The organism is Prevotella sp. FD3004, from assembly GCF_000746155.1.
Classification (GTDB): Bacteria; Bacteroidota; Bacteroidia; order Bacteroidales; family Bacteroidaceae; genus Prevotella.
Genome location: NZ_KN050820.1, coordinates 139,298 through 196,968, shown reverse-complemented (window position 1 = coordinate 196,968; position 57,671 = coordinate 139,298). Strand labels below are relative to the sequence as shown.

Annotated in this window: 43 protein-coding genes (1 of these 43 cut by a window edge); 22 read left to right on the top strand and 21 right to left on the bottom strand. The window is 45.9% G+C overall.

Annotated features, from left to right (window positions below; all coding sequences use genetic code 11):
* The 5 genes in view from T325_RS11380 to T325_RS11360 are tightly spaced (at most 26 nt apart) and all read right to left on the bottom strand, a layout consistent with a single transcriptional unit that may run on beyond the window.
* Window positions 1–618 carry the 5' portion of a PLP-dependent transferase gene (locus T325_RS11380; RefSeq protein WP_036914078.1) on the bottom strand. Its footprint begins 615 nt before the window's first position, so 618 of the gene's 1,233 nt are visible here — the first part of the coding sequence; its start codon is at window positions 616–618; its stop codon lies off the left edge, out of view.
* 1 nt (window position 619) lies between these two features.
* A complete protein-coding gene (locus T325_RS11375; protein WP_036914075.1) occupies window positions 620–2,152 on the bottom strand; it encodes a cysteine desulfurase in 1,533 nt (510 codons plus the stop codon).
* Window positions 2,152–3,591, bottom strand: coding sequence for a family 2B encapsulin nanocompartment shell protein (locus T325_RS11370; RefSeq protein ID WP_036914072.1), 1,440 nt, complete (start codon window positions 3,589–3,591; stop codon window positions 2,152–2,154). The genes T325_RS11375 and T325_RS11370 overlap by 1 nt, the downstream gene beginning before the upstream one ends.
* Window positions 3,592–3,617: 26 nt before the next feature.
* Window positions 3,618–3,842 (bottom strand): sulfurtransferase TusA family protein, encoded by a 225-nt coding sequence (locus tag T325_RS11365; protein WP_036914069.1) that lies wholly within the window; start codon window positions 3,840–3,842, stop codon window positions 3,618–3,620.
* A 10-nt stretch (window positions 3,843–3,852) separates the two neighbouring features.
* Window positions 3,853–4,332 carry a DsrE/DsrF/DrsH-like family protein gene (locus T325_RS11360; RefSeq protein WP_036914068.1) on the bottom strand — a complete coding sequence of 160 codons (480 nt, stop codon included), beginning with the start codon at window positions 4,330–4,332 and terminating at the stop codon, window positions 3,853–3,855.
* A 174-nt stretch (window positions 4,333–4,506) separates the two neighbouring features.
* Here T325_RS11360 and thiS point away from each other — a divergent pair, with 174 nt between their 5' ends.
* From thiS to pdxT, 15 genes are all read left to right on the top strand, one after another.
* Complete coding sequence (gene thiS / locus T325_RS11355) at window positions 4,507–4,719, top strand: sulfur carrier protein ThiS (protein ID WP_036914066.1); 213 nt, start codon at window positions 4,507–4,509, stop codon at window positions 4,717–4,719.
* Window positions 4,719–5,525 (top strand): HesA/MoeB/ThiF family protein, encoded by an 807-nt coding sequence (locus tag T325_RS11350; protein ID WP_036914505.1) that lies wholly within the window; start codon window positions 4,719–4,721, stop codon window positions 5,523–5,525. The genes thiS and T325_RS11350 overlap by 1 nt, the downstream gene beginning before the upstream one ends.
* A gap of 3 nt (window positions 5,526–5,528) precedes the next feature.
* Window positions 5,529–5,933, top strand: coding sequence for a M67 family metallopeptidase (locus T325_RS11345; RefSeq protein WP_051949868.1), 405 nt, complete (start codon window positions 5,529–5,531; stop codon window positions 5,931–5,933).
* Between the two features lie 180 nt (window positions 5,934–6,113).
* Window positions 6,114–7,505 carry an ammonium transporter gene (locus tag T325_RS11340; protein ID WP_051949867.1) on the top strand — a complete coding sequence of 464 codons (1,392 nt, stop codon included), beginning with the start codon at window positions 6,114–6,116 and terminating at the stop codon, window positions 7,503–7,505.
* A 328-nt stretch (window positions 7,506–7,833) separates the two neighbouring features.
* Complete coding sequence (locus tag T325_RS11335) at window positions 7,834–8,763, top strand: hypothetical protein (RefSeq protein ID WP_051949866.1); 930 nt, start codon at window positions 7,834–7,836, stop codon at window positions 8,761–8,763.
* A 28-nt stretch (window positions 8,764–8,791) separates the two neighbouring features.
* On the top strand, window positions 8,792–11,878 hold the full coding sequence (locus T325_RS11330; RefSeq protein ID WP_036914063.1) for a SusC/RagA family TonB-linked outer membrane protein: 3,087 nt from the start codon (window positions 8,792–8,794) through the stop codon (window positions 11,876–11,878).
* A gap of 13 nt (window positions 11,879–11,891) precedes the next feature.
* Window positions 11,892–13,463: a RagB/SusD family nutrient uptake outer membrane protein gene (locus T325_RS11325; protein ID WP_036914061.1), complete on the top strand. Its 1,572-nt coding sequence runs from the start codon at window positions 11,892–11,894 to the stop codon at window positions 13,461–13,463.
* A gap of 42 nt (window positions 13,464–13,505) precedes the next feature.
* Entirely contained in the window at window positions 13,506–14,585 is a 1,080-nt protein-coding gene (locus tag T325_RS11320; protein WP_036914058.1) for a uroporphyrinogen decarboxylase family protein, read from the top strand.
* A 20-nt stretch (window positions 14,586–14,605) separates the two neighbouring features.
* Window positions 14,606–15,655 carry a uroporphyrinogen decarboxylase family protein gene (locus T325_RS11315; RefSeq protein WP_036914055.1) on the top strand — a complete coding sequence of 350 codons (1,050 nt, stop codon included), beginning with the start codon at window positions 14,606–14,608 and terminating at the stop codon, window positions 15,653–15,655.
* Window positions 15,656–15,658: 3 nt separating this feature from the next.
* On the top strand, window positions 15,659–16,861 hold the full coding sequence (locus tag T325_RS11310) for a dicarboxylate/amino acid:cation symporter (protein ID WP_051949864.1): 1,203 nt from the start codon (window positions 15,659–15,661) through the stop codon (window positions 16,859–16,861).
* Entirely contained in the window at window positions 16,861–17,814 is a 954-nt protein-coding gene (locus tag T325_RS12470) for a FixH family protein (protein ID WP_051949863.1), read from the top strand. The genes T325_RS11310 and T325_RS12470 overlap by 1 nt, the downstream gene beginning before the upstream one ends.
* Window positions 17,815–17,838: 24 nt before the next feature.
* Entirely contained in the window at window positions 17,839–19,794 is a 1,956-nt protein-coding gene (locus tag T325_RS11300; RefSeq protein ID WP_036914052.1) for a TonB-dependent receptor, read from the top strand.
* A gap of 83 nt (window positions 19,795–19,877) precedes the next feature.
* Complete coding sequence (locus tag T325_RS11295; RefSeq protein WP_036914049.1) at window positions 19,878–20,774, top strand: bifunctional hydroxymethylpyrimidine kinase/phosphomethylpyrimidine kinase; 897 nt, start codon at window positions 19,878–19,880, stop codon at window positions 20,772–20,774.
* Window positions 20,775–20,781: 7 nt separating this feature from the next.
* Window positions 20,782–21,657 (top strand): pyridoxal 5'-phosphate synthase lyase subunit PdxS, encoded by an 876-nt coding sequence (pdxS, locus tag T325_RS11290; RefSeq protein ID WP_036914047.1) that lies wholly within the window; start codon window positions 20,782–20,784, stop codon window positions 21,655–21,657.
* Window positions 21,658–22,209: a pyridoxal 5'-phosphate synthase glutaminase subunit PdxT gene (pdxT, locus tag T325_RS11285; RefSeq protein WP_036914044.1), complete on the top strand. Its 552-nt coding sequence runs from the start codon at window positions 21,658–21,660 to the stop codon at window positions 22,207–22,209. It abuts the gene before it with no gap.
* Between the two features lie 147 nt (window positions 22,210–22,356).
* On the opposite strand, the gene T325_RS11280 is transcribed toward pdxT, so the two are convergent.
* From T325_RS11280 to T325_RS11270, 3 genes are all read right to left on the bottom strand, one after another.
* On the bottom strand, window positions 22,357–22,833 hold the full coding sequence (locus T325_RS11280) for a DUF6078 family protein (RefSeq protein ID WP_051949862.1): 477 nt from the start codon (window positions 22,831–22,833) through the stop codon (window positions 22,357–22,359).
* Window positions 22,834–23,009: 176 nt separating this feature from the next.
* Window positions 23,010–23,612: a hypothetical protein gene (locus tag T325_RS11275; protein WP_143058330.1), complete on the bottom strand. Its 603-nt coding sequence runs from the start codon at window positions 23,610–23,612 to the stop codon at window positions 23,010–23,012.
* A 2-nt stretch (window positions 23,613–23,614) separates the two neighbouring features.
* Window positions 23,615–23,818: a hypothetical protein gene (locus T325_RS11270; RefSeq protein ID WP_036914039.1), complete on the bottom strand. Its 204-nt coding sequence runs from the start codon at window positions 23,816–23,818 to the stop codon at window positions 23,615–23,617.
* 183 nt (window positions 23,819–24,001) lie between these two features.
* On the opposite strand from T325_RS11270, the gene T325_RS11265 reads away from it, so the two are divergent.
* Window positions 24,002–25,711, top strand: coding sequence for a helix-turn-helix domain-containing protein (locus tag T325_RS11265; protein WP_036914037.1), 1,710 nt, complete (start codon window positions 24,002–24,004; stop codon window positions 25,709–25,711).
* Between the two features lie 10 nt (window positions 25,712–25,721).
* Here T325_RS11265 and T325_RS11260 read toward each other — a convergent pair whose 3' ends face one another.
* From T325_RS11260 to T325_RS11245, 4 genes are all read right to left on the bottom strand, one after another.
* Complete coding sequence (locus T325_RS11260; RefSeq protein ID WP_036914034.1) at window positions 25,722–26,297, bottom strand: chromate transporter; 576 nt, start codon at window positions 26,295–26,297, stop codon at window positions 25,722–25,724.
* Window positions 26,298–26,302: 5 nt separating this feature from the next.
* Window positions 26,303–26,851: a chromate transporter gene (locus T325_RS11255; RefSeq protein ID WP_036914031.1), complete on the bottom strand. Its 549-nt coding sequence runs from the start codon at window positions 26,849–26,851 to the stop codon at window positions 26,303–26,305.
* The gene (purL, locus tag T325_RS11250) at window positions 26,848–30,555 is read right to left on the bottom strand and encodes a phosphoribosylformylglycinamidine synthase (RefSeq protein WP_036914029.1); all 3,708 of its coding nucleotides are present in this window, start codon (window positions 30,553–30,555) and stop codon (window positions 26,848–26,850) included. Before purL ends, T325_RS11255 begins: the two co-directional genes overlap by 4 nt.
* A 143-nt stretch (window positions 30,556–30,698) precedes the next feature.
* A complete protein-coding gene (locus T325_RS11245; protein ID WP_051949861.1) occupies window positions 30,699–33,218 on the bottom strand; it encodes a M1 family aminopeptidase in 2,520 nt (839 codons plus the stop codon).
* 123 nt (window positions 33,219–33,341) lie between these two features.
* Between T325_RS11245 and T325_RS11240 the strand changes: the two genes are divergently transcribed.
* The gene (locus T325_RS11240) at window positions 33,342–34,193 is read left to right on the top strand and encodes an OmpA/MotB family protein (RefSeq protein WP_036914027.1); all 852 of its coding nucleotides are present in this window, start codon (window positions 33,342–33,344) and stop codon (window positions 34,191–34,193) included.
* Window positions 34,194–34,195: 2 nt separating this feature from the next.
* Here T325_RS11240 and T325_RS11235 read toward each other — a convergent pair whose 3' ends face one another.
* Together T325_RS11235 and T325_RS11230 are read right to left on the bottom strand one after the other, a co-directional pair.
* Window positions 34,196–35,512, bottom strand: a complete 1,317-nt coding sequence (locus T325_RS11235; RefSeq protein ID WP_036914025.1) for an RluA family pseudouridine synthase — start codon at window positions 35,510–35,512, stop codon at window positions 34,196–34,198.
* 10 nt (window positions 35,513–35,522) lie between these two features.
* Window positions 35,523–36,335 (bottom strand): bifunctional hydroxymethylpyrimidine kinase/phosphomethylpyrimidine kinase, encoded by an 813-nt coding sequence (locus tag T325_RS11230; RefSeq protein WP_036914023.1) that lies wholly within the window; start codon window positions 36,333–36,335, stop codon window positions 35,523–35,525.
* 77 nt (window positions 36,336–36,412) lie between these two features.
* On the opposite strand from T325_RS11230, the gene T325_RS11225 reads away from it, so the two are divergent.
* The 4 genes from T325_RS11225 to T325_RS11210 all read left to right on the top strand — a co-directional run bounded on the left by T325_RS11225 (window position 36,413) and on the right by T325_RS11210 (window position 41,818).
* Window positions 36,413–38,305: an AAA domain-containing protein gene (locus T325_RS11225; protein ID WP_036914021.1), complete on the top strand. Its 1,893-nt coding sequence runs from the start codon at window positions 36,413–36,415 to the stop codon at window positions 38,303–38,305.
* A gap of 78 nt (window positions 38,306–38,383) precedes the next feature.
* Window positions 38,384–40,225, top strand: coding sequence for a sensor histidine kinase (locus T325_RS11220; protein WP_197051343.1), 1,842 nt, complete (start codon window positions 38,384–38,386; stop codon window positions 40,223–40,225).
* The gene (locus T325_RS11215; RefSeq protein ID WP_036914017.1) at window positions 40,222–41,358 is read left to right on the top strand and encodes a hypothetical protein; all 1,137 of its coding nucleotides are present in this window, start codon (window positions 40,222–40,224) and stop codon (window positions 41,356–41,358) included. Before T325_RS11220 ends, T325_RS11215 begins: the two co-directional genes overlap by 4 nt.
* A gap of 4 nt (window positions 41,359–41,362) precedes the next feature.
* Window positions 41,363–41,818, top strand: coding sequence for an MgtC/SapB family protein (locus tag T325_RS11210; RefSeq protein WP_081911199.1), 456 nt, complete (start codon window positions 41,363–41,365; stop codon window positions 41,816–41,818).
* A 136-nt stretch (window positions 41,819–41,954) separates the two neighbouring features.
* Here the strand turns inward: T325_RS11210 and T325_RS11205 are convergent, their stop codons facing one another.
* The 7 genes from T325_RS11205 to T325_RS11175 all read right to left on the bottom strand — a co-directional run bounded on the left by T325_RS11205 (window position 41,955) and on the right by T325_RS11175 (window position 54,092).
* Window positions 41,955–43,442 carry a TolB family protein gene (locus T325_RS11205; RefSeq protein ID WP_051949860.1) on the bottom strand — a complete coding sequence of 496 codons (1,488 nt, stop codon included), beginning with the start codon at window positions 43,440–43,442 and terminating at the stop codon, window positions 41,955–41,957.
* Entirely contained in the window at window positions 43,439–44,857 is a 1,419-nt protein-coding gene (locus T325_RS11200; RefSeq protein ID WP_051949859.1) for a DUF6057 family protein, read from the bottom strand. Before T325_RS11200 ends, T325_RS11205 begins: the two co-directional genes overlap by 4 nt.
* A 5-nt stretch (window positions 44,858–44,862) precedes the next feature.
* On the bottom strand, window positions 44,863–46,353 hold the full coding sequence (locus T325_RS11195; RefSeq protein WP_051949858.1) for a TolB family protein: 1,491 nt from the start codon (window positions 46,351–46,353) through the stop codon (window positions 44,863–44,865).
* A 42-nt stretch (window positions 46,354–46,395) separates the two neighbouring features.
* Window positions 46,396–48,132, bottom strand: coding sequence for a DUF6057 family protein (locus T325_RS11190; protein WP_036914015.1), 1,737 nt, complete (start codon window positions 48,130–48,132; stop codon window positions 46,396–46,398).
* A gap of 71 nt (window positions 48,133–48,203) precedes the next feature.
* Complete coding sequence (locus tag T325_RS11185; protein ID WP_036914012.1) at window positions 48,204–48,968, bottom strand: hypothetical protein; 765 nt, start codon at window positions 48,966–48,968, stop codon at window positions 48,204–48,206.
* Window positions 48,969–48,989: 21 nt separating this feature from the next.
* Window positions 48,990–50,891, bottom strand: coding sequence for a RagB/SusD family nutrient uptake outer membrane protein (locus tag T325_RS11180; RefSeq protein ID WP_081911198.1), 1,902 nt, complete (start codon window positions 50,889–50,891; stop codon window positions 48,990–48,992).
* 15 nt (window positions 50,892–50,906) lie between these two features.
* Window positions 50,907–54,092 (bottom strand): SusC/RagA family TonB-linked outer membrane protein, encoded by a 3,186-nt coding sequence (locus T325_RS11175; protein ID WP_231622232.1) that lies wholly within the window; start codon window positions 54,090–54,092, stop codon window positions 50,907–50,909.
* Window positions 54,093–54,713: 621 nt separating this feature from the next.
* Between T325_RS11175 and T325_RS11170 the strand changes: the two genes are divergently transcribed.
* Window positions 54,714–57,671: SusC/RagA family TonB-linked outer membrane protein (locus T325_RS11170; RefSeq protein WP_051949857.1), on the top strand; the 2,958-nt coding region annotated here is incomplete at its 3' end.

Below are 57,671 nucleotides of genomic sequence, written 5' to 3'. Positions count from 1 at the left end.
AATATACTTTGTGCTCGACACCACCTCGATATCCACTCCGAAGTCAACAGCATGGAAGACAGAGAAAGGCACGATTGTCGTATCGGCAATTAGCGGTACTCCCGCTTTGTGAGCAATATTAGATAGTTTACGGATATCAGCCACGAACAACTGTGGATTAGTGATAATCTCAAAGAATAAAGCACAAGTGTTCTCATCAATCAGTGTTTCCACCTCTTCTGGCTTTGTAAAATCGGCAAAACGTGCTTCAACCCCAAAACCACCTAATGTGTCGCGAATCAGTGAGACACTATTGCCAAACAAGTGCTTCGATGCTACGATGTTCAGTCCTGCTGCACTCACTGCCGTCAATGCATAGTGAATAGCTGCCATTCCAGTGTTAAGCGCCGTCACGCTTGTACCGCCTGTTAACTGTCGCACACGTTCTTCCAGATAGGTGGTTGTGGGGTTGGCAATGCGTGCATACGACGGTGCCATGGAGCGACCGCAAAATGCGTCGCCCATGGCCTTGGCTGACTCAAACTCAAACGCCGCCGTATAGTAGACAGGCATTGATAATGCTCCATATGCATCAGGCTTCTGATACTTGGTAGTAAGAATCTTTGTTTCGTATTGCATGTCAAATCTTTCCTATAATCTTTCGTACTGCCACAACAAGTTTGTCAACGTCTTCGCGGGTATTATATAGTGCGAAGGTTGGACGGACACTCATCTCGTAGCCGAGGGCACGAAGGGCTGGCTGAGCGCAGTGGTGGCCTGCTCGAACGGCGATACCCTCCTTGTCAAGTAATGTGCCGACTTCTGGTACGGGCATGCCGTCAAGCACGAAGCTAACTACTGATACGCGATTTTTCGGATTACCGATGAGCGTTAGACCTGATATTTGTCCGAGTTGCTCACGAGCATACTGCGTCAGCTGATGTTCATGATGCTCAATATTACGCATGCCGATATGACTCACGTAGTCGAGTGCAGCACCGAGTCCGATGGCATCAGCAACGTTAGGGGTACCAGCTTCAAAACGTGCGGGCGGTACATTGTATTCTGTGCGCTCAATGGTGACATCCTTGATCATATTGCCACCACCCTGCCAGGGTTGCATCTTATCTAACAAATCCTTACGTCCATATACCACACCGATACCATTGGGCCCATAGATTTTATGACCGCTGAACACGAAAAAGTCTGCGCCCAGTTGTTGCACATCCACGGGGGTGTGAGCAATTGACTGTGCACCATCAATCAATACAGGGATTTGATGTGAATGGGCTATCTCGATGATGCGTTTAACATCATTGATGGTACCAAATGTGTTGTTCACGTGTCCCACGGAGACGAACCGCGTGCGGGGAGAAATGAGGCGCTCAAGTTCTGATAGGATCAAGTCGCCATTTTGATCAATTGGGATGGCTCGTAATGTGGCTCCGCGCTCTTGACAGACGCGCTGCCAGGGCACGATGTTCGCATGGTGGTCCAACTCAGAGACAATCACCTCGTCACCAGGAGTAAGGAACTGTCGTCCGTAGGTCTGTGCAACTAGGTTGATTCCCTCAGTAGTGCCGCGAACGAAGATGATTTCCTCGCTTGTGGCGGCATTGATAAAATGCTGTACTTTCTCACGTGCTTCCTCATAGGCGTCCGTAGCCCGAGCAGCCAGCGTGTGTGCGCCTCTGTGTATGTTAGAGTTGTATGTACGATAGTAGTCTGAGATTTTATCAATCACCTGATTCGGCTTCTGCGTTGTTGCACCGTTGTCTAACCATACGAGGTCATGCCCGTTTACCTTCTGTTGAAGTACCGGGAAGTCACGCTTAATCTGCTCAGAGTTCAGTATGTCAGCCTCCTCGTAATGCAGGTCTCTCAGTTTCTGTGTCTCTGGGATGCCAATGCCGAAACCATCCTCGTGAGGAATGGCCTTTGTCTCAGCATCTGTATCGCCGATGTAAGGCAATTCCCCATAGCCGCTACTACCCGCCAATAGTTGCTTGAACCCTGCTTCGAGTTCCGTCAGATTGAGACTTTCGTCAGGCAACACGGCCTGACGCTCAGCCTGCAATTCCTCGGGGCAGTATTTCTGCGCAAGTTCTTTTAGCAGAGCTAGTGAGCCACCATCCTGTGCAGGAAAACTATTGATTTCTGATATGTTTAGCATTATTTCTCTACTTTATTCCTATGCTGATAATCATGATAATATCCCACTTCGACATTCTCAAGTATGGCGATAGCATCATCGGTGAGTGATGCCAGTGAGAAGTACTTTGTGAGCAGGTAAGAGGCTACACCGAACTTATCAAGGCCCATCAAGCGTGCACTTAAAGATGGGGCAATCTCGCCAGGGATACCACTTTGGTGCAGGCCGATAACGCCTTGGTTCTTCTCGCCGACACGTACAAGGATGATTTTTGTGGTGCCTACGCCGCGGCCTGTTAGATACTGACCTTCTACTTCAACCTTGTCACTCGGAATCAGGGGTATGCCGCGCCACAGGATGACTCTTGTACCAAAGAGGTCTGTTGTTACAGGAGGCACACCACGCCACGTACATTCGCGCTCAAAGGCGGCGATAGCTCTCGGATGGGCGATAAAGAATGCAGGTTCTTTCCATACCAGACTAAGTAATTCATCCAGATCGTCGGGAGTAGGTGAACCATAACGTGTGGTTATGCGATAGGCAGGGTTAGCTGCAGCCAGCAAGCCGAATTGTTTATTATTAATCAGTTCCCACTCCTGACGTTCCTTGATGCTTTCAATCGACAGGCGCAACTGCTCCTCTAATTGGTTGTAGGGATTGTTGTAGAGGTCGCTGACACGGGTATGGACACGTACCACCGTTTGTAGTGTGTTTAATGAGTACTCTGTAGGATTTTCCTCGTAATCAATGTAGGTCTCTGGGATGATGTTGTCCTCCTCATGCCCACTTACCAGGTCGATGTGTTTCTCGCCATTGTCGTTTACAGATGCTTTCAGACGTAGCTGCTTGTCAACGGCTTTTGTAAAGGTCTCGCGGAAATCAGGAACCTCTTTGATAAACTTAACGAGCTCTTTCAGTTTCAATCCAAGAAACACTGTAGGTGTAATTGCTCGTACGCTCACTGTTGATTCCTGCTCGTCTAACAAGTCGGCCTCGCCAAAGTATTCACCGTCACCTAACAAAGCAATCCGTAAGTCCTCACCATGAGGACCTTTACTAATAACCTCTGCTTGACCATTGGCTACAATAAAGAAACGTTGCTTGTCTTTGCCCTCTTCAACAAAGAGTTTGTCAACATCAACCTCCTGAGCCTCGAAAGCACTCACTAGACGGTTCAATATCTCTTCATCAAACTCAGAGAACAAGGGGATGGCTTTCAGGTTCTTTGCCGTGAATGAAGGCACACCGTTCACGTATTGGATAGGAAGACGATCGTTCTTGCGGAGTTCTACCTTTGTACGGTTCACGCGGAATGTGCCACCTGATACTTGAACCCATGGTAATAACTTCAGGAGTAATCTAGGTGTGATACTGCCCATCTGTGGGGCTGTCTTGGTGGTTGTTGCCAGTCTTCTGGCGGTTGCAGTGGTAACACTGCGCTGAAGATTTGATTCTGCCATAATTTTTTCTAGTTTAAATGAATGATTTATTTCTTTATAATTACCTTATGTGTGGTTCCTTCTACATGCTCCACAGAGAGTACATTATAGCCTTGTTCTCTTGCGTTTCGGGGCACGTTGTCAAGAGGCTCACCTTCAGTGAGTAGCACTTCTAGAAAATCGCCCGATTGAAGTTTCGAAAGCTCGATCTTTGTTTTGACGAAAGTCATCGGGCAGTGTTCCTTCGTAATGTCTAATACCTTTGTTGCCATATTCTTGTCTTTAAATAAATAAAGTTTGACCACCTTCGGAGAGGTTGAGGAACGAGGCGACACCGAGTACCTCTTTCACCTCAGGGATAAAATCTTCTTTTTTGAGCCCGAGCACATGCATTGCCATTTCACAGGCGTAGAGGTTGATGCCGAGTATTTTGGCGGCCTCAACGAGTTCTTCAAGTGTTGCCACATTGTTCTTACGCATGAGGTAACGGAATATTTTCGGGCCTGCACCGAAAAAATTGAAACGACTTGTGGGGGTGGCATGAAGACCGCCCATCATGAACCCGAATAGTTTAGTGAGCCAATTGCCGCCAGTGAAACTTCTGCCGTGTTTCTGTTTGATAGCGTCAAGACCCCAAAAGGTGAAAAAGATATTCACCTCGTAGCCTACAGCTGCTGCGCCTGTACCTAATGTAAATACTGCCGTCAGTTTGTCAAAGTCGCCACTGAAAGCGATAATTGATAATTTCTTGTTTTCTGCCATATTTCTTACGTTTGAGTCTGGGTGCAAAGGTACGTCGGTTTTGGCGTTCCCGCAATCGCCTTTTTGTGGCATTTTACATACCCATCATGTGGTATGCGATTTACCATCCATATGGGATTGTGACATCAGAGAAAACAACGTACCTTTGCACTTGGATTCAAACTCAAAAATGTTATGGCAAAGATTTATGTAAATGGAGATGCGCAGGAAGTGAATCTGCCACTCAATGTAAGTGAACTGATTAAACAGAACGATGTACAGCAACCGGATATGGTCAGTGTACAGGTAAACGAGGAGTTTGCTGAACGTGAAGATTGGAATGGCCTTCAGTTGAAAGAAGGCGATAAGGTGGATTTTCTGTATTTTATGGGGGGAGGAACATTATGATAGATTTTACAGAGGAACAGATACAGCGTTATTCTCGACATATTCTGTTGCAGGATGTAGGCGTAGAAGGGCAGGAAAAAATAATGAATGCGCGCGTGCTCGTAGTGGGTGCCGGCGGATTGGGTGCTCCTGTGTCGCTCTATCTTGCTGCTGCGGGCATCGGGACCATTGGTATTGTGGATGCTGATGTGGTTGACCTTTCTAACCTACAGCGCCAGGTGATTCATTTTACGAAAGACGTAGGTGTTCAGAAAGTAAAGAGCGCTGAGGAGAAAATCAAAGCCATTAACCCCGACGTGAAGGTGGAAACCTATTACAAGTTTCTCGACTCATCAAATGCACTCGACATTATCAAGGAGTATGACTTTATTGTTGATGGTACCGACAACTTTCCCGTGAAGTTTCTTATCAACGATGCGTGTGTGATGGCAGGAAAGCCCTTCTCGCATGGTGGCATCTTACGTTTCAACGGACAGACATTCACCCATCTGCCTGGCACGGCTTGTTACAGATGTATGTTCAAGGAACCGCCTCCTGTGGGAGCTGTTCCTACTTGCTCACAAGCAGGTGTGCTAGGCGCAATAGCGGGTATGCTCGGTACTATTCAGGCTGCAGAAACACTAAAGTACTTTACGGGGATTGGCGAGTTGTTGACGAACCGCCTGCTTACTTTCGATGCTAAGACTATGCTGTTCCGTACCGTTCCTGTTAAACATCGTGACTCGTGTTCCATTTGTGGTTCTAATCCCACGATTAATCAGTTGATAGATTATGAACAGGCCGCTTGTGACCTTAAAAAGCATTAAATAATGACTATTCCACAAGAAATCATTGATAAATTGATCAGCCAAGCCCAGCAGGACGCACCCCATGAAACGTGTGGCTATCTGCTGGGCATTAGCGGCCCAAATGGTGATGTGGTGACGGAGAATTACTGGATGGAGAACATCGATCACTCGTCTGATCATTTCTCTTTTGCACCGAAAGATCAGTTTGCTGCACTGAAGTATGCCCGTTCAAAAGGATTGAAAATACTCGCTAACTGGCACAGTCACCCCGTTTCTCCTTCGCGTCCCTCACAAGAGGACCTCCGCTTGGCCAACGACCCCACTATCCGCTACGCCATCCTCTCCCTTCATGAAGGCGTTCACCTCAACTCCTTTAAAATCTTGAATGGTGAAGTGGTGGATAAAGAAGAACATTTCTTTTTGTAACAATCTGTAATAAATTGATTAAAGATTTGGCAAAAGTATAAGTAAAACAACAATGGGAGATGTGGTGTTGTTACAATTTGATACTTGATAAGAGATTTAACAATCAAAAAGAAAGAGAACTGTCGGTTTCTTTTCTTTTTTGTTAGTACCTTTGCGGTCAAATTGTAAAAAAGGAAAGTTATGAAGATTAAGAAACGTTGGATTATTTTGATGACGGCAATGACACTGATTTCAGTCGCAGGTGTGTTTGTGGGAGAGCCGACTTTTGAGTGTGACTGGTCAGTTATCTCGGCAGCTGATGTGGCGTGGCTCATTACGGCTACCATTTTCGTATTGATGATGACACCGGGACTTTCGTTCTTCTATGGTGGTATGGTGGGAGCGAAGAATGTAATCTCTACCATGTTGCAGTCTTTTATTGCCATGGGCCTTATTTCGGTGCTCTGGGTTGTTATCGGCTTCTCATTATGTTTTGGCGATGATATCGGCGGTGTGATTGGTAATCCGTTGACGTTTGTAATGTTCCAAGGTGTAGGTGCAGAGGTTTATACGACACCAGCAGGTAATATCTTGGGCGGAGCAACAATCCCATTGGCTTTATTTGCATTGTTCCAGATGAAGTTTGCCATCATCACACCATCGTTGATTACTGGCTCTTTTGCTGAGCGCGTCCGTTTCTCTGCCTACATGTTTTTCATGATGTTCTTTTTCTTCGTTATTTATTGTCCGTTGGCGCATATGACGTGGCATCCCGAGGGCTTGTTTATGAAATGGGGTGTTATTGACTTCGCAGGCGGTATTGTGGTGCATGCTTCATCGGGTGTGGCTGCTCTGGCAGGTGCTATTTTCCTTGGACGTCGTAAAGCTGAGACGCGTAAGAGTGAGCCTGCCAATATTCCCTTTGTATTGCTGGGTGCTGCTATGTTGTGGCTTGGTTGGTTCGGATTCAACGCTGGTTCGTCGCTCCATGCTGACGGACAGGCCATCAAAGCGTTTCTGAACACAAATACTGCCTCGGCTACGGCCATGATGACATGGATATTCTTCGATTGTCTTCGTGGGCGCAAGCCGTCGGCTATGGGTGCTGCTGTGGGTTGTGTAGTAGGTTTGGTAGCTATCACACCGTCTGCAGGTTACGTCACTGTGGGACAGAGTATCTTCATTGCTTTTATCATCACACTTATCTGTAATGTTGCCGTTTATTGGCGTTCGCGTAGTAGTATTGACGATGCACTCGATGTGTTCCCAACCCATGGCACAGGCGGTATCTTCGGTACTGTTCTTACAGGTATCTTCATTCAGGAGGGGCTCATTGCCGGTACGTGGGATGGCTTTATCATTTTCCTTTACCACTTGCTCGCTATTGTCATTGTCTTTACCTATACCTTCGCCATGAGCTGGTTGGGCTACAAGCTCATCGACCATCTCATTCCTATGCGTGTTTCAGCTTATAGTGAAAAGGTTGGTCTCGATTTTTCTCAGCATGATGAGCATTATGGCTTGGCACATATTGGTGAGCGTGAATTGGCTGAGTATGAAGAGCATATCAGGGAAAAGAATAGTAAGAGCTGAATTGATATACAAAATTTGATTTTCTGCATTGTCAAAGACACGGTATGATGCTTATTAAATGGCATCATACCGTGTCTTTTTATCAATATAAAGTTGAAATACCAAACATATGGTATGCGGAATGCCACATGCTAGGGATTGTGGGAGAGTGGAATTCGCCGTACCTTTGCACCCAGAAATAATTCAATAATTAATTAGAGTTTAAAAGTAATGAAAACAATGAATCAGATGCGAATGCGTGAGTGTTGTTGCTGTAAGATGATGGCAATGACAGAGAAGGGGAGTGTATATATAATAATAGGTAATAAACAAGCAAAGAATAAAGAGTATGAAAAAGTTAGTTTCAATTATAGCAGTAGCATTCATTCTGGGGTTAACCAACATTTGGGCTGAGGGTAATGAAGTAAAAACTAGTAGTGTTCGTTACATCAAGAGCCCACGCTTTGTACGACCACTCGTTGAAAAATGGATAGAGGAATACGCCAAGACTGAGCCGGGTGTTGTGTTCCAGATTGTTAGAGGCTCTGCTAATCAGGATAATATCGATCTGAACGTCGTTTCAGATTACCAAAACAATAGTACCGACTTTAGCCATGTCATTTACTTCGGAGAGACAGCCGTGCTGCCTATCACTGCACGTAGCTCTGAAGCAGCACGTCTGCTCGAAGGAAAACATCTTAACTCGAAAAAGCTTAAACAGCTCTTTTTCCTAAGCGATGATCTTGATGAGGATGTAAAGAAAATCAAGGCCTTTGAGAACATTATAGTCTATAGCGGTAGCAATGCTTCGTCGGTAGCTTCGTCGTTTGCACATCATTTTGGAGAGGAGAGCAGCAGTTTTCGTGGCAGACGTATCTCTGGTGATGATCTGTTTCTAAACACGGCTTTGTCGAAAGACCCGTTGGGCGTTTCGTTTAATGCTCTGTCAAACATTTTTGATTTAAATAACCGCCACCTGAAGAATGATATCTCGTTAATCAGTCTCGATGTAAAGAAAGAACTTGCCGACAGTTTCAGCGATGAGGGCTCGCTTGATGACGTACTCAACATTCTTGAGAGTGGTAAAATATCAGAGATTGTCATTGAAAAAGTTGGTGTCAGCTATAATCAGGCTGATGACGCCGTAAATCAGTTTTTGCAGTGGGTTCTTGACAGTGGTATCAAGTATAATCATGAATATGGTCTGCTGAACCTCGATCGCAAAGAGACTAGTACGCAGTTAGACAAAGTAAAGACCATTCTAACCGCACAGAAGTAAATAGCTTTTTTATTTAGGAATTATACTTATGGTAAAAAGATTGTTAGTTGCAGCATTTGTTGCAATCAGCCCCTTGTTGGCAATTGCTCAAAATATTGTCACGGGTCATGTCGCCGATGGCCGTACAGGCGAGTCGCTGATAGGAGCATCGGTGATTGTGAAAAGTGATAAGGGTAAGGGCGTCGTTACAGATGTCGATGGTAATTTTTCGCTTCAGACAAAAGTAGAAACCCCTCTCACCCTGCGTGTTGAATATGTTGGCTATCGTGCTCTTGACGTAGACGTCTATGATTTCGAGGAGCCTGTTGAGATAACATTGGTTGATAATGCAAGTAGATTGAACGAAGTGGTCGTCGTTGGTTATGGTGCCCAGAAACGCCTTGAGTTGACGAGCAGTATCTCATCAGTAGGCGATGACCTGCTTCGTCAGTCGAACACCTCAGTAGAAGGTGCTCTGCAGGGAGCAGTGGCTGGTCTGAATGTCACCACTACCAGCGGCCAGCCTGGTGCGGCCAGCATCATCCGCATTCGTGGAGGTAACAGTATCACTGGTGGTAATGAGCCTCTCTATGTTATTGATGGACTCATTGTTTATAACGACGCCTCGTCTAACCGTACTGGTGCCAAAGGCAGTGACGCCACACTCGACCCTTTGGCTTTCCTCAATCCCAGCGATATCGAGAGCATCGAAGTCCTCAAGGATGTATCGGCCACAGCCATCTACGGTACCCGTGGTGCCAATGGTGTGATTATCATCACAACAAAGAAAGGTTCTCATGGTCGTAATAATATCAGTTATAATGCCACCTTCGGCTGGAGCCAAATAAGAAAAAAACTGAAATTCCTTGATGCATGGCAGTGGGCTGATATCTGGAATGAACTCTATCAGAATGGCGAGATTGGTTATGGCCTTGATACGCCCACTCAGACTTACGATTGGCAGGATGAAGCCTTGCGTACAGGATTCCAGCAGGAGCATCAGGTTTCAGCAGTTGGTGGTGATGAGTTATCTCGCTATAGCATCAGTGGAAGCTATAAAAGTCAGGATGGTATCGTAAAGGGTACAGGACTCACCCGTTATGCTGGCCGCGTCAACTATGAACGCAACATTTTTAAGAATGTTCTAATCGGCGTGAACGCCAATGCTGCCTATAACAAGGTGACGGGTGTGGAGAATACTAACAGCATGTTTGCTCCAAATACGTGGTTTGCCGTTATTTCACATACACCTTATACATCTATATATAATGCAGATGGGTCATTTAACTACGATCCCACTCCTACCAGTGTTGATATCTACAATGGCAAGGTGGGTAACCCTATTAGTGACCTGTTGAACACCAAGTCAGAGACAGAGAATACCCGTGTCATCGGTAGTGGCTTTATAGAGTGGAGTGTCATCCCTCAGCTTAAGCTCAAGGCCAGTCTGGGTGCCGACCTGTCTAACACCCGACAGAATTATTATGCACCCTCATATACCACAGGTGGTATCGCCAATAGTGGTTATGCTTCTGTTGGACAGACCAAAACCAATACATGGCAAACAGAATATACCGCTACTTATAGTAATGTGTTCAGTCGCGTACACTCACTCACTGTTCTGGCTGGATACACCGCTCAGCAAACCGATCGTAGCAGTTTCGCTACTACAGCCTACGGCTTCAGTAACGATGCAACAGGCTATGATAATCTAGGTGCTGCAGCTACCACTCTGCCCTCAAAGAGCAGCCATTATATCTCGACACTTCAGTCATGGATTAGTCGTGTAAACTATAGCTATGATTCGCGCTACAATGCCTCACTTACTTTCCGCGCCGATGGTAGTAGTCGTTTTGCAAAGAACCATCGCTGGGGCTTGTTCCCTTCACTAGGCGTTTCGTGGAATATTGACCGTGAGAAATGGTTGCATCTCAGCAAGAAGGTCGATTTTATCCAGTTGCGAGCCTCTATTGGTACTGTTGGTAATCAGGAGATTGGTGATTATCAGTTTGCAGCCAATGTGGTGCCACGTACTGTTGTCATCGATGGTCAGAAAGCCACCAGTTACATTATTGAAAACAAGTCGAATCCCGATTTGAAGTGGGAGACAACTAGTTCATATAATATTGGGCTCAGCACAGGATTCTTTAAGAATCGGCTTACTGCCACTCTCGATGTCTACTATAAGAAGACTAGCGACCTGCTACTCGATGTGCCTGTAGAACAGGTTACGGGATTCTCCACAGTTTTACGCAATATCGGTAGTGTGGCCAATAAAGGTATAGAATTTGAAATCGGTGGTGTGTTGGTTGATAAAAAGGATTTGAAGTGGAATGTGAATGCCAATATCGCTCATAACAAGAATGAGGTAACTGATCTTGGTAATTCAGATTATTTTGTTCCCAGTTTTAATACTGCAACCCTTTCATATATCGACCCGCTGATTGTGAAAGTAGGTGAACCTCTCGGCACCTTCTATGGTTATCGTTTCAAAGGCATTATTCAGGCCGATGAAAACCTGACCAAGTTGCCTAGCCAAACAATATCTGTTGTTGAACCTGGTAACCCTAAGTTCGAAGATATCAATGAAGATGGTGTTGTTAACGAGCAAGATCGTGTTGTTTTGGGCAACATCCAGCCTAAGTTTACTTATGGCTTCAATACCAAGGTGACGTATAAGAACTTCGACTTTTTCTTGAGTTTGAGCGGCAGTTATGGAAACAAACTTTTTAATGCACTTGCTTGTCGTCTGGATCGTGGTAATGGTTACTACTATAATCCATTGGCCGAGGTTGCCAATCGTTGGACCCCTACTAATCCCAGCAACACCATTCAGAAGGCTGCCACTGCTACCTCAATCTACGCTGACGACCGCTTCGTTGAGGATGCCTCTTATCTGAAGTTCCGTAACATCCAGTTGGGTTATACACTGCCCTTAAAACAGATTACTCCTGATACAAAGGTCCGTCTTTATGTATCGCTGCAGAACTTCTTCACCATTACGGGTTATAATGGCTATGATCCTGAGTCAAACCGCAATGGTATCGACGAGACTAGTGCTCTCTATCAGGGTGTTGACTATGGTGCTTATCCTACCGCCAAGACTATCCTTGTTGGAATTAACTTAAACTTTTAATCAGACAAGTAATATGAGAAAGATTCAATATATATTAGGTCTTGTTACTATCATTCTGCTGAGCAGTTGCGCAGACCTAGACCAAACATCCATTAGCTCAATAGACAAGGATAATTTCTATCAGAGTAAAAATGATATAGAGACAGCGATTAATGGTATCTATCAGGAATTTACGGTTAACGGCATGTATGGCGTCTGGAATAATCAGACCATTTATCTAAACGATTTGCAGACAGACTATGTACGTGCAGGAGCCCAGACAAATTCTGCCCATATCCGTGAGGTTGCCAATTTCGCTGTTCAGCCCACCAATCTTTTTGTAGTGAACGCATGGGAGGCGCACTATACTGCCATCAATCGTGCCAACGTTGTGATTGATAAGGCCACAGCAGCTTCCTGGCTTGATGAGCAGTCGAAGCAGAACTACATCAACGAAGCCCGTTTCCTCAGAGCTTATTCTTACTTTAACCTCGTGCGATACTTCGGTGGTGTACCCATAGTGCTTCATGATGGTGAGGGGGAAGGGGTTCCACGTAATACTGTAGACGAGGTATACGAACAGATTGTTGCTGACTTTGCGGCTGCTGAGCAGTTGCCCGCCAACTATTCCACACGCGACAGCAAGGCTTCTTCACTAGCTGCATCGGCATTGCTCTCTAAAGTCTATCTCGTATGGGCACAGACCAGTAGTGAACAAGGCAAAGCCAACAAGAATAAATACCTTCAACTGGCATCAGATTATGCCCAGAAGGTTATCGACTCAGGTAAGTTCCATCTACTCAACAAGTTCATCGACAATTGGTCGGTTGATAAGAAGAACGGTCCGGAGCATATCTTCACCTTCGAGCACGACCGCACTGTTAATGGCAATACCACAGGCCATTGTACCTTTGCCACCAACTGGAGTGATACCGAACCTGTGTTGATAGCCACCAGCGATCGTTATTATCTGGAAATGGACCCTAAGGATCAACGTCGAAACGGCTCGTGGGCCAAGACTATCATCAACCCTAACACTGGCACCGATTTCGTATTCACCATCCCTCGCTTCCGTAAATATATCGATTCACTCAATTTCGCCAATCCAGCTTCATCAGGTAATGCTGCAGGTCAGTCAACAAACTCGGTAGTGATTCGATACGGAGAAGTGTTGCTCATCAAAGCCGAGGCCGAAAACGAACTCAATGGTCCTACTGCCGCAGCCTACGATGCTATTAACCAGATACGACGTCGTGCCTATTGGAGTCCGTATCTCAACATCCAGAATACACCTTCGGATGGCTCTCCGCTTGAGCTCTCAGGCCTTACTCAGGAGCAGTTCCGACAGGCTGTACGCGATGAGCGCTGGAAGGAGTTTATCCTTGAGGGACAGCGTTGGTTCGACCTCGTTCGCTGGCATATCCTCGTAAAGCACGTCAAGGCTAATGCTCCTGCTTCAGAGCCTCTCAAGATACAGAACGTATCAAAACGTAACTATCTGCTGCCTCTGCCTCAGGATCAGCTGATTCTCAATCCCAACCTGACGCAGAATTGGGGGTATAGCGGTGAAAGTGGTGACGGCCCATACGATAGCACTTTCGAATAAGAAAATGAATGAAATATAGAATATTAAACAAAAAAAGAAATTATGAAAACAATTAGTAAGAAAACTTTCCGCAGCCTGCTGCTCACAGTGGTGGCAGCAACCACATTCAGTGCAAATGTTTCAGCACAGAGTTATGATAACTACAACAAGCGTGAATTGCTGTTGCAGGTACTTGATCAGAGTCGCCCCAACGACTATGTTCCCGTGTTCTTCAATGTCCATTTCCCCGACAAGTTCGGCTATGGTGCTGTGAAATCGCACATAGACTGGTTCCGTGCTACTCATGTTGATTTTGTAAACGTCAAATATGAATTCGTACCTCAGCAGGTGGAAATCAATAGTCCTGCCGATTGGAAGAAGATCCTACAGGTAAAGCCCGAGCAGTGGGTAGAGCAAATCCAGGTGGTACGTGAACTGGCTCGTGAGTTGAAGAGCGAGGCTTTCATCATCCCCACCGTTTATTCCCCTCTGGCTCTCCTGAATCAGGCTGCTGGTACTTGGGCAGCCAGCGATCCTAAGGCAGCCAAGCAGAAACTGTTTGAAATCATCAAGAAGGATCCTGAGGCTGTGAAGCCTGCCCTTGAGGCTCTTACCAAGAGTTTGGTATATTATATCCGTGAGGCTCGCAAGGCTGGTGCAGATGGATTCTATCTCTCAAGTCAGGGTGGTGACATCGACTCTTTTGGTGGTAAGCTCTTCCGTGAGCTCATCAAGCCTTACGACAAACAGGTGTCTGATGCTGCCAACGAGGTTGCTCCATTCAATATTCTCCATGTTTGCGAGGGCGGTGGTCATTTTACAGCGGACTCATTTAACGATTATGTCGATTATCCTGGCAGTATTGTCAATGTGCCTTATCATGAGTTCAAGGGCAAGGCACTGAGTACTAAACAAGTAGCCAAGCTTTTCAATCGCCCTGTTCTTGGCGGTCTGCCACGTCAGAGCAAAATATATACAGGAACTCTTGAAGAGGCTAAGGCTGAAGTAGATGAGATACTGCGTAATGCACCAGCTAATTTCGTTCTTGGTGCCGACGATTCTGTGCCCAATGACTCAGACCCAGAGAAGCTCCGTGCCTTAGTAGACTATGTTCATTCATGGCGCCAGACTCACAAGTTGTAATGAATAAAAAAAAAGAATAAATGAAACAGATTATAAAATCAACTTTGGCCGTTATCGCTCTGGCCACAATTTCTAATCAGGCAGTTCTTGCCCAGTCAGTAGCAACCTCTAAGGTTAACAGCCGCGAGCGTATTTTACAGGTGCTCGATCAGAGTCGCCCCAACGACTATGTGCCAGCAGCTTTCTTCCTGCACTTTGAGAACAAATTAGGTCGTAAGGCTGTGCAGGATCATAAAGATTTCTATCGTGCCACCAACATGGATTTTGTGAAGGTCTTCTATGAGATATCTGTACCACAAATCGATATTAAGTCTGGAAAAGATTGGGCTAAAGTTCCTGTTTATGGCGAGGATTTCTTTGCTCCTCAGGTAGCTGTTATCGAGGATCTGGCCCGTGAGTTCGGCGACGAGGCTTTTATCCTGCCCACTGTTTATTCCCCCTTGGCACTTGCACACCAGACTTTGGGGCGTGGCAAGGACTTAAAGAAACTCATCGAGGAGGATCCAAAGGCCTTCGGACAGGCCATAAAGAACCTGTCGCTGAGCATAGAGAACTATCTGCGTTCAGCGCGTAAACATGGTGCCGATGGTTTCTATGTATCAAGTCAGGGTGGCGATGGTAACTCACTTTCACCAAAAGTCTGGAAAGAACAGGTTCGTCAATGGGATAAGCATGTATCAGAGGTTGCCAACGAGATTGGAATTATCAATATCCTGCATATCTGTGATTATGGTACACCCTTCAAGAATGCTGAGGCTTTGTATGATTTTGCCGATTACCCCACAAGTATCATCAATGTTCCTCTAAAGTTCTCTGATGGCTCGACACTCAACTTAAAGGAAGCGCAGCAGCGTTTTGGGCGTCCTATCTTCGGTGGCCTGGAACGTTTGGGAGTTATCGCCAGCGGTTCAATAGAAGAGGCCAAGGCCGAGGTTGATAAAGTGTTGGAGAATGCATCACCCAACTTTATCCTTGGTGCTGATTGTACTGTTCCTGGCGAAACCGATTGGGAGAAACTCCGTGCAGTCATTGATTACGCCCATACTTGGCGTCAGACACATAAGAAGTAATTGATGAAGAATACTATATTATGGATTGGCGCCCTTATCGTGGGCGCCATTTTAGGATTGTTAGGCCTTCAGTGGCTCGACGAGGTGATGACTTTTGTAGCCACAGTCTATACGCGGTTGTTTCAGTTGTTAGCTGTCCCAACCATCGTACTGGCAGTTATCACCACCTTTGCCACGTTTGGTTCTAAGGGTTCAGGCAGAATTTTCGGTCATACGCTGACCTACACGTTGTTGACAACTTTTGCCGCTGCTGCTGTGGGAGCCGTCCTCTTTGTGCTTGTTGCACCAGGGAATCTGCCTGTTGACACCCTCATTCAAGGTGAGCAGTCTGTGGAGCAGGCGCCTCAGCTGTCTTACTTCGACCATATCATTAGCGTCATTCCTAACAACATCGTCAAACCATTCCTTGAAGGCAATGTACTTTCTTTGCTTTTGTTGGCTTTTGCCATTGGCATAGGACTGTCTAAGTTGCCCGAATCAGAAAATAAGACGATTGTAGTCAAAGGCCTGCTTGGACTTCAGGAACTGCTCTTCCTGCTTATCCGTGGTCTCATATGGACACTGCCTTTAGGTATCGTAGCCTTCTCGGCTCAGTTGTCGGCTCAGTTGTCGGCAGGCGTGGTGGCCGATTCCATCGGTAAATATGTGCTGGTGGTACTGGGCGGTAATGTCCTTCAGTTCTTTGTGGTGTTACCACTGTTCCTGTTGGCACGTGGATTGAATCCTATCCATGTGCTGGGTAGAATGACGCCTGCCGTACTGATGGCGCTTTTCACGAAGAGTAGTGCAGCCACTCTGCCTGTTACAATGGATACAGCAGAGAATCGGTTGGGGATTAAGAAGAATGTGGCTCGCTTTGTGCTTCCCATCTGTACTACTATTAATATGAATGGTTGCGCAGCGTTTATCCTCGTCACCTCGCTCTTTGTGATGCAGAATGGAGGTACGCCTCTCACATGGACGACTATCCTGCTATGGATTCTTATATCAGTGGTGTCGGCAGTTGGTAATGCAGGTGTACCTATGGGCTGTTATTTCCTTACCCTTTCACTCATGTCGGGTATTGGTGCTCCTATTGCCATCTTGGGTATTATCCTGCCTATCTACACTATCATTGATATGATAGAGACCGCAGAAAATGTATGGTCCGACTCTTGTGTAGCTGCTATAGTAAATAAAAAGCTTTCACCAAAAACAGAAGAATAATGAAAAAAGTAATATATTTAATTCTCGTAACAGTTTTTTTTATAACCGTTACCTCATGTAATAGCAACGACGATGGTGTGCAGAAGGGAATCGATATTCCTGGCATCACCATTGATGGCGATGCAGACTGCTGTTCAGCCGAGGAAGCTATTCAGATATATAATTTCCTTCAGACCGTGAAGGTTGTCCCTGAGCTCACGGCCGAGATTGATAGCAAGTATCGTGTCTCTGTATATACTCGTACTGGTAGTCTCCACACGGGCTATAATGATTTGTACTTCGTGGCCACTAAACTCACAACAGGCAATTATATCAAAGAGTTTACAGTGAGTAACTTTAAACCACTCATGTACATGACCAAGATGAAGATGCAGCACAGCACGCCCATATCGGGTATCGTCAAGAGTTTTAACTCCAACTTCACTGCCGTCAAACAAGGTTGGATATCACTGTTGATGCCGACCAGCGATGCAGGCTATTGGACACTGGCCTATGATGCCAATGTCTTGGGGCAGAAAGGAGGCGTCGGTCCTACGGAAGTCAAGGTGGATGGCCTGCCTGTTGGTCAGGAGTGGCTCAAGTCGTTCAAAATTGGTGGTAACACCTACTATCTGTCGCTGGTTAACCCTGCCGACTGGATTACTGGCAGCAACGAGATACAGGCCTACATATCGGTGAAGAGCCTGACAGGCACTGATCCTTATGAGTTGGCCACAGAGCAGTTTGTCATTGACATTGATCCTCGCATGCCCGACATGGGACACCATACCTCGCCAGACAATGCAGCACTCACACTCCAAACTGATGGCAGTTATCGTGGCAAGATCAATCTCACCATGACAGGTCTGTGGCGCATCCACCTTACGGTAAAAGATGTAAAAGGAAACATTGTGGCTGGAGGTGATAATCTGAAAGATGGCTTCAGCTCACTCTATTGGGACGTAACCCTCTGATAATCTGTTAATATTAGTATCTGTATGCTTAGACTGTTATTATTAGCTATCCCTTTGTTGGCCGATACTACCATCAGCCAGCCTCGTCATCTCGACGAGGTGGTGGTAGTGTCGAATCGGCAGGGTGGGAAGCGTTCGGTCAAGGGACAAGTGGCATCTATCGATGAGCATCTGTCGCAATTGTCGCATGTGTCGCTTGTACGGCGTGGTTCTTATGCATGGGAGCCGATGGTCAACAATATGCCGACGGAACGTGTTTCAACCACCATTGATGGCATGAAGATATTCTATGCATGTACAGACAAGATGGATCCTGTGACGAGCTATGTGGAGAGCGGAAACCTGCAAAGCATCAGTCTCAACTCTGGTCTCAATGGTAATCCACAGGCCACAGGCAACATCGGCGGTGCGCTCGACCTGCGTCTCCGCAAGGCTGGGTTTGATGCCGATTCCTTTCACCTTAGCTCAATGGCTGGTTATGAGCTCAACGGTCATTTACAGGTGTACGGCGCTGATGCAGCTTGGTCCTCCCAACGCTTCTATATAAATGGTGGCGTATTCTATCGTCATGCCGATAACTATAAGACGGGTCGTGGCGATGTGCTGCCATTCTCACAATTTCATAAGTTGAATGCTTTTAGCAATCTGGGCTATCGCCTTACCAATCGTGATATCCTCGAAGGTGTACTCATTGTCGATCATGCTGGCGATGTGGGCTATCCTGCTTTAGCGATGGATGTCAAGCGGGCCGATGCCTTCATCACCTCCCTCGCTTACCGGCACACGTGGGCCGAAGGCCTGTTCGATTCGTGGGAGACTAAGATCTACTATAATCATATCATTCACGAGATGGACGATACCCATCGGCCTGATGTGCTTATCCACATGGATATGCCAGGTCGTAGCACAACTGCGGGTTTCTATAGTCTGCTATCTGGTGTGGTTGGTCAGCACGGGTTTCAATTCAATGCCGATGGCTACTATAACCGATTGTTTGCCGACATGACGATGTATCCTGGCGGTGCGGCTCCGATGTATATGGTCACATGGCCTGATGTCCGTACGCTGAACACGGGTGTGGCCGTTTCTGATGACATCACTTTACCTCACCGCCAGTCTCTCTACGTGTCTGCTAAGTTGGCTTGGCAGCAGCAGACGCTTCGTGACAAGGAGGGCTATGAGGCATTGAAGGTTTTCTTTCCTGGTATGTTAGATTACTATCATCAGTTCACTGGGCGTATCGCTGCCAGCTACAACTGGCATCCCGACCATTGGCAGTTGTCAGTTGGCATGGGCTGGGGCAGTAGGGCGCCAACCGTCACAGAGGCATATGGCTATTACCTCAACAACACCTTCGACCAATATGATTATATCGGCAATCCACGCCTTAGTAACGAGTCGGCTGTTGAAGCCAATGCAACTGTCAGATGGCTGCCAACAGGGGACTTCTCGCTGACTGCCGATGCGAGTGTCTTTTCCTTTTCCAATTATATAATAGGTGTTTCTGAACCGCGACTCAGTGCGATGACTATTGGTGCCGAGGGAGTCAAGGTATATGCCAATCTCAGTCGTGCCACCATTGCCAATGCATCGCTCACCAGTCGGTGGCGGATCTCGCGCCGCATTGATTTTGAGGGCTCTATGGGTTGGGCCTTAGGGCGCGACGACGAGGACGACGCTTTGCCTCTTATCGCCCCTTTTAATTATTCGGCACGTATAGGCTATACATACAAGACTTTGCAATTACAAGCCGAGCTGAAAGGTCATGCCCGTCAGTCAAATTATGCAGCTAAATATGGTGAGACGCTCACTGTGGCTTGGGCCATCTGCAATCTCTCTGCCCAATACCGCTATGCCCGGTTCGCCCTATGTGGCGGTGTGGAGAACGTGTTCAACCGCCTTTATGCCACTTATGCCGACTGGAACAATATACCACAGAAGGGGCGGAATCTCTATTTTAATTTGTCGTATGAACTGTAATTTGTTTTGCCAAATTGCAGTTTTTTTTATCATAAGAGGAATAATATTTGGCTATGTCGGGGGATTTTATTTCCTTTGCACCCATGAACAAAGCGATACTGACGATAACAGGTAGCGACGGCACAGGAGGCTCTGGCGTACAGGCCGATATCCAGCTTATCCACGAGCTGGGTGGTACTGCAGCATCGGTCATAACCTCTATTACGGTACAGAACACACTGGGTATTCAGGAGTTCCACGACCTGCCCGTAGCAGTGGTACGTCAGCAAGTTGAGGCTATCATCAATGACCTTGAGCCGCAAGTTGTCAAGATAGGCTTGCTACGCCGCATTGATGTCGTCGAGATGCTGGCCGAGGTGTTGCAACGTCATAAGCCACGCCATATCATCTATGCGCCGGTACTGACATCAACCAAGGGAGAACGGTTGGTTGAACCTCGTGTCTATGAAGCCATCGAACGATTGTTGATGCCAATGTGTACTGTGGTACTGGCACCGGGCGACCTGCCTATTGGTCCTCGTCGTCATGGTCATGCCAACCAGTTGGCTTCGGCATTGGCTTACTATCTGAGTCTCGACGAGAAGGTGAACGATGCCATGCTCCATGCCCAGGCCTATCTGAAGCAACTCCCCGCCGAATATGCCGATGGCAATAGTCGCAGCGAAGAGCTTTATAACCAGTTTCTCGACGCCGTAGAGCATTATTTCAACCGTTACGCCGACGTGGCTTTCTATGCCGAACAGCTCAACGTGAGTCCTCGTTATTTAGGACAGGTCACGCGGCGCATCGCCGACCGCTCGCCCAAGGCCATTATCGATGAGCGCATCGCCAACGAGATAGCCACCTTGATAACCACAACCAACAAACCGCTGAAAGACGTTGCCCGATGGCTGGGATTCTCATCGCAGGCCCACCTCTCGCGCTTCTTTAAGAAACGGAAAGGGGTCTCACCTACAGAATTTCAACAACAAAAGCAGTAATATAAAAATGACAAACGAAAGACGTGATTTAAACCGCCAGTTGGCTCAGATGCTGAAGGGTGGTGTGATAATGGATGTGACTACTCCCGAACAGGCCAAGATTGCCGAAGAGGCTGGTGCCTGTGCAGTTATGGCACTTGAACGCATTCCTGCCGATATCCGTGCAGCGGGTGGTGTGAGCCGTATGAGCGACCCGAAGATGATTCGTGGCATTCAGGAAGCGGTCAGTATCCCAGTGATGGCTAAGTGCCGTATCGGCCATATCGCAGAGGCTCAGATTCTGCAGGCCATCGAGATCGATTATATCGACGAGAGCGAGGTGCTCAGTCCTGCCGATAACATCTATCACATCGATAAAACCAAGTTCGACGTGCCATTTGTCTGCGGTGCCAAGAATCTGGGCGAGGCGCTACGCCGTATTGCTGAGGGCGCCACGATGATCCGCACCAAGGGTGAGCCCGGTACGGGTGACGTCGTGCAGGCCGTAAGCCACATGCGACTGATGCAGAGTGAGATTCGCCGACTGGTATCGATGAGCGAAGACGAACTCTATGAGGCTGCCAAGCAGTTGCAGGCACCTTATGAACTGGTACGCTTTGTTCATGACAATGGCAAACTGCCTGTCGTAAACTTCGCCGCGGGCGGCGTGGCTACACCTGCCGATGCCGCGCTGATGATGCAGTTGGGTGCTGAGGGCGTATTTGTGGGCAGTGGTATCTTTAAGAGCGGTAATCCCCGCAAGCGTGCCGCTGCCATCGTGAAGGCCGTGACCAACTATCAGGATGCCAAGATGCTGGCCGAGCTCAGCGAGGATCTCGGCGAAGCTATGGTGGGAATCAATGAACAGGAGATAGAACTCTTAATGGCTGAACGCGGAAAATAAATGAGAGTTGCAGTACTGGCCCTGCAAGGGGCCTTCATAGAACATGAGCAGATGCTCCATCGTTTGGGAGCTGAGACTTTTGAGGTACGGCAGCTGAGCGATTGGCAGCAGCCCAAAGACGGGCTCATTCTACCAGGAGGCGAGAGTACGGTGCAGATGCGCTTGCTCCGCGAGCTGGGGCTACTGGAGCCTATCCGCCAGGCCATCCTCGGTGGACTGCCTGTCTTCGGCACTTGTGCTGGTATGATACTTCTCTCAAAGGATTATCTTGGTACTATGGACATCCGTGTGCGTCGTAATGCCTATGGCCGACAACTCGGCAGTTTCCACACCACAGATAGTGTGGAGGGTATTGGCAGCGATGTGCCAATGACTTTTATCCGTGCGCCGTATATCGAGGAGGTGCTGTCGGCCGATTGTCAGCCGATAGCCGAAGTCGGCGGCCATATCGTGGCAGCACGCCAGGGCAATCAGATAGCGACCGCTTTCCATCCAGAGTTGGATGACGATATACGGATACACCAGTACTTCCTGAAATCCTTGAGCCGGTGAAGATGATTATGCTTTGTGTGCTTAAAATAAGGGTTAACGCTGTTTTCTCGGTTGGAAACCGTTGTTTTCTCGGTGAGGAAATACCATTTTCCAATAGGGAAAACAGCGTTTTCTAACAGGGGAAACAGCGGGAAATGACGTCTCTTTCTAATCTGTGGGGGGATTGCCGAAACAGTAGGCTTTGTGATAGCCATCAAAAGGTACGTCCCAATCATAGCCGTAAGACTTGATGATATCTCGGATACCCTGTTGCTGAGCGGGAGTAAGCGGACGCTCGCCTCGCATGTACTGGTAGTAGAACTTAACGCCATGCAAATACGCAGTGATGGTCTTGCGCATACTGGTGAAGTCGCTCTTCAGCACGTTGTCGTAAAGATGTGAGAAACCAACGGCCATCGTCATCACCTTAACCTTGTCGAACCAGCGGCAGTGGCCATTTTTCAGTGTGTGGGGTAGCACGCAGCGGCATGTCTCCAAAGTTTCCGGCGCATGGGCGCCAGCGAAATAGTGCATACAGTTCCCGCTAAGCGGACAGCCTGTGTTGAAACACAGGGGATACCAGCTAGGAACTGCTGAATAATCAAACTCATCGTCGTGTGAAATAATGTCTTTAGTCTCGTTCATTTTGTATCTTTTTAATGTTTAACTTTATAGTTGGTTAGAGATTGCAAAGATACTGAAAAAATAAGTGATTCCCAAATTTTTGGCTGTAAAAAACACATGAGGAAGAAAATCCGATTCGACTCTAAAATTCGTATATAGGATAAGAAACAATCAATCGGTGAATTAATCTCCATATGTTATTTTACAATAAGATGATTCAGATCATTCATGTCGGTGGGCTGAAAACTGATAGACCAGCTGCCGCCGTCTTTCTTCCATGAGAAGAGCAAAACCTCGATGGTCTCGTTGGCAGAGAGAAAAAGGTAGCAAATATCGGCATTATAGTCCTCAAACCTGACTTCACCTTTGTTTACGAAGCCATTGCGCTTTAGCTCGGATATCACAGATTCCAATGGTACCGGGAAGAAATAATCATAGGCGCAGTAGAAGAAGTCATTGCCATCGTCGTAGCTGAAGTGGAACCTGATTTGACGATTCCCTTTGTTATAATACCTTCCGTAGCATATGTCGCCTTCCTTGTCTATGCGTATCAGGGCGTTGGCATTTACGATAGCGAAATCGGCAAAGTTCTCCGTCATGTATTTCTCTACGTCGGTGAGTGTTGAACCAAATGCCAGATATGGCTTGATGACAATGGAATCGAGGTTGATCACAACTGCCATTGAGTCTTTTGAAGTCTCTGACGTCGCAGATTCCTCTTTATTACCATAGGCAGTGAACACTGATAAAACCATTGCGCAGCAAACGACGGCTGCGAGCGTCATAAGAATCTTTCTCATACTTATAGCTGATTAATATTTCTGATTTTTTTCTCTAATTGTTCTATCTGCTGTTCTATCTCCCAGTTCTTTCTGATGAAAGCACTGATGCCAGTCATCAGTTCGGTGGTGCGCCAGCGGTAATAAGCCACTGCCACTGCCAAGCCAATGAAGATAAGCATTAGAACTGTGGCACATGCTACTGCAATGATGAATGATACTTCCATATCTGTTTGCCGTTTTGATTTTCGCCGGCAAAGGTAAGCAAAGCCTGCGAAAGAGGTGTTCTCACGGCGCACAAGCTTGTATTCTGGGCGCACAAATTACATTTTGAAACAAAAATGAAACATTTTATGCATATTTTATCAGAAAAAGCTGTATCTTTGTACCCAAACAAAGTTATTCAACCGATGAAGAAATATCTTTTTGTATTCTTGATTGTTGCAGCGATGGCTATTGGATGTACTGGCGGTCGCGGAAACGGTAATGTGTTGTCGGATGCTGACAGCATCTACCAATGGGAGAATATACGCAAGTATCTTATGGAAGAGCCGGAACTAGCGCTTAGACTGATTGATACATCTGAAATGCGTGGGGTGGCTGATGTGAACTACGCCAACTATATGCGGGCACAGATATACTATGGTTCGCCAACGATGGAAGATTTGGATAAAGCTCGCGATTACTGTCTACGGGTGCTTAACAACCAGAATCCCGTCGTCGACAGCTTGCAGAGGATAAAGATAATTTCATTGCTAGTGTCAGTTTTCCAGAAGACTCCTGAAAAATATCAGGACGCAGTGCGCTATGCTATTAAAGGTGCCGAGATGGCTCACAAGGCAAATCGTCTGATGGAAGAGGCGGAATTCTATTTCAATGCGGGGACCATGATGGAACGACTACAGCAAGGTAGCGGCATTGCCTATATGAATAGCTCATTAGAGCTTTATCGTAAGGCCGCTCGAAATAGTATAGCCCCTCTACCAATGTTTTCTTCAAACCTTGGTCAGATGGCACGTATCTATGCTGAGGAAAAAAAATATGCTGATGCTATCTCTTTGCTAGAAGAACGGCTGTTGGTCATCGAGCGCATCGAAAAGGAATACTCTACAGCCCCTGCTGGATGGATAGATCAGCAACGGGCGTATACTTATCCTGTTATGGCATATTGTCTGTATATGACAGGAGATAAGGAGAGAGCTCAACGCATGGCTGCGGCATTTGAGCAGACACAGGCAGGACAACAGCCTGGTAACCAAGACGATATTCTGTTTTATTACGCATCTTCTGGAAATGCCGCTCGTATTCAGCAGATTTATGACCAGTTGGAGCCTTATTATAGGGAGAAAGGGGATACCATATCCCAGAATTATGTCAGTTTGCTGGCCTTATATGCCCGTGGACTCAATGAGATAGGCCGCTACCATGAAGCCTATCAGGTGCTCGACCGTTTTAGTGTGATTAATGATAGTCTGGTACAGCGTGAGCGTCAGCAGGAAACGTTGAAATATGCACAACAGATGAAAACACAGGAGAAGGAGCTAGAACTGAAGGACAAGGAGGCCAAAGCTCGATTACACCTTATTATAATATTAGCTCTTGTGGTATTTTTGGTGGCTTGCATAATATTCTTGTGGCGTATCACTTTGGCTCATCGCCGACTACAGGAGAAAAACCGCCAGTTGTTCGATACTGTGCAGCAGATGATACAACAGGCTGACAAGCGACAGGAAGCACTAGATCGCCTTCCCGAGGCCACCTTGAGCCCATCACAGCAACTCTACAACCGTATCTGTCACCTGATGCGTGATCAACAGCCTTATACTGATAGTGAACTGAACCGTGAGACACTGGCCCAGATGCTTGCTACAAACTATAATGTTGTGGCATCTGTTATCCGTGAGTGTACAGATGGACAGACCATCGGAGATTTCCTCGATGATTGGCGCATCCGTCATGCTGCTCAGTTAGTGGCTACCACTAGTGATACCGTTGGTCTCATTATCGAAGAAAGCGGCTTCTCTAGCCGCAGTCATTTTAACACACTCTTCCGTGAGAAGTTCAAAATGACACCATCAGAGTATCGTAAAATAGCACAGGAAAAGAAAAATGAAGGATAGTTGCCCTTTATTAGTGGAGCAGTAGCAATCCTGCAAAAGCGGCATAGCATATCATACGGATGGGATTGATTTTTAGATAGCCTGTTCCGAAAGCAGTAGCTATGAAAAGGACGCAACTGATACAGAACTGCCACGGAGTCTCTGTTGGTGTGGAAAAATTCTCCTTGTTGCAGAGCAATAGGGTGGCTGCAGCGAGTAATCCTACGACGGCAGGGCGCAGACCTATAAAGATCGATTGCACCAATGGGGTGTTCATATACTTCATGAACATCTTGCTAATCAGAATCATCAGAATGAGCGAGGGGAGTACCAGTGCGAAAGTCGCTGTGGCACTACCGAGGATGGCCATCAGATGACTATAACCTGCATTATGAATGGCTGTGTATCCGCAGTAAGTAGCTGAATTGATACCGATAGGACCAGGTGTCATCTGTGAGATAGCTACGATATCGGTAAACTCAGCCGTAGAGAGCCAATGGTGTGTCTCTACTGTCTCGTGTTGGATAAGTGATAGCATGCCATAGCCTCCACCAAAGCCGAAAAGGCCAATCTCGAAGAATGTGATGAATAGACTGAGAAATATCATTTGGCTTAACTACTTAACTTTTGATTACTTAACTTCCCGTAGATATAGCCACCGATAGCAGCGATGATTATAATGTAAATAGGTGAAACGCCTAGGCCCCAAATTGTTAGAGCGCAGGCGATGGGAATCCAGATAGTGTAGCGATTAAGTTGGGCACGCTGACCAAGACGAAACGTTGGTACGGCTATCAATGCCACTACCGCAGGACGTATGCCTCGGAAGATGGCAGCCACATAGGGATTATCCTTAAACTGACTGAAGAACATCGCGATGGCAAGGATGATCAGAAAAGAGGGCAGTGCTGTGCCGATGGTTGTGGCGATGGCACCACGTGTCTTGCGCAACTTATAGCCGATGAAGGTGGCGATATTGATGGCGAAGACACCCGGACAACTCTGGGCGACGGCTATCAGGTCGAGCATCTCGTCCTTCGACACCCATTTTTTCTTGTTCACCACCTCTTCTTCTATCAAAGGAATCATGGCATATCCACCACCGAGGGTGAATATGCCAATCTTAAAGAAGGTCTTAAATGATTCCCAGTAAATGTTCATCGCTGTTCGATCCATTTACGGGCATTGACGAAGGCTTCAATCCATGGGGTTACCTCATCCTGACGACGATTGGCAGGATACCAGGCGTTCTGCCATGGGAATACGGCTCGCTCCAAGTGAGGCATCATGCAGAGATGACGACCATCGGCAGAGCAGATACCTGCTACGTTATAGTCGGATCCGTTAGGATTAGCAGGATAGCCTGCGTAGTTGTACTTAGCAATCACGTTGTAAGCACTCTCAGCCTCGGGCAGTGAGAACTTACCCTCTCCGTGAGCAACCCACAAACCGAGCTTGTTGCCACTCAATGAGCCGAACATGACAGAGTTGTTATGAGGAATGCTCAGTGAGATGAACTCACTTTCAAACTTATGAGAGTCGTTGTGCAGCATCTTAGCGCCCTTAGCGCCAGTCAGACCGAGCTCAACCATCAACTGACAACCGTTACAGATACCTAATGAGAGAGTATCCTCGCGGGCATAGAACTTATCAAGTGCCTCCTTGGCCTTAGGATTGAAGAGGAAGGCACCAGCCCAACCCTTAGCCGAACCAAGTACGTCGGAGTTAGAGAATCCGCCACAGAATACAATCATGTTGATATCCTCGAGTGTCTCGCGACCAGAAATCAGGTCAGTCATCATTACGTCCTTCACATCAAAACCGGCCAGATACAAGCAGTAAGCCATCTCGCGCTCACCGTTGGTACCCTTCTCACGAATGATGGCAGCCTTGATGCCAGAAGCCTGACGACGATCGGCAGAGATACCATACTGAGCGAGCTTACCTGTGAAGTCCTTGTTGAACTGCATCTCGATAGGCTGCTTCTTATAGTTAGCGAAGCGCTCAGCAGCCTTACCATTGAAGCTCTGCTTGCGGTCGAGCAGGTAAGAAGTCTTATACCATGTATCACGGAGTGCATCGATGTCGAATGTATGCTCTACATCACCAGCCTTAACTGCGATGGTGCGGGCATCCTCAACAGGATAACCAATCTTAGCATAGCCAACACCCTGCTCCTCCATGAAGTCCTTGAACTCCTGCTTGTACTCATCGCTTACCTCGATAACTACACCTGGGTTCTCTGCGAAGAGAGTCTTAACAACATCGCCATCGGCACAGATGTCGTGCAGGTTGATATGCATACCACCCTTCTGGTTAGCGAAACACATCTCAAGCAGAGTAGTAATCAAACCACCAGCAGAGATATCGTGACCAGCCATAATCCAACCACGGTTAATCATCTCCTGAACAGCCATAAATGCATCGGCAAAGTACTCTGCGTTCTTAACAGTAGGAACATCGTTGCCTACCTTACCCAGACTCTGAGCGAAGGCAGAACCACCAAGGCGCTGCTCGTCGAACGAGAAGTCAATATGATAGAGTGATGCATTCTTATCGTTAACCAATACGGGGCTTACCACCTTCTTAATGTCAGAGACCTCACCACCAGCAGATACAATTACTGTTCCTGGAGAGATGATCTTCTCGCCGTTAGGATACTGTTGAGAGAGCGACAGTGAGTCCTTTCCTGTTGGCACGTTGATGTGCAGGTCGCAGCAGAAATCGCTCAGAGCCTTTACACCAGCATACAGACGGGCATCTTCACCCTCTTGAGAGCGGCAAGGCCACATCCAGTTAGCTGAGAGTGAGAGTGAATCCATACCCTCAGCGAGTGGGGCCCATACGATGTTTGTGAGAGCCTCTGCTACAGAGAGTACTGAACCAGCAGCAGGATCAGCCAGACCAGCCTGAGGTGCATGACCAAGCGCTGTGGCGATACCCTTAACACCACGATAGTCGAGGGCTACAACACCACAGTCGCTCAGAGGCAACTGAATCTCACCCTGACACTGCTGACGTGCAATCTTACCTGTAACCGAACGGTCGACCTTGTTAGTCAACCAGTCCTTACAAGCCACAGCCTCCAGCTGGAGCACACGGTCGAGGTACTCGTTAATCTTATCCTGACTGTAGGTAACGTCAGCATAGTGACGCTCTACAGTATTATCCTTCATAATAGTCTTTGGTGAGTGACCAAACATCTGTGCCACATCCAAATCGAATGGTTTTACACCATCACCCTGCTTGAAAGAGAAGTGAGCATCGCCAGTAGTCTCACCAACTACATACAGTGGAGCACGCTCGCGCTCAGCAATCTTACGTACGTGTTCGATATGCTTCTCGTCGATGAGCAAGCCCATACGCTCCTGACTCTCGTTAGCAATAATTTCCTTAGAGCTCAGAGTCTTATCGCCGATAGGCAACTTGGTCATATCAATCTCACCACCGCACTCCTCAACAAGCTCAGAGAGACAGTTGAGGTGACCGGCTGAACCATGGTCGTGAATTGAAACAACGGGGTTCACATCCTCCTCACAGAGGGCACGAACCAGGTTGTAGGCACGCTTCTGCATCTCAGGGTTAGCACGCTGAACAGCATTCAACTCGATACCGTTGCTATAGCGACCTGTATCAACTGATGATACAGAGCCACCACCAAGACCGATACGGTAGTTATCACCACCTACTACTACCACCTTGTTACCCTTCTGAGGCTCTTTCTTCAGGCAGTCACGCTTAGTACCATAACCAACACCACCAGCCAGCATGATAACCTTATCGTAAGCATACTTGGTATCGTTTGGCTCCTGGTGTTCGAAGGTAAGTACAGAACCACAAATCAGTGGCTGACCGAACTTATTTCCGAAGTCAGATGCACCATTCGAAGCCTTGATTAGAATCTGCTCTGGTGTCTGATACAGCCACTGGCGAACAGGCAGAATGCTCTCCCAATCGCGAGTGAGCTTATCATCATCAGTCAAACGAGGATAAGCAGTCATATAAACAGCTGTACCAGCGATAGGCCATGAACCTACACCACCACCCATACGGTCACGGATTTCACCACCAGTACCTGTAGCAGCTCCATTGAAAGGCTCTACGGTTGTGGGGAAGTTGTGTGTCTCAGCCTTCAGCGAGATAACACTCTCGATATCTTTTACCTGGAAATAGTCGCTTGTGCTCTGATCCTTTGGAGCAAACTGCTCAACCACAGGACCCTGCGCAAAAGCTACATTATCCTTATAGGCCGAAAGAATCTTGTTAGGATTCTCCTGTGTAGTCTTCTTAATCATTGCAAAGAGCGAACTCTCCATCTCCTTACCATCAATGATAAATGTACCACCAAAAATCTTATGACGACAGTGCTCAGAGTTAATCTGCGCAAAACCGAAGATCTCTGAATCGGTAAGAGGGCGACCGTTCTTTTTCTCTAGTCCATGCAGATACTCAATCTCCTCAGGGCTCAGAGCCAGACCTTCCTGCTCGTTATATTCCTCCAGATTATCCACATACTTAATTGGCTCTGGCTTAATGTTAATGGTAAAAATGTCCTGATTCAGGCCATTATACATACGCTGCAACATCTCGTCGTGCTCGGCATCCTTTGAGTCTACGGCAAAATATTCCTCTATACGAGAAATGCCGCTGAGGCCCATATTCTGTGTAATCTCAACGGCATTTGTCGACCATGGTGTCACCATTTCGCGGCGTGGACCAACATAGTAGCCCTCCAGTTGCTCGGCATCTAACAGCGTAGCATCGCCATAGAGCCAGTTTAATTCCTTGATTTCCTGTTCACTCAGTGCGTGATCAACCTCAGTGGCTATCACCGTTTTCTGTGGGGTCTGAAAGAAGCGTATCATACCTTATATATTATTAAGTTTTATTTTGGGTGGCAAAATTACTAAAAAAACGGCAAAAGACCAAATATATTTGAGATAAAAAAATCCCAGCACATTTTGCAATGCGCTGGGAATGTGATTACTCTCTTTAGATAGAGGGGAATTTATTTAGCTTTCTTATTAACTGAGGTGACACTTGGCTTTGCTTGTTCTACGTAAGGAATCTGCTTCATCAGAATCCATGAGGCCTCGCGAGCTTTGTTCTTCAGGTTCTCGGAACAAGCCTTATCGGTCTGAAGGAATTTCTCAACCTCTTGAGCAGCCTCAGAACTTTTATGGGTGCTTAATAAGGCTTTTGTCCAGTTGCTTGGGAAGAAAATTCCGCTGGTCTGCTGCAGGTAAGGCAACGACTGAAGGGCTGGCATGATGTAACTGTTGCTTTGTGGCTCGTAAACGTCAGAATTGAGCAAAGCAAGTGTCTGGAGTGCCCATGGCTCATGCTGACGGCCTTCGGGGGCTAATAAACTATTGAATACTTGGATACGGGCATCGGCATCGGGATTGCAAGCACGGCTTACATAGTCGAACTCGTCGCGCAGCTCCTGTGTTGTCAAACGCGCACGTTCTGTACTAAGGATCTCTTCACGTTGGCTTGGGCGCACAATGGCAAGACGATAAGCCATATCCATGTAGTCATGTTCGCTGAAAGCAGGATCGTTATGAGCGTCGAACATCTTCTTAATCTTGTCAAGAACTTCGGGAGAGACGGCGTTAGCTGATAGCTTGTGGAGAATATATTGACGGCATTCTTGCGTTTTGTTCTCGCCCAGCAAGTCCATCATACAGAGCTCAAGGGTTTTGCGAGAAGACATTGGCATGTCAGTAGAGATCTTGAACATCTGGTCTACGCCTGTTGACATGATGAGTGGATTCTTTTCTTTCATCATGAAACGGTATAGCTCACCGAAATGAGAAGGAGGGATTTTTCCTAACAGATAATTCTCATGAATGGTCTGGAGCAAACAGAAACGGTGTAGGTCACTACGGGTCGTAATCAGACGCATGGGGAGTTTTTTGGCATAATGGTCGTCAAGGGTAAAGATTCCATAGCCCATACCGCTGTAATTCGGAATGATATAATCTGGCGTGAGAGGAATGTTGAATGACTTTTGCGATTCATTCATTTCAACAGTTATGGTTCGACTACCGCCCAACTCGTTAATCAGTTTAATATCAAATTTCTGAGGCCAGCAGAGGCCACGGCCATAAGGGTCGGTCTGAGTAACGATGAGTTTGCCATCACGGTAAGTGGTGTGAATGTTTGGCAATCCTTTTTGTTTTACCCATACATCACTAAATTGACGTACGCCGACTTTGGGGGCTACTTGGCTAAGTGCATCAATGAGATCATCCCAAGAGGCGTTACTGTAGGCATGTTCCGCCAGGTAGTTCTGTAGTCCTTTTTGCATGGTTGGGGCGTCCATCATGTTCTCAAGCATGCGCATCATAACAGGTGCCTTATCGTAGATGATGTTGTCGTAGAGCAAGCTGGCGCAGTTAAGATTGCCAAGTTCTTGGGCAATTGGGTGAGTGCCTTCTGTGCGGTCGATGGCAATGGCGCGGGCTTGATAGGTTTTGATAAAGTTTAGCTCGTGGTCAACTTTATTATATTGTCGGCGTGTGATTTTAGACGCCATGAAATTGGCAAAGACCTCTTTGGCCCATACATCCTCAAACCATTTCAACGAGACTAGGTCGCCAAACCAGAGGTGGGCTGTCTCGTGTGCGATGAGTTCTGTACGACTAAGCAACTCTTCCTGAGTGGCATTCTTATCAAGGAAAATACGTCGGTCACTGAGTTGGATGGCACCTGGATGTTCCATTCCGCCAAACTGATAGCCTGGAAGAATAACGACTCCGTATTCGGTTGCAAAGGGATTTGCGATGCCAGTATAACCCTCCATCCATTTTAATGCTGCGGCAGCCTCGTCGAACACTTGGTCAAGTTGCTTGACTTTTTCAGGGTCGGTTTCGCGGAATAAGGCACGCATAGGACGTCCGTCGCGGGTAGCAATTTTCTCTTGGTAGTTGCCTGCAACAAAAGAGTAGAGGTAGGTTGGGAGAGGACAGCATGGATCGCTGGTCATTGTCTTCCAACCAGTTGGTGCTTTGATGTCGGTCAGGAATCTGGCTCGAAGGTCGGGTTGGTCAAAGCATGGGAAGCATGACCGTGCCATGTCGGGTACAAAAAGCGTATACATATAGTCTTGATGGCGATTGAGAGCCTTGTCAAGGCTGGTAAAATTCAACTCGATACGATTTGTACCTTCTACAAGCAGTTTATTGGGAATAATGATGTGTTCATTCTGATAAGAAGCCACAATAGACTTGCGTTTCTCTTTTTTGCCTTTTTTGGTAATGACATAACATGTTCCATTAAACCCGCCTTGGAAGTCAAGTATGACATCGGCCTTCTGCTTGAGGTCGAAAGTGATGACATTCTTGCCCGTAACTTTGTCCTGAGAATTTGCGGGGATGTTGAAGGTTAGGTCGTAAATGACATTACTGATGTTTGCTTTACGCTGGTTGGCTAGGTCTTTGGTGACGCCTTTGGTAAGTTGTGCAGAGCCGCCAAATGCGGTCATGCAGAATACTGTGAGGAGTAGTGTTTTGATATTTTTCATCTGTTATTTGGTTTTTGTCTGCAAATTTAATTAAAATAAATCTAATTACAAGCATTAATCCATTGTTTTTTCAGCTAGTTCACTAATTTTGCACCGAATAAGTTTTTTTTAATGGTTATAAGTATGAAGAAGAATGTTTTTTTTATAGCTCTGGCTATGGGGCTGATGACTAGCTGTGCCAGCAAGAAGGATCTGGTGAACTGCCAGACGGAGAACAAGTCACTCACCGAGAAGTTGCAAGATGCAAGGGAAGATTTGGCTGCAAAGAATGCGCGTATCACGGCTTTGGAAGAGCAGCAACGTGGCATGCAGCAAGCCCTTCAGAATGCAGAGGCTAAGTATACGGCTCTACAGCAGTCGCTTGACAAGAGCCTGACAAACGCTTCACAGAACAATATCTCTATTGAGAAGTTGGTAGATCAGATCAATGAGTCGAACCAGTATATCCGTCACTTGGTAGAAGTGAAGTCGAAGAGCGATTCACTGAACATGGTACTTACGAACAATTTGACCCGTTCGCTCTCGAATGAGGAATTGAAGGAGGTTGATGTACAGGTGTTGAAGGGCGTGGTATATATATCATTGGCTGATAATATGTTGTATAAAAGTGGCTCTTATGAGATTAACAGCCGTGCTGCTCAAACATTGTCTAAGATTGCTAAGATTATCAAAGATTATAAGGATTATGATGTGCTCGTTGAAGGTAATACAGACAATGTTCCTATCAAGAAAACAAATATTCGTAACAATTGGGATCTTTCCACGCTTCGTGCTTCGTCGGTGGTACAGGCTTTGCAGAACGACTATGGTGTAGATCCGAAACGACTGACAGCAGGCGGGCGTGGTGAATACAACCCTATTGCCAGCAATGATACGGAACTGGGTAAGCAGCGTAACCGTCGTACACAAATCATCATCACACCAAAACTTGATGAGTTTATGGATTTGATTGGGCAAGCTCCAGAAGAAAAGTAATCTTATACAAAAGGATTCGGTAATTCGAAATACATTCGCTCACCTGATATCGGGTGGGCGAATCTTATTTGGTCACAGTGTAAGCATAAGCGTTCTGCTTTTCTGCCATAAAGTTCGTCACCAACGATGGGGCAATCAAGTCCGTCGGGATGTGCACAATGAACACGGAGTTGATGAGTGCGGCCTGTATGAGGGTAAAGAGCAATGAGTGTGGTAAGCGGTTCGTTGGAAGTGGATAGAACTTCATACTCGGTAACGGCCGACTTGCCGTGCCGATAGTCGACTATCTGACGAGGGCGGTTTAATGGATCACTAAGTAGCGGCAGTTCGATTCTTCCCAGAGGAGGGGTGACAAGACCTTCAAGTAAGGCGATATATCGTTTCTCAACCATATGTTTGACAAACTGCTCCTGTAGAGGAACGTATGTCGCTTTAGATTTTGCAATAATCATGAGGCCTGACGTACCCATATCAAGACGATGAACAACCATGGAGCCAGGCCATCGTTCTTGGGCGATTGTAGCTACAGAATAATCGTAGGCCTTCCCTGGGACACTGAGGAGCCCTGAAGGCTTGTTGATAACAGCCAGTGCATCGTCTTCATATATTACCTCGAAGTTTAAGTGGGGATGAATCATTTCCTCAGGATTGGGCTCTACGTCTAACCCTTGAAGCATCCAAGTGAGAATGGGCTTGCATTTGCCTCGACAGGCTGGGTAGAAGAGACCATGATGGCGAACCTCGCTTTTCGGAGAAGGTCCCCACCAAAATTCGGCCATGCAGATTGGCTTAAGATGCTTGCTGTATGCATACTGAAGAAGTTTAGGAGCACAACAATCGCCAGTGCCTCCTGGTGGTAGTGGGAATTTCTTGCGGATACGCGGAGAACTATGGTAGTCTTGCCATATATCAACAAGATCGCGTTGCTCGCCGTTGGCATTAAGAAACTGATATTGATGGAAGAGCCATAGTTGGAGATCCTGCGACATTTGTTTGTGCTGTTCTGATTGCATGATTTCGCGCTCACGAGCTTTAAAATAACCATCAGGTTTTTGAGCATCAAAAACTGGTGGAACAAAGTAAGGCCAGTCGTTACGTCCTTCTAGTAAACCCGAATAGGCTGCAAGGAAACCGAGTTTATGTTCTGTCTCTACTACTAGTACGCCGAACATCTTCCCTTCATGGGGGTTAATATGGGCAATCTCCTGTTTTATAAGCTCGACCGCTTCGATGCAAAGTGGATGAGGCTCATAGCAGAACGGGTAGGTGAACTGCTTGGGCTTGGGGATGTCAGAGATTAAAGTGTGAACAAATGGCATCTAACCGGAATTATAGGAGGTCGAGGCATTTTTCAACAGGAATGCCACGGTTCTTGTCGTCAGTATTGCGATAACGATCAATCATACGGAAGACAGTGTCCATAGCGGTGCGAGTAGATGTCTTCAGTGATTCTCCATTGAGAAGATGGCCAATGAGAACCGCTGAGAAAATATCACCAGTACCGTGGAAAAGGCCAGGAATTTCATGATAATTCAAGTGGAAATAGTGGTCGTCAAAATGATTATAGCCAGCTACTGCATTCTGTCCATCAATCTTGCAACTTGTGATGAGAGCCGACTTACAGCCAATGTCACGCAATTTGTCGAGCAGGTCGGCTACTTGCTCCCATGAAACACCCTCCATGTGAATGGGGGTATCGGTGAGGTAACAGGCTTCAGTATAATTTGGGAATGTGAGATGGGCTACAGAAACCATCTCACGCATAAGTTCAACCTGTTTCTGGGTGACGCCATTATAAAGGCGTCCGCCATCACCAAGGATGGGGTCAACAAAGACCCATGTACCCGATTCGCCTTGCTCTTTACAGTAGCTGGCCACGAGTTTGGCTTGCTCATCACTGAACATAAGACCTGTGCAGATGGCATCAAAACTAAAGCCTAACTTCTTCCATACAGGTAGAGTGCCGCGGATGTATTCTGTAGTGTCCTGAATATTGAACTTGCCATAGTCGAGAGTGTTTGATACGAGCGCTGTAGGAAGACTATAGGTGGGAATGCCTAGATATGACAAGATGGGTAGCATGGCTCCCATGCCAACCTTTCCGTAGCCTACTACATCGTTTATCAACAATATCTGTTTCATTTCGGCTGCAAAGGTACGCATTTTTTTTATAAGGTGATATGAGTTTCCCGGATTTTTTGTACCTTTGTGGGCGATTTATGGGAAATCTACAGTATTCACCTATACAGGCTCTTCAGCAACAACGCCTGCTGCTACAATTAGAGTATCAGACTGAGAAAGATGCTTTCCGCAAACAGACAGAAGAAATGGGACTGCAGCGGAAAGTGAAACGAGGTGATGCTTGGTATCCGCTGAAAATGGGTAAGAGTTACTATAATTCTTTGAACCAGTTGTCCGTGGAAGTGTATCGTCTGGAAGACGAGGAAATTGAACATAATTTTGAGTTTGGGAAACCTGTGGCCTTTTTTCATGTGGATGATAAGGAGGTGATTCATTATTTCAATTTTACGGCAACTGTCAGTTATGTTGATGGCGATAGAATGGTGGTGGTCGTACCAGATAATGGAAAACTTATTGATGTGCAAGGCGCAGAGCGTGTGGGAATCCAGCTTTTCTTTGACGAGACAAGCTATAAAACGATGTTCGATGCTTTGGATCGTGTGATTAAAGCAAAAGGACGTTTAGGTTATTTGCGTGATTTATTTTATTCGCAGCTAAAAACAGAGACATTCTCATTTGCGCCACTTCATTTCCCATATTTGAATCGCACTCAAGAGGATGCCGTCAATAAGGTGTTAAGAGCCAAAGATGTGGCGATAGTGCATGGACCTCCAGGCACAGGTAAAACAACGACACTTGTTGAAGCTATCTATGAGACATTGCGACGGGAAAATCAAGTGATGGTTTGCGCACAAAGTAATATGGCTGTGGATTGGATTTCGGAAAAACTTGTTGACAGGGGGGTCAATGTGTTGAGAATAGGGAATCCATCACGTGTAAACGACAAGATGCTCTCATTTACCTATGAACGCCGTTTTGAAGCACATCCAGATTATGAACTATTGTGGGCGATTCGCAAAGCCATTCGTGAGATGAGGGCTCATCGGAAACGCGGAGACGAAAAGTATTATCAGAAGATGGAACGTCTGAAAGAACGTGCCACAGAACTGGAAATACGCATCAATGCACAACTTTTCGGAGAAGCGCGCGTCATAGCCTGTACGCTTGTCGGTTCTGCAAACCGTCTGTTGGAAGGTCAGAAATTCGGCACGTTATTTATCGACGAGGCTGCACAGGCCTTGGAGGCAGCTTGCTGGATTCCTATCTGCAAGGTGTCAAGGGTGGTTTTTGCAGGTGACCACTGTCAGTTGCCTCCAACGGTCAAAAGTCTGGCAGCCTTGAAGGCAGGTCTTGGTAAAACTCTCATGGAGCGAATCGCAGAGAATAAGCCTGAGGTGTTATCACTACTAAAGATACAGTACCGAATGAATGAAGAGATTATGCGCTTTTCTAGCGATTGGTTCTATGGTAATCAGGTAGAGAGCGCGCCAGAGGTGAAGTATCGCAGTATACTTGATCTTGATATTCCGATTACATGGATTGATACATCTCAATTTGGGATACCTGAGGAAAGTGGCGTGTCGTTTAAGGAACAGTTCGTAGGTGAGAACTATGGCCGTATCAATAAGGCTGAAGCAGAACTCACTCTACTTGCACTTGAGAACTATCTCCGAAAGATAGGTAAAGGGCGTATTCTGGAAGAACGGTTGGATGTTGGAATCATCTCTCCTTATCGTGCTCAGGTGCAATACCTGCGGAGGTTGCTGAAGAAGAAAGAATGGGTGAGACCTTATCGCCAGTTGGTTAGTGTGAATACTGTTGATGGCTTCCAAGGTCAAGAACGTGATATAGTACTAATATCGCTGGTACGTGCTAATGATGAGGGACAGATTGGTTTTTTACGTGACCTTCGTCGTATGAACGTTGCCATGACTCGTGCCCGCATGAAACTCATCATTCTTGGCGATGCCTCGACGATGACTCGTCACCCCTTTTATAAGAAGCTTTACGAATACATTGAAGCACTTTGAGTATAAAAACTTTTGGAAAACATTGTCTTTTTTGCGGAAATAGTTGTACCTTTGCAGTGCTAAAACTGTAAAATGGAGATGTCGGGAAAAATAAGACATATTCTGATGATGGCTATTTGCGGCTTACTGTTATCTCTTCCTGCGTATGCCCAGTCGGACATAAAAGGTAAGGTTGCAGAATTGCAGACAGAGATGTACCGTCTCTTTTATCAAGATGATTCCGTGGCTTTCAGAAAGGTAATTTCAGACCTGATGGAAGCAACGAAGAAGGCAGATGACGATGTTGTGTTCTATCGTGCTTGGGGTAATCTGTCAATTTATGAGTCGACTCATCAGCGTCGTACGCACGCTCTTGAGATAGCACGCAAGATGGAATCCTATGCTCAAGAGCATAATAGCATATTTGGCCAGTATACTGCTATCCACGTAACAGGAACGGTATATCAGCAAATGCGTGATTATGATAATGCGGAGAAGAGGTTTATGGATGCCATAGAATTTCTACACCAAAATGCTCCAGGGCAGAGTGCCGCTGCTGATTATATTGAGTTGGTACTTCTTTCCGTAAATGGTCGTCGCGATGTGAGGCAGGGCATGATATATGCGGAGAAGGTGCTGATGGAACCTAATGTGAGCAATCAACACAAGATGCGTGTGCTCACGCTGCTTTGTGAGTTGGAGGGTGACAAAGTCCATCCGGATGTAAATACCTTCAATCGGTATTATACGGAGCGCTTGAAGGCGCGTAAGGGTACGCCAGCTGATGATTCTGAGGTTCATGTCAATCTTCTATATTATTATGTAAACGGTAACTATAAACGTGCGCTCGCACTATCTGATAGTCTTCCGGAACGTGACCAGATAGATTATGCCAAGGCTCGTATTTTTCATGCTATGGGTGAAAATGAGAAGGCCTATGAACAAATGATAGAGTACAAGTACGATCGTGACTCCATCTATAAGGCTGAGCGTTCTGGGCTTCTTTCGGAATATATTATGCAGTTAAATAATGAACGTTTGGAGTTAAAGAACAAGGAACTTGAAGAGCAGAATTCAAAGCTCATTACTGTCATTATATATCTTTTCATTGCTCTGTTTGTGGCTCTGCTTGTTTGGATTATATGGCGAAGGGTGAAACTGACACGTAGGCTCCGTTATGAGAACGCTCTGCTTGGTAAGGCTAACCAAGAGGAACGTAAGGCGCGTGTGCTAGAGCATGAAGAACGACAAAAGGCAGAGAAAGAACTTGATCTGAAACGTGAGTTCTTTAATAAACTAGCTCGTCAGTTGCGCACGCCGCTTAATCCTATTGCTGGTTTTTCGAATATTCTGGCTTCAGACGATGTGCAACTTTCTCCAGAGGAGCGTGAAATGATGAATGAACATATCCAGGATGGTGCAAAGCGCTTGATTGATATTATTGATGACATGTTTGAGTTGTCGTATTATGAGAGTAAATCGGGACTTGATAAAACAGAAGAGTTTAGCCCGAACTTACTTTGTCAGAATGCCGTTGAAACAATGCGTGAGCATAATAGGAAACCTGGGGTGGAAGTGCTCCTCCGGACGTCGGTGAATGACGATGTCATGGTAAAGAGCGATATGCAAGTTGTGAGAAAGGTGATGAATCACTTGCTTGACAATGCCATCAAGTATACAGATGAGGGCGAGGTGCTGTTGAACTGTATGGAGAAGGATGGATTTATCCGGTTTGAAGTGTCTGATACTGGTCGGGGCATTGAGCCCGAGTGGCGAAAACATATTTTTGAACCAATGGTTATTACGAGTGGTAGTGCTAAGACTTCTGGTATGGATCTTGCTATCTGCAATGCAATAGCAAGATTGCTTGATGGAAAAATCTGGCTGGATGAAACTTATGAAAATGGTAGTCGTTTTATCTTTGAAATACCGAAAGAATGATTAAGATTAGAAAGGTAAACACCAAAAAGGAGCTGAAGCAGTTTATACAGTTTTATTATGACCTGTATCGGAGTAACAATTGTGCCGTGCCTTATTTATATAGTGATGAAATGGCCACGCTCCGTCGTGATAAAAATCCATCGTTTGAGTGTTGCGAGGCTGAGTATTTCCTCGCATATAAGGATGGAAGGGTTGTAGGTCGCGTGGCAGCCATTATTAACCATCGTGCCAATGAACGGTGGAATTGTAAACAGGTTCGTTTTGGCTGGTTCGACTTTGTTGATGATCTGGAAGTGTCGACAGCGCTTATAAAAGTTGTTGAAGACTGGGGTAAGACGAAAGGTATGACTGAGATAGTCGGCCCTCTGGGCTTTATTGATACTGATCGTGAGGGAATGCTTGTTGACGGTTTTGATGAACTTTCAACCATGTATATCAATTACAATTATCCCTACTATCCAAAACACATGGAGCAGATGGGAGGATTCGGAAAAGACAACGACTATTTGGAATACAAAGTGAAAATCCCCGAGGTCGTACCTGAGAAGTTTTCCAAGATTACTGAGATGGTTCGAAGACGATACGGGTTGACAGTGCATAAATTTACTCGCAAAGAATTGGTATGTGAAGGCTGGGGACATGAAGTGTTCCGCTTGCTGAATGCTACCTATAAGGATCTTTATGGCTTTTCACAATTGTCAGATTCACAAGTTGATAAACTAGTAAACGATTACATTAAAATTGCTGATCTGAATCTCATTACGGCTATCATGGATGGTAATAAAATGGTAGGCTTTGGTGTTACGTTTTCTTCGTTTTCAAAAGCCTTGCAGAAAACGCGTGACGGACATTTCCTGCCTTTTGGCTGGTGGCACCTGCTGAAAATATTGAAGTGGCATAAGACAAATGTTGTCGATTTGTTACTTATAGGTGTCTTACCTGAGTACCGTGCTAAGGGTGCTAATGCACTTATCTTTGACGATCTGATCCGTTGGTTCCAACGTTATGGTTTTGAGTGGGCGGAAACGGGGCCACAGATGGAGACTAATGAGGGTGTACTTTCTCAGTGGCAGTATCTTGAATCAGAGAACCATCGTCGTCATCGTTGCTATCGCAAAGTAATTAAAGAATAATGATATGGAAATGGAGCTGGATTTTATATTGAGAATTTTCGTGGCAGCCCTATTGGGGGGTGCGATAGGTTTGGAACGTGAATATCGTGCAAAAGAGGCGGGTTTTCGCACCCATTTTCTGGTAGCACTTGGATCGGCTCTATTTATGATTGTCTCTGCATATGGCTTTGAGGGTGCTATGCATACACCAGAACATCGTTGGGATGTAGCTCGCGTAGCTGCTCAGGTCGTATCTGGCATCGGTTTTATAGGTGCCGGTACCATTATTTTCCACAAGAGTGAAAATGTGGTTCGCGGGTTGACCACGGCAGCAGGTTTATGGGTGACAGCTGCCATAGGTCTGGCTTGTGGCGGAGGAATGTATATCCTTTCTATGGCTTCAACCTTTCTCGTTCTTGTTGGTTTGGAAGCCTTCAATTTCTTACTGCACAAGTTTGATAATAAACGCAAACACGATTAATTCTGTTAATTCTTTCTGTAAAAACTATAAAAAGGTGCCGCGTCATCCCGACGCAGCACCTTTTGAATACCAAAACAATGTGTCTAATTAACTACTTGTAGTAGCTAACCTGTAAGTCTGCAGTTTTGTTGGTATGTTAGTTAGAAGAGGGCTCTTTACGTACGCCAAAGTCCTTGCGATATTCATCGTTGATAATTTGACAGGCTTTACGACCATCGAAGTGAGTCGGCCCAATGATAAAATCGGGTACATTGAAGGAGAGTAAACGCTCGTAGTAAAAACGATGCGGATTTCGCTGTGGCAACATAAAAGCCTTACTAATCCCCCCATTGGCATCGACATGACAGAAATAAGGTCGTGTATACAGACCGTCATCACGGCGGGAGCTAAAGACGAGCCAGCGTGAATTGCTACTCCAGTTATGAAACGATTCTGTATCTTCAGAATTAGCCCCAGTCATGGGATAGCTTTCACCTGTTGAGAGGTTCAACAAATAAAGGTCAGCCTCATGATGCCAGATGCTGAACTGCCCATAGTCGGAGAGCGTGTAGCAAAGGAAACGTCCGTCGTAGGAGGGGCGAGGGAAGGATACCGATTGATGATGGGCTTCGGCATCGATAATAGTCTCTATATGGTTGCCGAAACTTCCCGTTTCGGGGTCGAAATCAATTCGGTAAAGATTGTATCGAATTGAATCGAGTTGATGACCGCCTTCAGGAAGGGCGCGGGCTGCGCAGAAATAGAGCGAACGTCCATCGGGCGAAAAAACCGGAAAGGTTTCATAAACCGTGTCTTGCTTGAGAAGAGGCGAAAGTAGTAGCTCATTTTTGTCTACATCATAGACCTGGAGGTCAGAGGCTGTATCAAATACCTCAATGCGGTTGTGGTCAGCACTGTGGAATAGCTGGCTCGTCGCATTGGTTGAATATGCAACATAGCGGCCAGAAGGATGCCAGTAAGGATAGACACAGAAACCGAGTGTTTGGTTGGTCTTAGTGTTGTAGGCAGTGAAAGAGCCATCGCCATTACGTAGCAGTGTGGCACCATGTGGACCACGGATATGTAAGCTCATGTTGGTAGGGTTGCCACGGTTAAAGCTATGGCAGTTGACACAACCCTCGAATTGTGTATTCTCTATCAAAGCACGTTCATCGAACGAGGAGAGATCGCGTTCGTAGATACCCATCTTGCTCCACACTTCATAACCTGGCGCAATCAAACGGTAGCATAAGCCGTAATCGATACTGTCGGGGCTGACGTAAATAGAGAAAGGACGATAGGTGTGCCAACCATCGGCAAATTTAGCTGAAACAGTCACGTAAATTGAGTCGCCAAGATTTTGGCCGAGCAGAGTATGCCAGTCGTCAAGGTCGAATTCAATCGATTCTTCACCTTGGCTATGCAGGTTGTTCCCATGGTTGTCTGTAATGACAGCATCAATGCGCAAAACGTCCTCATTAGCCATGTTAAAGCAGAGAGGGGCAATATTTACTGGTATGGTGACACCGAGGTAGTCGGGATATATCTGAGGCTGGACGGTCTCCTGTCTTGCATCGCTGACAGTCTCGATTGTGCAGGCAGAGAATATCAGAAGTGAGAGTAGTATATAAAGAATCTTTCTCATCGCTTTTTTGAATTGAAGTGATTTAAGCCTTCTCGGTCGCCCGTCAGCAGATAATAGGCTATCAGATATTGATAGGCCATTCCATTGTCTGTGTTACTGAAGTAGAGGCTTTCAAGCATCTCGGGAGTCACATGGTCACTAAAGTAGAAGTCTTCCTTATAGGCCATTTGTCGTAGACGCCCGTATTCTGGGTGATTGGCAATTGCCTTCTCATTTTCCAACAGTGCTAGTGTTTCATTGGCCCATTTCCTGTAAAAAAGGGTTTTTTGTAGTGCCATGAGATATTTACGAGCCACTTCATAGCTGCCGTTAATGAGGTTGGTTTGGGCGAGTCGCTTATAACATCGCCCGCTCTTTTGGAAGTCCAGAATAGCTTCCTGAGCTTCGAATACCGTTCGCTGAGCGACATTGATCATGCCTAACTGATAGAAAGCCTCGGCTGTAGGTAGAGGACTGGTGGCATCGGTCTTGACGTCGGGCAGAAGGCCGGCAATGCCATTCTGGTTATATTCGAACATGTGGTCTAGAAGCATACCATGCATGGCCAAGGCAAGATTCTGTACCGTTACGCCAATCTGGTTGTTGGGCTTTTCCTTGTTGATAGTCTCAATGATGCGATTCCATTGCTGGTGGCATGCCATGAAGTCATATTGCATCACCTTTTCTGCTTTGAAGTTGCTGTCTCTCCAGATGAGATACCCCATACATGTAGCTGCCAACGCAAAAGAGCAGAGCGTCACAACATAGCTGCTCGATGCGTTGATCCATCGGTGACAGATGTGGATAGTGAGTGTGAAGATGAAGACAGCCAAGGATGCTGCCCAAAGCAATATAGGAAATACTGTAGGATAGCGATAGTAGTGAACGCTAGTCCATAGACTATCGATTGGAAAAGGAATGCAGACAGGTCCCACCATCCAATAGAGTATTGGAATTGCTATAATAAGCAGAATGTATCTCGTCCGACCTTTGGCCGATTTCGCTATTCCCCATGCAGCAAGCAGTGTGATGAGCACAGCCCAGACACCGCTAAGCAGCGCATTCTCATCGAGCAAGTAGAGCCAAAGCAGACACGAAGGTGCAAAACTTAGGCCGTATAGCCATCCCTCGTTAGACTTTGCCGTTTGGTTAGTCCATGAACTATTTAGTTGGAGTGCCAAAAGTTGCACCGCTGAGAGCAGAATTGCAATGATAAGAGCTCCTACCCAGGCGAAAAGAAAAAACTGTGTGCTGAAGCGCCCCAGCAAGTCGGCAATGCCACCTGGTTGTTTCATAATCTCCCATACGTATGTACCATCGAAGAGGAAAAGCTGATATTGTTCCTGATAATGTAGATGGTGTGGATAGACCAGCCCGAAAAAGAGTAGAACCATCACACCGAAAAGGAATGTGCATATAGTACGGATATTCTTCATTTTGACTATTTGTCAAACACTTTACTGAACTCATTAACGCTAATTCTGACAGGCTCAACCATAAACTCTGGACGGTTATAGCTTTTCAGAAGGAAGGTGTTGTGTTCTGGGTCTTCCTGTGGAAGCATAAAGGCTTTTTCTACTATTCCGTTATTGAAATAGGAGAAATAGACACGGCAGAAGTTACCATCCTCACGACGACTGGCACACATAACCCAATGACCGTTGCTTGACCAGCTTGGGTAACTGTCTGGACGGCCTTCGCTATTCAGGTTTGTAAGATTGAGAGGTGACGGATTCTCTTGGCCGAGTTGAATACAGACGATGTCGCCATCATTGTGTCTGATATGGAAACAGCCATACTGACCTTGGGCAAATAGCAGATAGCGGCCGTCAGGACTAATACGTGGTAGGGTGGCACTCTTATTCTGTGAAGCTGCGTCATATACCAGCTCTTCGTCGCCAAAGCTGTGTGTTGTCACATCGAAAGAACGACGATACAGGTTATATTGTATCTTCGGATAAGTGGTTCTAATATCCTTGTCGCGCATCTCTTCTGGCAATGGAACGGACTTACAATAGTAGAGGTATTTGCCATCAGGTGACCAAGTGGGGTACACCTCTAAAAGGGTGGAGTCGTTGCAGACAACGCTCACTGAGTCGGTCTCTACATCGTAGAGAATTAAGTCGCTTTCAAGATCGTAAACTTCAATCTTGTTGGGATGGACCGTATGGAATGCCTGTCGTGTCAGGTCGGTCGAGAAGGCAATTAGCTTGGCGGTAGGGTGCCAAGACGGATAGACACCTGAAGAGATGGTATAGTCACGCTTCAGATTTACTCTCGATACCTTGCCGTCGTTCACAATCACGGTGCCGCTATTAGAGAGACGCACATGGAAGAGCATGTTGTCGGTTTTGTAGTTCTGATAACTGTGACAGTTGATGCACTGGCCTTTCTCCCTGTCATTCATGGTAATCTCGTTGTTGAAGATTTGCGTTTCCTCGAATGAAGTGAGGTTACGCTGGGCAATCTCCATGAAGGTCCATGCCACATACGATGGCTCAATGAGACGATACGACAGATATTCGTCGATAGGCTCCTTGGCTACGCGTATCTCAAAGGGGGAGAACGAGAGCCATTCGCCCTTTTTCTTTCCCCAGACCTCTACCTTTATGCTCTTTCCCTTTGAAGCGTTGAGCATAGAGTGCCATTCAGCCTCAGGTATTTGAACCTTCACACCATTGCCGTATGTCTGTTGCTGACCATCGGGTGTACTGATACGTGCCACACACGCTTCGTACTGGTTGGCGGGAAGCATGAAGTTTAGTGGCGCAATATTATAGGGCACGGTTACGTTGCAATAGTCAGGAAATATAGCTGGCAGACTCTTGGTCTTCTTACTTGAAGAAGGAACATCTGGATGATTGGCACACGAGGACAAGAACAGCATGGCAACAGCTATAAGCAGAAAAAAATAGTGGTTATATCTTTTCATTGTCTTCTTGGATTTATTGCGTTTTCATTATATGCAGGCCTATTAATAGACCATGCGCCCGAAGATGTTGTAATACCAGTAAGTATCTCCCCATTCTTCATACATTTCCTCACGTATCTTCTCTGGTGACTTTCTTGCCTTTGCCCTATTTTCAAGAGCCTCCCAGAACTGTTTGTAGTGGTCGAAAACTGTCTGTTCTACTGGGAGCATCATGCGTTTTTTTTCAGGAGCCTTATCCATATACATAATATATGCCTCTTGAGCATGCAAAGGAAAATTCTCGTTCATGTGCAATTTTGCATAATTGCGGAGCGATGGCCAGAAACGACGTGAATCGCAACGAATCATTGAATAGAACAACGCTTGTTCCGAAGTCACTTTATAATTGGACTCGTACCAGAGGCTGATGCTATTTACGACATAACTATCGCTGTTTTCAACTCCGGTGAGCTCATCGGGATAAGACTTCTGTAGCATGTTTACGTTTGCCGTGACTGGAGCCGGTTCCCAATTGTCGTAAAACAGATGATGATGCAATTGAGCGGTATAGCGTTCAACAAGCTCTTTATCTCCTTTTGCAAGTGCACAGCGGGAAAGCATTCTCAGGAAGAAGGGCGAGAAACCTGCTTGTATGGCAAGTTCGAAATTCAAGCGAATAGCTTCGTTTATCATTCCATAATTGTAGTATACCAAAGGTGATGCAATATCCAAAAGGGTGACGCGAATAGAATCGGGATTCTTGATAGGATAACAGATGTTCCCCATCTTAAACGACTGATTGAGTAGATCTCCTTCGTTCATTAGGGCGATATTCTTTAGCATTACAATCGTAGTTGTCGGTTTGTGGTTTTCTGTTGCAACATTAAGCACTTCGTGCCAGTTATCTGCATCTGCGTAGCGTACCATGCGCATTTCGTCGATGTAGTTTTGGTCGTGGTACATAAGTGAAGAGGTAAAGAGGATACCTGCAACAGCACACAAGATTGGAATGAAGAACTTGGAAAGATAACGATAGCAAAGCGGGATGAGTACAGATATTGCACCTAGTACCCAGAATGGGATGGTGAGATGGTCTGTCTTATCACTTGCGGTTATGAAGCGAGGCAGGCCTGCCAGAATCACGTCGTCGAATTTTAGATTAGAATAGTATTGAGTATACCAAATGCTGGCGGTAAAGATAAGTATTACAATACCAATAATTTCTCGCCATGTTATTTTTTCAGCAAGAACCAAACATAAAACGAAAAGCAGTGCAAACCATCCAAGCACTGGATAGATGCAGAAAGCAAGCAAATACCATGCAAAATGCCATTTGCGTGGAGTGGAACGTGCTACCCACAAAAGTAACAGCATGACTAGATAACCTACCGACTGCGAGAACCAATATCCTCTGATGGTGGATACATAAATCCAATAGCCCAAATCGACAATAGATGTGAGCAGACAGGCTACAGGCAAGAGCATCAGTGCCGAGGCACTTCCCTGTAACCGGAATGCTTTAGAACCCACAAAATAGATAAGTAGCCAAATCGCTGCCAAAATGCCAGAGCCCAAGGCCGGATAATAGAAAAGCTGTGTGAGCCAGGCGCCCACATACTGCATCAAACCAAATGGTTTTTGCATCATAGCGTGGAAGAATGGAGTCCCATAAAGGTATTCTGATCGGTCGTGAGCCGTGTAGAGCACCTCTTGGTTTATGCATATTACATATACAGCATATGATATGAAAGTCAGCAAACTTACATATAATATGACACCAGACACATTGCTTTTTTTCATTGTTTTTTGGTTATAAAAGGCTGACCCATTTGATTGGGTCAGCCCATTAGTATTATACTGCTTAGGAAATATTATTCCTCATAGTAAATAGCATTGATCTGACAGCTACCAGAAGTAATCATAAGGTCGAGGTCTTTACCAGCACCACCATTACCACGGGCACAATCCTTAGCAATAGCCTCGGTAAGTGGAAGCTCCCACAAACCATTGGTGAACTGAACATCCTTATCATTATCGTAGCGGGCACTCCACCAACCATTCATAATACGGCCAGCACAATCAGGAGTAGCGTCTGAGATATCGAAGATCAGAGTCTTGAAGCCCCAATAAACATCATCAGAAAGGTAAGGCAAGAAACCTTCATTTCCATTAATATCTTTGAACTTACCCTCATTATCGCTGAAACGCATAGCTGCAGCATCCCATGCACCTGGTCTGAATGGTGGCTGAGCAACAGGATCCTCACCATAAATCCAGTACTTCTGAAGTGGATTAGTAATTTCCTGACAGCTGATAGGGAAGTCGGCAGTAACTACAGTTCCATCAGCACAAAGAGCTGTAAGAGTTACGGTATGATCACCGAGTTTCATCTTTTTCCATGCATAGTTACCGATAAGATCCTTACCACCAAGAGTCCATTTTGCATTGACTGGTGCTGAAGTAGAACAAGTAACTACATTGCCATTCAGGCCACTGGCTGCTTTATCAACAGTCACAGAACTCAAAGCCTTAAGTTCGTCTACAGATATATGACCGCCATTGCCAATATTCTCCTGAACAGGATCGCAGGCAATAAACGCAAACACTGCGACAAAAAGCATAAATATCTTTTTCATATTGAATACTTAATTATAACATTAATATAGTGTAACATACTGGGTTTCAGCACTAGCAGCATCCCAACCAGGGTTCTGTTCGAGCTTACCATTCATAAGATTGATCTGAGACTGAGGCTTAGCCAAGAAACCGTTAGTATCGGCATAACGCTTAGCCCAAGAGCAAGTCATATGTGCCATCTTACGCTTGTTAGCTTTATCACCAAGACAAACAATCAGCTTGCCAGCCTGAGCCTGAAGTGCTTTAGCAGCGTATGAACTTTCGCCAGAGTCAATACCTGACCAACGACGCATATCGTTGAAACGCAGACCTTCAAATACAAACTCCCAACGACGTTCATCCTGAAGAGCCTTCAAAGAATAAGTAGTTGTCAGAGGCACACCAGCACGAGCCTGTACCTGATTCATGTACTGAACATCACCTGTGAGCTCAGAAGCCATCAACAGAACGTCAGCATAACGCATCAGATAATAGTCCTCGAAGTGGTCACCCTGCATAGGATTGTCAAGTGAACTGCTAGAATAACCTGTAACAGCATCCCACCATGGGCTATCGCCTGTCAAAGCATCAAGAGTAATAGAGTTGAACTTCTTAACTCCATAACCAGACTCCTCACAGTCGTCCTTTACATACGAATAATCTGCACACTCGTTTTCACAGTCGATCAAAGAACCGAGCTTACGGATGTCACTGTAACCTCCATTGTTCTCAGCAATTGTCCAGTCGTCCCAAATATTACATGAAGGAGTTCCCTGTCCCCAACCCTGAGTGAACGGATAGGTGTAATCGCGGTTACCGTTGTTACCGTTTACACGCAGTCCCCAGAATGTTGACAGATAGTTACAGTACATACGGCTGGTAGAATACATACCACCATTTTCAATTGCACCATTAATACCCCACTTAGAAGCATTCATGAACTGAATCTGGAAGATTTCCTCTGTGTTGCCATTACCCATGCCAGGCTGGTCGAAGCAGTTCTCACGCTTCATGTCTTTAATGAACTCATAAGCATGACCTTCACCATCATGAGCCTCATCCCACAGCAAACTGTTAGAATACTGCCAGAGTGAACGATAGTCCTCACAGAGTTTGTAACCACCAGTGGCAATAATATCCTTAAGAGCATTTACAACATCAGCTTTAGAAAGAGAACCTCCCTGGCATCCTTCCTGCTCAACAAGATTGATAGTGGCATCTCCTGTAGAGAGATCACTAACCTTCTTATAGAAGCCAGCCCAGAACATATATGCACGTGCGAGGAATGCCTCTGCAGCAAACTTATTTGCATGACCATCACCATATCCAGCTGTTGTACTCATCAGGTTCTTACCAGAAGTGAAGTCTGAAAGAATTTGTGGATAGATAACTTCATCAGCACTAACCTGCTGCTGCATCTCTTCTGTAATAGTGGTAGAAGTAATCAGGGGCACATCACCATACAACTGTGTAAGCCACAAAGTATAGAGGCCACGCATGAAGTAAGCCTCACCAAGAAGCTGATCACGCTGTGCTTTTTCCTTATCTGTCCAAGGCACATTATCAATAGTCTCGATTGTATTGTTTGCACGAGCGATACCACCATAAAGAAGGAGGAATGGAGTCTCGTACTGGTTACTACTCATCTGAACGAGATGATGAAGAGATTTAACCTTGTTGTCCTGCAGACCACCACTTCCATAGCAGTTATCTGACATTACCTCCCACCAGAAGAAAATATTCTGGTTATCTGAGTCACCACCACCCATAGTATTCATGATACTATAGATTCCAGCAATCTCAGCCTCAACATCTCCAGGCTTACCAGGGAAAGTAGCCTGTGTCATCTCTGTAGGACGTGGATCTGTGTCCAGCATATCGTTACAAGATGTAAACACACCCGCTGACAAAACAGCTAACGATGATAAAATATACTTTTTCATATCTTAATAGTCGAATTAGAATTTAATACTTGCACCAACCAAATATGTACGAGATGGTGGGTAAAGACCAAGATCAATACCAGAAGCCCAGCTATCAGAGCCACCAGATGAACCAACCTCAGGATCGAGACCTGTATAACTGGTGAATGTATAGAGGTTCTGAGCCTGTACATAGAGACGAAGCTGCTGGAATGGGCAGCCCTTCCAAATGTTCTTAAAGTCGTAACCGAGAGTTACAGTCTTAATTTTGAAGTAGTCGGCATCCTCCATGTAGCGTGTAGAGTTCCAGATAGTGTTCTGGTGACCTGTACCTGAGATGCGTGGCTGAGTGTTAGAAGTGCCCTCACCATGCCAACGGTCCAGAATTGTGGTGTCATAGTTGTGCCACCAAGAATCACCATATGAACGGTAAGAACGCATAATCTGCTGTCCAAATGCACCAGCACCGTTCACAGCGAAATCAAAGCCTTTATAGCTCAAACCGAGGTTAACACCAAGCATAATATCTGGGTTAGGATTACCAATCTCGTGACGGTCGCTATTTGCACCTTCTGAGTAATCGATTACGCCATCATTATTCCAGTCATCCCAGATGCAGTCACCAGGCATTGCGTTGTCAAGAACAGCCTTACCAGCCTGACGGGCAGCATCAATCTGGTCCTGAGTCTGCCAGATACCGCTGTACGACATGCCATAGAAGTAACCGATTGGCTTACCTTCCTCAGCACGGTAGAGGAATTCTGTACCCTGTGAGAGGATACCACCTGCTCCATTTACATAGTGGTTCTCGTTAGCGATACGAGTAACCTTATTCTTATTGGTATAAAGGTTTACACCAACATTATAGCTGAAATCCTTACCAATATTGTCGTTCCATGTAAGAGCGAGCTCAAAACCAGTGTTCTCAACGTCACCACCATTAATATAAGCAGGGCTAGCACCATAGATACCAATCTGAGGACCTCTGATCAACCAGTCCTTAGTGGTCTTCTTATACCAGTCGAAGTTTACACCCAGACGACTATTGAGGAAACGAGCATCGAAACCAAAGTCAAGCTGCTCAGAAGTTTCCCAAGTCAGGTCAGGATTAGGAACGATATCTGCATAAGCACCAGTCTTTGGAGTACCACCGATAGAAGTTGCCATATCAGAACCGAACTTATAACCACTGTCACCAGAACCACCAGACTGACGGATAGTAGCCAGATACTGGTACTTCGGAATACGGTTGTTACCATTCTGACCCCAAGAAGCACGGATCTTCAAGAAGTCCATCCAGCTCTTGGTGCTCTCCATGAATTTTTCATTAGAAATTACCCAACCTGCAGATACAGATGGGAAGAAGCCCCAACGCTGACCGTCATTAAAGATACTAGAACCATCATAACGCATGGTTACAGTAGCCATATAAGTCTCATTCCAGTCCCAAGTCAGACGACCGAAATAAGAAGCGAGATACTCCTCATCATTTGGAGAACCTGTAAGAGTAGCATCAGTAGCACTTGTAAGCTTCATATTAGAAAGATATGCAGAATCCCAACCCTTCAGAGTTGCAAGCTGCTCACCAAGTTTAGCCTTGTTCGAACCACCGATATTTACGCCCCAAGCACTGCTCTGGAAGCTCTGACCAACCATGGCGCTAATCTTATGACCAGCAATTATAGGAAGATCGTAAGTCAAAGTGTTCTCAATAGAGAAATTACTGCTCAACCAAGCATTCTGGCTTACAGAATATGATTCAACTGTACCTGATCCAGAAGATGGAGAACGTGGCTCACCATAGTTGCGGTATGCACCAGCACCCCAATTATAATTGAACTGCGAACGGAATCTCAGACCCTTAATAGGCTGAATGGTCAGGAATGCAGTGGCACTTGCATTGAGGTTGCGGCTCTCAGCCATTGAGTTGAAGCCACCCTTCTCAAGGCCTTCCCATGGGTTCTTGAACCAATAGTCATTCCAACCAGCACCATAATTAACATGGTTATAGATTTCACCATTGTCTGCATACTGTGGAACGAGTGGGCTGGTCTGAAGCAGGTCATGAATATAGCTCCAGTACATACCATCCTCAGCGAGGTTGTGGTCCTTGCTATAGCCTAGAGAGATATTCTCACCGATAGTGATAACATCGAAGTCCTTAGCTTTCAGGAGCACGTGGTCGCTGTTGATACGAATAGTGTGACGATTGTAGTAAGAAGCTCTGTCTGCACCCATGATACCTTCGTTACCAGTATAGGTATAAGACATATTGAACTTAGAACGATCTGAACCACCAGTCAAGGTTACAGAATGGTTCTGCTGAACAGCATTCTTATTATCAAATGCGCCCCACCAGTCAGTACCTTCCCAACCATTAGCCACCTTATTCAGGATATCCTGTGGAACATAAGCAGAGAAATCAACTTTCTGACCAGAAGTATTGAAGCTATACTCGTCCATGATGGTCATGAACTGCTGAGCATTGAGCAGCTGTGGACGCTTATAAACGTTTGACCATCCCATTGCACCGTTATAGCTGAGTTCAATCTTACCAGCCTTACCCTGCTTAGTAGTAACCAAAATAACACCGTTAGCAGCACGTGATCCGTAAATAGCTGCAGATGCAGCATCCTTCAGAACGTCAATGCTCTCGATATCGTTAGGGTTAATACCATCGAGGTTACCACCAGCGACACCATCAATTACATAAAGGGGCTGAGAGTCACCAGTAGTACCGATACCACGGATATAAACCTTATAGCCCTTACCAGGCTGTGAAGAACTCTGGGTAATCTGCACACCAGGAGTACTTGACTGCATGGCTTCGAGTGCATTGGTAGTGTTCAGCTTGGCGATATCCTCACCCTTAACCTGAACTGTAGCACCGGTAACCAGCTTTTTCTTCATCGTACCATAACCAACAACGACTATGTCGTTCAGTGTTGTGTTGTCTTCTTTCAGTACGATGGTAAGGTCGTTCTTTCCGGCAACCTTGACGTTCTGGGTTACATAACCCACATAAGAAATTGTAATGGTGGCATCTGAAGCTGCCTCCACAGAGAACTTACCATCCAGGTCGGTAATTGCGCCCTTCTGGCTACCCTGTACTTTAACAGTCGCACCGATAATCGGTACACCTGCTTCATCATTCACCGTTCCCTTGACGAGGCTCTGAGCCAGTGCTCCCAGGGGGAACAAACAGAGCAGGAACAGTGCCATTAACGGCTTTTGCAGTGATTTAAAATTCCACATAATTAAATTAGTTAGATAATTGTTATGATAATGTAGATTGATATAATTTAATTTTGTCTGAGCGTCAAATCCGTCGCGGTGTTCGCTAGCGGGTGCAAAGATATTATAAAATTAACTTAAATACTTTGTTATATGTATCGTTGCTTTTTTATTTTGTTTCGATGTGTTAAAATGTTACATATCATAAAGTATTAGAAACAAACAATAAAGTATTATTGCTTAATGCGGGGCGGCCGATGTTGCTTCGGGGTTCTTTTTTATTATATAATAATGTGTGATTAGTGGGTTAGTGGCCTATATAAGGGTACTTGAAGGCGGAATTTCAGGTCGTTGGTGGCAGAAAAACAAAGTAATATCATCGCTTAGGTGGAAAAAATAAGTGTAAAATAACACTTGTTACAATCTGCAAAATACGTGATACTTAATACAAATGAAAGTTAAATTATAATTCTTATCTTTGCAGCGGAAAGTTGAAAGCCAAGCCAATAACGAGGCAATCTGAAACACTTTTTTATATTTTAAATATTACCATTATCTAACTAAATTAATTCATTTATGTGTAATTTTAAATTCGTGCAAAAGCCGTTAATGGCACTGTTCCTGCTCTGTTTGTTCCCCCTGGGAGCATTGGCTCAGAGTGTAATCAAGGGAACGGTGAATGATGAGGCGGGCGGACCGATTATCGGTGCGACTGTTAAAGTACAGGGTAGCCAGAAGGGCGCAATTACCGACCTGGATGGTAAGTTCTCTGTGGAGGCAGCTTCGAATGCTACCATTACAATTTCTTATGTGGGTTATGTAACCCAGAACGTCAAGGTTGCCGGAAAGAGCAACCTTACCATCGTACTGAAAGAAGACAATACGACGCTGAACGACGTGGTTGTCATTGGTTATGGTGTTCAGAGAAAGAGTGACTTGACGGGATCGGTTGCTTCTGTAAAGGCCGACGACATCAAGAATCTGTCAACTGCTGATGCTGCTGCCGCCCTTCAGGGTAAGGTCTCTGGTATTAATGTGTTAACCAACGCTTCTCCTGGTAGTGGTGCCGACATCCGTGTACGTGGTTATTCATCTAACTCAGAGAATATTTCTCCTCTTTATATCGTTGATGGTCTGCAGGTTAAAAGCATCCAGTATCTTGATCCTCAGCTGATTGAGTCAATTGAAATTCTGAAGGACGCCGCTTCTGCCGCAATCTACGGTGCTGAGGCCGGTAATGGTGTTGTCCTTGTTACCACCAAGAAGGGTGACGAGGGTAGGGTTTCTGTTAACTACACGGGTAGAGCTACCCTGCAGAACTTCACCAGACGTCCTCTGATGAATCGTAAGGATTTCCTGAAATACATTGCTTATGAGTATGGTCAGGAAGATGTTGACAAGCGACTCAAGGACTTTGACTACAGTCATCCTTATTATGATGGCGGTGTAATCGATCAGGACTGGATCAGTGCCTACATCGAGCCCACATGGAGCCAGCAGCATACAGTCAGTGTATCAGGTGGTAACACGAAGGGCCACTTCTTCACTTCTCTGAACTACGTTCATCAGAATGGTGTTGTAAAGGGCGATAAGGATGTGTACAAGCGCATTACGGGTCAGGTGAATGCCGACTATAATATCTACAAGTGGTTGCAGGTTGGTTCAAACAACTCTATTGAGAAGTGGGAGACCAAGAGTGTGTCACAGCGTGCTTATGGTTCTTCGTTCGAGCAGATGATCCAGATGGATCCTCTGACCCCGGTTTACTGGACCAAACCTGATGAGATGTCACTCTCTGTAAGAACCGTTTACGACGCACTTCAGAATGGTACTGCCGATCAGAACTACCGTCTGTTCCGTGACGAGAAGGGTTGGTTTGCCAACACCAAGTACTCTGACATGGAGGGTAGTCCTCTGGCTAAGCGTGATGCTACCGATGGTACTAATGGCGGTTGGAACATCAATGGTACGTTGTTTGCCAACTTGATGCCTATCAAGGGCCTGACTATTACCTCACGTCTTGGTTATCGCATTAACTATAATGTTGAGCACAGCTATACCGCTCCTTTCTGGATTGGTGACCGTGGTAACCAGACCACCTATTCTATTTCTACAAATACCTACACTGGTTGGTACTACCAGTGGGAGAACTTCGCCAACTATAATATTACGCTGGCCAAGAAGCACAATATCGGTGCCATGATTGGTATGTCATACCGTGAGAGCAATTCAGATGACTCAAGAATCAGTTCTTCTGGTGCCGACATCCTCCAGTCATACGAGCCCAACTTCCGTTATATCTCTTATCTGAAGGACGATGCTCCTAAGACTGTCAGCAACGCTCCCAGCAAGAGTGCTTCTGTTGCTTATTTCGGACGTCTGACCTATAACTACGACAGCCGTTACTTCTTCCAGTTCAACATCCGTCGCGATGCATACGACTCTTCTAAGTTGTCAAAGGCTAATCGTTGGGGTACCTTCCCATCTGTATCGGCTGGTTGGACTATCAGCAATGAGAAGTTCTTCAAAGACATAGTTTCAACAGATGCTGTTTCGTTCTTGAAACTCCGTGCTTCTTGGGGTACTAACGGTAATATCTCAGTGCTGAGAAATTATCCTTATACTGCAGCTATCGCAAAGGGTAGCAGTTGGTATCAGTACAATGTAGATCAGATTGGTTCTGTATATGGTTCACATCCTGACAAACTGGCTAACCCCAGCCTGACATGGGAGACTTTGAAGCAGGTAGACCTCGGTCTTGACGCCCGCTTCCTCGGCAACCGACTCTCATTTACCGCTGCTTACTACGACAAGCGTACCAAGGATCTGCTCTTCAGCGTATCTGTTCCTTCAGAGCTTGGCTTTACATCAGTTGTTACCAATGGTGGTACCGTACTGAACAGAGGTCTCGAACTTGAGCTTGGTTGGAGAGACCGTATCAACGACTTCGCTTACTCTATTAGCGGTAACCTCACCACTATTAAGAATAAGGTGCTTTCGCTGGCCGAGGGCGCTACACCAACGTATAAGACTGACGCCAGCTCTACAAACTATAAGATCCGTACTGCCTTTGAGGAGGGTCACTCTATCTGGTACCTGAATGGTTTCGTTTACGAGGGTCTTGATGCAGACGGCAATCCTAAGTACAAAGATTTGAACGGTGACGGCGAAATCGGTACTGACGATATGACTGATATCGGTCGCACAACACCTTCTTTCACCTATGGTATCAACATCACAGCTGCTTGGAAGGGCTTCGACCTGATGATCAACGGTTATGGTCAGGGTGGTAACAAGATTTTGCCAGTTCTCCATCGTACAGGTTATAAGAACGGCCTGAAGTACTATCTTGACGAGGCTAGAACTCCAGAGAATCCTGGTGGTTCAATTCCTCATCCCGAGAAGATCTACAGCCCCGATGAGCCGTTCTGGTCTTCAACTGGTAATCTGTTCAGCGGAAACTTCTTCCGCATCAAGCAGTTGCAGTTGGGCTATACTATCCCTGCCAATATCACCAAGAAGGCAGCCATCAGCAACCTGCGACTGTATGTATCGCTTGACGACTTC

What these genes read in the sequence shown, in the direction of transcription:
- T325_RS11375 (WP_036914075.1), bottom strand. Translation starts at nt 2,152, where the DNA reads ATGCTAAACATATCAGAAATCAATAGTTTTCCTGCACAGGATGGTGGC.
- T325_RS11370 (WP_036914072.1), bottom strand. Translation starts at nt 3,591, where the DNA reads ATGGCAGAATCAAATCTTCAGCGCAGTGTTACCACTGCAACCGCCAGA.
- T325_RS11365 (WP_036914069.1), bottom strand. Translation starts at nt 3,842, where the DNA reads ATGGCAACAAAGGTATTAGACATTACGAAGGAACACTGCCCGATGACT.
- T325_RS11360 (WP_036914068.1), bottom strand. Translation starts at nt 4,332, where the DNA reads ATGGCAGAAAACAAGAAATTATCAATTATCGCTTTCAGTGGCGACTTT.
- thiS (WP_036914066.1), top strand. Translation starts at nt 4,507, where the DNA reads ATGGCAAAGATTTATGTAAATGGAGATGCGCAGGAAGTGAATCTGCCA.
- T325_RS11345 (WP_051949868.1), top strand. Translation starts at nt 5,529, where the DNA reads ATGACTATTCCACAAGAAATCATTGATAAATTGATCAGCCAAGCCCAG.
- T325_RS11340 (WP_051949867.1), top strand. Translation starts at nt 6,114, where the DNA reads ATGAAGATTAAGAAACGTTGGATTATTTTGATGACGGCAATGACACTG.
- T325_RS11335 (WP_051949866.1), top strand. Translation starts at nt 7,834, where the DNA reads ATGAAAAAGTTAGTTTCAATTATAGCAGTAGCATTCATTCTGGGGTTA.
- T325_RS11330 (WP_036914063.1), top strand. Translation starts at nt 8,792, where the DNA reads ATGGTAAAAAGATTGTTAGTTGCAGCATTTGTTGCAATCAGCCCCTTG.
- T325_RS11325 (WP_036914061.1), top strand. Translation starts at nt 11,892, where the DNA reads ATGAGAAAGATTCAATATATATTAGGTCTTGTTACTATCATTCTGCTG.
- T325_RS11320 (WP_036914058.1), top strand. Translation starts at nt 13,506, where the DNA reads ATGAAAACAATTAGTAAGAAAACTTTCCGCAGCCTGCTGCTCACAGTG.
- T325_RS11315 (WP_036914055.1), top strand. Translation starts at nt 14,606, where the DNA reads ATGAAACAGATTATAAAATCAACTTTGGCCGTTATCGCTCTGGCCACA.
- T325_RS11310 (WP_051949864.1), top strand. Translation starts at nt 15,659, where the DNA reads ATGAAGAATACTATATTATGGATTGGCGCCCTTATCGTGGGCGCCATT.
- T325_RS12470 (WP_051949863.1), top strand. Translation starts at nt 16,861, where the DNA reads ATGAAAAAAGTAATATATTTAATTCTCGTAACAGTTTTTTTTATAACC.
- T325_RS11300 (WP_036914052.1), top strand. Translation starts at nt 17,839, where the DNA reads ATGCTTAGACTGTTATTATTAGCTATCCCTTTGTTGGCCGATACTACC.
- T325_RS11295 (WP_036914049.1), top strand. Translation starts at nt 19,878, where the DNA reads ATGAACAAAGCGATACTGACGATAACAGGTAGCGACGGCACAGGAGGC.
- pdxS (WP_036914047.1), top strand. Translation starts at nt 20,782, where the DNA reads ATGACAAACGAAAGACGTGATTTAAACCGCCAGTTGGCTCAGATGCTG.
- pdxT (WP_036914044.1), top strand. Translation starts at nt 21,658, where the DNA reads ATGAGAGTTGCAGTACTGGCCCTGCAAGGGGCCTTCATAGAACATGAG.
- T325_RS11280 (WP_051949862.1), bottom strand. Translation starts at nt 22,833, where the DNA reads ATGAACGAGACTAAAGACATTATTTCACACGACGATGAGTTTGATTAT.
- T325_RS11275 (WP_143058330.1), bottom strand. Translation starts at nt 23,612, where the DNA reads ATGAGAAAGATTCTTATGACGCTCGCAGCCGTCGTTTGCTGCGCAATG.
- T325_RS11270 (WP_036914039.1), bottom strand. Translation starts at nt 23,818, where the DNA reads ATGGAAGTATCATTCATCATTGCAGTAGCATGTGCCACAGTTCTAATG.
- T325_RS11265 (WP_036914037.1), top strand. Translation starts at nt 24,002, where the DNA reads ATGAAGAAATATCTTTTTGTATTCTTGATTGTTGCAGCGATGGCTATT.
- T325_RS11260 (WP_036914034.1), bottom strand. Translation starts at nt 26,297, where the DNA reads ATGATATTTCTCAGTCTATTCATCACATTCTTCGAGATTGGCCTTTTC.
- T325_RS11255 (WP_036914031.1), bottom strand. Translation starts at nt 26,851, where the DNA reads ATGAACATTTACTGGGAATCATTTAAGACCTTCTTTAAGATTGGCATA.
- purL (WP_036914029.1), bottom strand. Translation starts at nt 30,555, where the DNA reads ATGATACGCTTCTTTCAGACCCCACAGAAAACGGTGATAGCCACTGAG.
- T325_RS11245 (WP_051949861.1), bottom strand. Translation starts at nt 33,218, where the DNA reads ATGAAAAATATCAAAACACTACTCCTCACAGTATTCTGCATGACCGCA.
- T325_RS11240 (WP_036914027.1), top strand. Translation starts at nt 33,342, where the DNA reads ATGAAGAAGAATGTTTTTTTTATAGCTCTGGCTATGGGGCTGATGACT.
- T325_RS11235 (WP_036914025.1), bottom strand. Translation starts at nt 35,512, where the DNA reads ATGCCATTTGTTCACACTTTAATCTCTGACATCCCCAAGCCCAAGCAG.
- T325_RS11230 (WP_036914023.1), bottom strand. Translation starts at nt 36,335, where the DNA reads ATGAAACAGATATTGTTGATAAACGATGTAGTAGGCTACGGAAAGGTT.
- T325_RS11225 (WP_036914021.1), top strand. Translation starts at nt 36,413, where the DNA reads ATGGGAAATCTACAGTATTCACCTATACAGGCTCTTCAGCAACAACGC.
- T325_RS11220 (WP_197051343.1), top strand. Translation starts at nt 38,384, where the DNA reads ATGTCGGGAAAAATAAGACATATTCTGATGATGGCTATTTGCGGCTTA.
- T325_RS11215 (WP_036914017.1), top strand. Translation starts at nt 40,222, where the DNA reads ATGATTAAGATTAGAAAGGTAAACACCAAAAAGGAGCTGAAGCAGTTT.
- T325_RS11210 (WP_081911199.1), top strand. Translation starts at nt 41,363, where the DNA reads ATGGAAATGGAGCTGGATTTTATATTGAGAATTTTCGTGGCAGCCCTA.
- T325_RS11205 (WP_051949860.1), bottom strand. Translation starts at nt 43,442, where the DNA reads ATGAGAAAGATTCTTTATATACTACTCTCACTTCTGATATTCTCTGCC.
- T325_RS11200 (WP_051949859.1), bottom strand. Translation starts at nt 44,857, where the DNA reads ATGAAGAATATCCGTACTATATGCACATTCCTTTTCGGTGTGATGGTT.
- T325_RS11195 (WP_051949858.1), bottom strand. Translation starts at nt 46,353, where the DNA reads ATGAAAAGATATAACCACTATTTTTTTCTGCTTATAGCTGTTGCCATG.
- T325_RS11190 (WP_036914015.1), bottom strand. Translation starts at nt 48,132, where the DNA reads ATGAAAAAAAGCAATGTGTCTGGTGTCATATTATATGTAAGTTTGCTG.
- T325_RS11185 (WP_036914012.1), bottom strand. Translation starts at nt 48,968, where the DNA reads ATGAAAAAGATATTTATGCTTTTTGTCGCAGTGTTTGCGTTTATTGCC.
- T325_RS11180 (WP_081911198.1), bottom strand. Translation starts at nt 50,891, where the DNA reads ATGAAAAAGTATATTTTATCATCGTTAGCTGTTTTGTCAGCGGGTGTG.
- T325_RS11175 (WP_231622232.1), bottom strand. Translation starts at nt 54,092, where the DNA reads ATGGCACTGTTCCTGCTCTGTTTGTTCCCCCTGGGAGCACTGGCTCAG.